Here is a 48,077-nt window from a genome sequence, read left to right as displayed (position 1 = left end):
TCTGTATCTGGTTTTGGATTTTCTGATCCATCTGTGATTCTCCAAAGCTGAGTACCCCAGAATGGGTTAGCCATGCCAATAAATAAACCATTATCAGTAGGAACAAATGCACGTCCACCATGGTTATACTTATCATTAAATCCATTACGAGTTAATGCATCAAAGTGAACACCATCAGATGAAACCAATACATCACATCCTGCTTCCTGTTTAGACACAATCTGACTGCATCCATAATAGTATACAAAGTTTTCTACTGTACTATTCAAGATAATATCATCAATCTGTTTTTCAAGTTCCGGATTAATTTCATGTAATAATGGTTTAACAAATTTCTTATAGTTTTCAATGAGTTCATCATATACTTCAACAATATCTTGATCTACTTCTCTTGATCTGTTGTCTCCTTCTACGATATCTTTCATATCTTCTAGCTGATCCATCATTTCATCTACTGATTCATCTTCAGATGCAACTGCAACTCCAGAAGGATCCTTCTTTAAGCTTTCAAGAAGGTCTTCTACATAATCCATCTTCTTCTTGAATTCTTCAGGTGTCATTTCTGAAAGACTACCATCAGTGAGCTGTGTAAATCCTTTAGCAAGTGTAGTGATATCAAATGTACCAATAACAAGTTTATTGTTGTATTCAGAGAATCTCCATAAGTACTGCGTAGAAGCAGCTCCAAATCCATCATCATTGATTAATTCAATGTTTCCATTTTTATCCATACGATTTAAGCAGGCTGGATTCTTTAAATCCTCATAAAGTAAGTGGAAGTCTGCTTTATTACCAATTTCAGCTAAGTCAAGCATTGGGTCGTTATACCCACCAATATAAAGATGATCCTTATATGTGTAAAGATTACCAGCACATGACTGTTTCTTACCTAGACCAAATTCATATTTAGCTCCTTTAGATGTATCACCAATGATTGGAGTCCATTTCCACGAACCATCCTTTTGTGGATCACCACGATAGACTGCAAAGCCCTGCTTATGAGTCACACCAGTTGTCGCATCTGTCTTACCTGTAACCATAGATACATAAAGGGAACCATTGAATTCCGCAAGATCCCATAATCCACCACCATTGATGCTATCACGAATCCAGCATGCTGGCAGATTATCAAATGTTTCCTGGTTCGCAATGACTTTCCAGCTATCTACATTTTCAGGATCATCTGTTTCAAGAAGACGTACACCTTCCATTCTTGGATTATCATCCTTATAACGTACATCCTTCTTTGCGATTGCTTTAATGGCATTCTGATAAGCTTGTGGAAGCTGTGAACCATTTTTAAACATATGATCAGGATCAGCGCCATCAGTCGCAAGAGAAACGAGTAGTTTACCATTCATCACTGTTAAACCACGAATACCATTTGAAAAAGCTGAGTTTTCTGCAGTCTTTTGCATAACAACCTTTGTTGCTTTAGTCTTAGGATCAATCTGTAATAGACGAGATGTAGGATAACCAGCACATGCAAAGTATAATTTACCTTTGTATTCTATAGCCATTCTATATCCGTTCCAGTTAACGAATGCTGAACTTTCTTTTTCAACATAAACTAATTCTGTTTCATAAGTATACAATAGACGATTAAAAAAAATTTATTCCTCCTTCCTTTATATACCATTTTCAAAATAATACTTTTTTAATTGCCTATTACTTTCTATAAATAACAGTAAACGATAGCGGTTACATTTTCAATCCTAATTACCCTACAGACTGTTCCATATTTAGGTATTTGTGACATGTAATAATTAAATGTGAGGTTGTTTTGTTGGAATAATACAAATATGTAAGTGTATACGCTTACATATAATGTTTACATAATACTGTATTTGTAATTATTTAACGATAGAACCACAAAAAATGACATGATTAACATGTCGTATTGGACTACTTTGTTATAGATCTTCCAATGATACAAAAAAAGTGACAGTGCAAGATACATTTTGTATTTCTTGCCTGCCACTTTTTTCTTGACTCCTACACTTTATCTTTAATTGTCTTCTCTACTTCAATAATACGTCTACCAATTCTCTTTGTTTCTAATTTTTTATAAGCTTCTAAACAAGGAATAAATTCCTTATTGCCTTCTTCCTCAATAATATCAAGTATACGTAAAATAACCTTTCTATTTACTTTGATTAGCTTATGAATGACACGCGGATTATTTTCTTTTACATCCAAGCAGAATTGTTGATATAATTCCTTAGCAAATGTTTCCTTCTCTATCTCCCATCCTTCATCAGAAAATACCAATAAGGGAAGACGGCCATCATATTTTATTCTAAGATAATCCTCATCAATCATCCAATCAATATAATGCATAATATCAGCTAATTTCATATCATGATAATAGCCATAAGCAGGACACTCATTTAGTTTAAGTTCTAGTACCTTCTTATCCTTAGAACCTTTTAATATCTTAGCAAGCATATTTCTTCCTGCTTTCATAATACACATATCAGCCGCTCTTAAGATCATCTTGATATCTTCTGGAGATAGTTCTTTTACATTACCTGTATCAAGAACAACAGGTATTCTATTAACTCTTCTACTCATTGGTTATTTCCTCGCTTTCATATATAAATTTTAATACCACTCTGTTTATCATTCAACATAAAAGCTCTGTAAAGAGAATTACGATACAATTATCATATGCTTTGCACAAAGTCCATTTATCATTACAGGGAGCAGAAGTTAATTGTCATTTTTGAGATAACCATTTTGTTTACATATCATTCTAAATTAATTGTAAATTTTAAGATTGTATTCTTATATCACATTGCCTATAATAAAGTAGAAAATAGGAGATATCAGTATGCCCACTTCAAGTATTACTCATAATTTTGTTATATCAAAGCCAGATAGTGTAAAGCGTTTTGTAGATGCAATTGATGAAGCCGAGCGTGACCGCACACCTAAACAGACACTTCCTGGACGTCAGTTAACAAACCCACAGGAAATTTTAGCTTTAATGGCTAAAATGAAGAAACAACATGACTGATAAATAATTAAAACTTCTAAAAAATAGGTATTTCACTATCTCTTAGAAGTTTTTCTCATAACCAAATTTAATTGTATGTCTTCTTCTAATCGTTTAAAAGTTTCTTCAACAGAAATAGAATCATTATTTTTAGCATAGTTTAAGTCAATATTCATTATCTGATCAAATTCTACTTTTTCTAATATATAAAGCCCCCTACATACATAGGAGGCTTCACTTTACTTTTTATTCATATAACAACCACAAGGCATATCTGCTACTTCACCAATAGAAGGGTCTAATGCATAGACTTCTTCTAGAGATACAATTCTTGCATCATCTGTCGTATGTTCTTTACCACATAAGAACTGCCACATACCATCCTCATCATGAGAGATATAAGTAATAGGTTCTTCTTTATTTAATACATGACTGCATACTATACATGCAGTACGAGGATCATCATTAAATGGGAACATATTATTTACTCAACAATAAGATATTTTCGATGTGAGGAGTATGTGGGAACATATCTACTGGTTGTACATCTATTGGCTTATAACCCTTCTCTACCAAGTAAGTTAAATCTCTTGCCTGAGTCGCTACATTACATGAAATATAGACAATACGTTCAGGAGAGAGTGTAGTCAATCTTTCTAGGAATTCAGTAGAACATCCTTTTCTAGGTGGATCCACCATAACACAATCCACCTTTTCATTTCTTTCTACAAATTCAGTCATGAAATGACCTGCATCATCGCATACAAATTCCGCATTTGTAATATGATTTCTTTCAGCATTCTCTTTTGCATCTACAATCGCCTGTGGAACAACTTCTACACCGTAGACTTTCTTAACATGTTTCGCAAGAGTCAAAGAAATAGTACCAATACCACAATATGCATCAATGACTACATCAGTTGGTTGAAATTTTGCATATTCAATGGCCTTAGAATAAAGTACTTCTACCTGTCTTGGATTAATCTGATAGAAAGACTTCATAGAAATCTTATAAGTATTTCCTAGAAGTGTATCTTCAATATACCCTTCTCCATATAGTACCTTTTCTTCTTCTCCTAGAATCACATTATCATGACGGGAATTAATATTTTGAATAATTGTACGTATTTCTGGATATTCATGAGTTAAAGTATCAATGATTTCATGAATATGTGGGATTTTCTTCTTATATGAGATAAATACAACCATGGCTTCATTCTTATGATAGCTTGTCTTAGTTAATACATGCTTGATATTGCCTGTTTTAGTGAGTTTATCATAAGGCTGAATATGATATTTTTCAAACAATTCTTTAATACGTTTAATGACCTTATTAGAGAATTCATTCTGAATAAGACAGTAATCGTTATTAATGATATCGTTTGTACGTGCTTTATAGAATCCAGAGACAATTTGTCCATCCTGCATTCCAAAAGGAACCTGTACCTTATTACGATAATGATAAGGGTCTTGATCCATTAAACAATCATTGACTCTCAAGTCCTGATGAGCAATCTTTAAGAATGTTTCTTTCACTCTATTAGTCTTAAAAGACTGTTGTTCTTGATCTGACATATGCATTAAGGAACAACCACCACATTGTTTAAAACATTCACATTTTGGCTCTATACGTTCAATAGAAGGAGTCTGTAGTTCTACTACTCTACCTACGCAATAACTCTTAAGCACCTTAATAATCTCTATTTTAGCTGTTTCATGAAGTAATAGATTCTTCACAAAAATAGTTGTATTATCATGCTTTACTACACCTAAACCATCATGTGTATAATCGATACATTCACCTATAAATTGATCTCTCTTATTCATATATAGCCTCCCCGTTAAAAAAAAGCGATTTAAAATCGCTTTTTGTTTATTGTTCTGTTGCTTTCGCTTTATTTGTTGTTTCTTGATCCTTTACAGATGCAAGAGTAAAGGCGATATCATCCTTACCTGCCTGTTTTGTACCATACATTGGGAAATCAGTATCGTTACCACCAGTTAAATAAAGGTTTACTTCATACTGTTTTACACCATTATGCTTATTAAGTAATTCTGTATAGTCAGATCCTTCATAAGCCGATTGACCACCTTTAGAATCAAGGATTTTTACAACATCTTTTGAAATTTGTTCAGCAGTTTTAACTGATGTACCATTAGTAAATTCAATATCCACCTTGAACTGCTTACATGCTGTTTCAATATTCATAGATGCAATAGAACTATGTTTAGATTTAGCTTCGTTGACTGTATCATCTAAGACACTCTTTTGAACTATTACAAGTCCTTCACAACGTTCACCATATATAGCTCCTTCATCCTTTAAAGCACTATATAAATAGATTCCAAGTGCAAGTACAAGTACTGCAACGATTCCAAGCACAATATATCTTGTTTTAATTTTCTTTTTTGACTTATTAGAAGGTTTTATACCCATTTCTTTAGGAGTTGGCTTCTTTTCAGCCTTCTTCTTAGGTGTCTGGATAACTACATCTTCTTCATCATCAAAATGAAATCTTTCTTTGGACACATTAATCACCTACTTTACCCTTCTATTTTACCAAAGATATAAAGTAAAGTATAGTTATTTAATTCTTTCTTTAAGAAGTTCAACAAGTAACTTGTTAACCATACCTGGGTTAGCCTGTCCTCTAGACTTCTTCATAACCTGTCCTACTAAGAATCCTACAGCACGATCTTTACCATTCGCATAGTCTTCAATAGACTGTGGGTTGGCATCTAATACTTCATTCGCCATAGTTTTTAAAGCGTTAGGGTCAGAAATCTGCTTCATACCCTTTTCTTCAATGATCTTTTCAGGATCTTTATTTTCTGTCATCATTGGTTCAAAGACCTTTTTAGCCTGTTTAGAAGAAATAGTACCATCTTCAATGAAATTGATTAATTTAGCTAAATATTCTGGATTTAATTCAATATCATCATAAGACTGGTTATTCTTATTTAAGAAAGCTAAAACATCACCTAATAACCAGTTAGAAGCATTCTTATAGTTCTTAGTATATTTGATTACTTCATTGAAGTAATCAGACATAGACTTAGTAGAAACTAGAATCTTCGCATCTACCTTAGGAATACCATACTCTTCTTCATAATGTTTTTCTCTTTCTCCAGCCATCATAGGTAATTCATCTTTGATTTGTTCTACCCATGCATGATCTAATCTAATAGGTAAGATATTTGGTTCAGTATAGTACTTATAGTCTACGGCATCCCCTTTAGAACGCATCACTGTAGTCACTTTTTCTACTTCATCATATCTTCTTGTTTCCTGAAGAACTTCTCCTCCAGATTCAATGACTTCCTGCTGACGTCCTGCTTCATAATCAATAGCTTTCTGAACGTTGCTGATAGAGTTTAAGTTCTTGATTTCTGTACGTGTACCAAATGCTTCCTGACCAAATGGACGGATAGATACGTTAACGTCACAACGCATAGAACCTTCTTCAAGCTTTGCATCAGATACTTCTGTATATAAGAATACCTGTCTTAACGCTTCAAGATAAGCACTTGCTTCTTTACCTGAACGGATACAAGGCTTAGTAACGATTTCAATTAGTGGGATACCAGCACGGTTGTAATCAATTAATGAATAATCAGTTAAATGAAGCTGTTTAGCTGTATCTTCTTCCATATGTAATCTTTCGATATCGATACGCTTTTCTTCTCCATCTACTTCAATCATTAAATAACCATTACGTCCGATAGGTCTTTTATCCTGAGTAATCTGGAAACCTTTTGGAAGGTCAGAATAATAGTAGTTCTTACGGTCAAAGCATAGTAATTCATCAATTTCCATATGTAATGCATGACATACACGAATCGCAAATTCTACACCTCTTTTATTTAAACATGGTAATGTACCTGTCATACCCATGTCTACTTCATTGATCATTGTATTTGGATCTTCACCAAATGTAACTGGTGAAGCAGAGAACATCTTTGAATTAGTCTTTAATTCGCAATGTACTTCTAGCCCGATGACTCTTTCGTAATCCATCTTTAGTCCTCCCTCTTATACTGGTTCTTGAATCCTAATGCTTCTTCTAATGCATAAGCGCAGTTCAAGACAGTCTGTTCTTCAAAAATACGTCCTGAAATATTGACAGCGACTGGCATATTATCTACAAATCCAGAAGGGATAGAGATTGATGGTGTACCTGCAAAGTTGGCAAGACATAACCAGTTTTCAAGAATAATATATTCATCACTTAAATAATCTTCAGCTGCTTCATCAATTAAAGGTGCAACACCTCCGCCATTAGGCGCAATGATGATATCATAGTTTTCATAGATCTTATTTAATTCATCTACTACAAGTCTTCTGACTCTCTGTGCTTTTCTGAACATCTTTTCCTGATTTTCAGTGGCAAGAGCTAAGTTACCAAGAATAAATCTTCTCTTAATATGATCACCAAAACCATCAGTACGAGAATTGATCATAACATCATCAGGTGTATCACCCTGCTGTCTATCACCATACTTAACACCATCTAAGCATGAATGGTTACTTGTTGCTTCTGAGTTGGCAATAATAGTATATGTAGGAAGTAATGTCTTCATGAGTTTCTTATCCATTTCAACATCTTCTACTGTTGCACCAAGAGACTTTAATGTTTCAACAACATTTTCAAAAGTTTTCTTTACTTCTTCATTTCTTACTTCATTAGATACAGTTGTTAATACACCAATCTTTAAGTTAGAAATATCAGTAGTTAAGTTATCTAAGTAATGTGGTACTTCTCTATTTGATGAAGTCATATCACGATTATCTCTACCAGCTAATGCTTCAGTGACAATCGCCATATCACGTACATTTCTAGTAAATGCTCCAACATGGTCTAAAGAAGATGCATAAGGAATAACACCATAACGAGAGATTCTACCCCAAGTTGGTTTAAAACCTACAATCCCACAAAAACCTGCTGGTTTTCTAATTGAGTCACCTGTATCACTACCAAGTGCAAATGGAATAAGACCACTTGCAACAAGTGCTGCAGATCCTCCTGATGAACCACCAGAAATACGTCTTGTATCCCAAGGGTTGTGTACTGGACCAGTTAAAGCTGATTTATTAGTACCACCCATAGCAAGTTCATCCATAGAAGCCTTACCTACTAAACCAACACCATGCTTATTTAACAAATCAACAACATGAGCATTAAATACTGGTACATAATCAGCTAGCATCTTACTAGATGCAGTTGTCTTAATACCCTTAGTGTTGTAGTTATCTTTTAAAACATATGGAATATGTGATAAAAGATCATCAGTCATAGGAGCTTCAATAGCCTTGTATGCTTCATCTTCAGTAATAGTTACAAAGGCATTCAGTCTTTCCTGCTGTTTCTTTGCTTCTTTAAATAATTCTTTATAATATTCTTTTACATCTAACTCTCCACTTTTGAAAAGTTCATGTAATTCTTCAATAGTATGTGTCACCATTATCCTACCACCTTTGGAACTCTGATCTGATTACGCTGTACAGTTTTGCAGTTCTTTAATGCATCTTCTGTACTGATTACATGATTAGGTTCGTCCTCTCTTAAGAATGTTGTTTCAACCACATAAGGGAATGCGAGAGGTTCTACACCTTCAGTATCAATTTCATCAAGTGCCTGTACATGGCTCATGAATACTTCATACTGTTCTCTTAATGCTGGCATTTCTTCGTCAGTGATGTTGAACATGGTTTTTCTTCCTAGTTTTTTCAACATTAAATCTGTATCGTCCATAATTGACCTCCTACTGTTCTAATATAGATGTCTTTGCATCTTCACCTTTTTGTTTAATAATCACAGCCATCAATTCATCCTGTGAATACACAAGAACCTTGATATTAAAGTCCTGTGTGAATTTACTATTAATGTTATCAGCAATCACTGAAGTCAGATATAGTAATTCTGTATATGTCTTGATATTCAAGTGTGCTGTGATTTTCATTGTCTGGATCGTATCATCGATATAGTTGGCCTGCCCAACTAAACCGGCAGCTTCGGTAGAAGCTTTCTTCAAGTTAGACTTGATAGTTGCAAATTCTGATGCAGTGGCTGGGTCTAACTTAGTTGCACGAGTACTTGTAAAGTATACATTTTCATGATTTACATTCTTTAAAGTACCGACACTGCCACCTTCACAGAAAGATTCATAAATATAATTACCATTTGTTTCAGATATTTCATTATTATTCGCACGATAAATACCAATCATAACTGGAACATCTGCAAGTTTTTTCTTCTTTGAACGGATATATTTGTATGCTTTCTTAACACACTGCTGGGCATAGCTTCTTAACTTTTCATCACTTAAAGTAATTGCAGGAGAAGAAAGCTTTCCATCAATCTGTTCCTTAGGATCAAGAATAATAGCAACACTTATACCTTTCAAGGCATAACTAGAACCACTCTTCTTATAATAATCCTGTTCAGTGATATTAGACACAAGTACAGGGCTTTGTAAGCCTTCATATGTCTTACCACTTTCTATCTGTAATGTATCAGGATATTTCTTATCTTCTTCTTTAGTTCCTGCAGCATCTCTTTTTAATAGATTATTGTAATCAGTTGGTGTTAATTGTAATCCTTCTGATAAATAATAATCATTTGTTGAGAAATGCTTTGTTGAAAGAATCTGCAATCCTGAACCAATAGTAACTAAATCCTTTGTATTACTGAAGTTTAAATAGAACTTCTCACTATTCTTAGAACGACCATTGTTGATCATGTTGTAGTAATTACCATCAAATGTCTTTGCAGATGATTCTTTTGTACTATTTGATGTTTTTACAGTTTTGCTGGAGCATCCTGTCGCAAGAACGAGCATGATACTAACAAGAGCTTTTAAAAATTTTTTCATAGTCCGCTAGCCTCCTTAAATGCTGATTCGTTCATGATTGAAATACCAAGATCAACTGCTTTTGTATATTTAGATCCTGGATTTTCCCCAACAATCACTAAATCTGTTTTCTTTGATACACTTCCTGTGACATTCGCACCCTGGCTTGTTAAATAGTCTTTAATCTGCTTTCTAGTCATAAGTGTAAGTGTCCCAGTAATTACGACTGTCTTATCTCTAAATGGATTACCACCTGTATCACGTACCTTTAAATAATCCATATTTAAACCTAATTCTTTCAAATGAGCAATCATTTCTAGATTACGTTCATTACGCTTAAATGCTGCAAGAGAAGACGCAATTGTATCCCCTACATCCTTGATGCTTGTTAATTGTACATAATTCGCATTAAGAAGTGCATCCATAGAACCAAAATGATATGCAAGTGTATCTGCCATCTTAGCTCCTATGCCCTTAATACCAAGCCCAAATAGGAGTTTTTCTAAAGAATTAGCTTTACTATTCTCGATTGCCTCTAGTAGCTTATCCATGGATTTCTTTCCAAAACCTTCAATATCCATGATTTCTTTTTCATGTATATCCACATGATATATATCTTCAATACATGTCACAAAGCCTAAGTTATAGAACTGTTCGATGATCTTATCACCGAGTCCATCAATATTCATTGCTTCACGGCTGGCAAAATGAATCAGCTTTTCAATCTTCTTTGAATCACATTCTTCATTCATACAATAATAAGCTGCTTCATTAGGTTTTCTTACAAGTGGTGAACCACATTTAGGACATACTGTAATCATCTTAAAAGGTATTTCATGACCTGTACGTCTTTCTTTAATAGAAGAAACAACTTCTGGAATAACATCCCCTGCTTTTCTTACAATAACATCATCACCAATACGAATATCCTTACGGATACAATTGTCTTCATTATGAAGTGTCGCACGCTGTACGAGTGAACCTGCCACACGTACTGGTTCTAGCACTGCATTAGGTGTAATTTGTCCTGTACGTCCAATTGTAAAAACAATATCTTTAAGTTTAGTAATAACCTCTTCTGCTGGGAACTTGTAGGCAATCGCCCATTTAGGTACTTTTGCTGTATAACCAAGTCTTCTTTGTGAATTAAGATCATTAACCTTAATAACAACACCATCAATATCATATGGAAGTGTTGGTCTGAGTTTTGCAACTTCTTCAATATAGTTCCATACTTCTTTAATGTTCTTGCATTTACGTGTATAAGGATTTGTCTTAAATCCAAGAGCCTTGATCTTTTCTAAGCATTCATAATGTGTTGTTGCATTAAGTTGTGATGCTTCTGGCACATGATACAAGAAGGCATCCAGTCCTCTTTTTGCCGCTATACGACTATCTAATTGTCTAATACTACCTGCTGCTGCATTACGACAATTCGCAAAGAGAGGAAGACCTGCTTCAGTACGCTCTTCATTTAATCTTTCTAATGCCTTTTTAGGCATGATGATTTCACCACGTACTTCTAGTGGTCCATTAAAATCAATATGTAAAGGGATAGAACGAATAGTCTTAACGTTATGGGTGATATCTTCACCAATCGTTCCATTTCCTCTTGTTGCACCATATTGTAATACACCATCCTGATATACAAGTGATACAGATAAACCATCAAGTTTCAGCTCACATATATATTCAGGATTAGGAATTACATCTGTAACTCGATCATTGAAGGTATAGACTTCATCTTCATTAAAGATATCTCCAAGAGACATCATCATACGCTGATGTGTTACCTTCTTGAAACCTTCTAAGACCTCTCCTCCTACTCTCTGGCTTGGAGAATCTGTTGTAATCCAAGCAGGATTGGCCTGTTCAATTCGGATGAGTTCTTCCATTAAACGGTCATATTCCTGGTCAGTGACAGTAGGAGTATCCTGTACATAATATTCATAGTTATATTTATTTAATAAGGCTTTTAATTCATTAAGTCTTTCAAATGACATCTTACTCATTCCTTTTCTTTTCGTATTATAACAAAATTCTCTTCATAATAAAACTTAAAAATCAGTTTGATAAGCGCTTTAAAGCATGATGATTTCCCATTAAGGTCTTGATTCCATGAGGAACTTCAAAGGCAACATCGACAAGTGGTCCATTGACTTTGACAACAACACCCTTACCAAATATATCATGGTTGACTAAATCTCCCACCTTCCAGTCACTTACACCATTATCTCCAATTAAATCTGTGTAAGATTCATGAACATAATTACGTGTCTTAAACTTTGAAGGTCTTCCGACATGTTCGACATGGTCACGACCTATTTCATCTACAAATCGAGATGTCACCTTAGGAGATTGGGACACAAAGCTAAAGCCTTGGCTATCAGTCAAATAAAGACGTTTTTTAGCACGTGTAAAGGCAACGTAGGCAAGTCTTCTTTCTTCCTCTAATCCCTCATCTCCTCCTTCACTCATTGTTCTTTCAGAAGGGAAAATGCCTTCAGAAAGACCTGATACAAAGACATAGTCAAACTCTAGTCCTTTAGCCATATGAATACTCATAAGTGAGACATAGTCACCTGTCTTTTCTTCATCCTGAGATGTATAGAGAGCAATATCCTGTAAATATGATTCAAAATCAGGTGTTTCTGGATGAGTATTGACATAAGTATCAATAGAATTCTTTAACTCCATTAAGTTTTCAATACGGTTATCTTCCTGCCCATCCTTCATCAGTTTCAAATAACCTGTATCCTTTAATAGATCTTCATAAATATCAGCTAAGCTCTTATCAGAAACTCTTGCTTTCTCAATCACTTCTACAAGTTCTTTGAGTCCTTTTTTAGCTTTACCACCTATACCTGTTTCATCTAAGAAGAAGCAGACTGCTTCATAATTAGAGATTCCATGTCTTGAGGCTGTAAGGGTGATCTTTTCTAAAGTCTTCGCACCAATTCCTCGAGATGGTGTATTGACGACTCTTTCAAATGATAAATCATCACCCATAACGACTAATCTAATATAACTTAAAGCATCTTTGACTTCTTTACGATTAAAGAATTTTAATCCACCAAAGATCTTATAAGGAATCTGTCTGCGAATCATTTCCTGTTCAATAGAACGAGATAAATAATTCGCACGATAGAGTACCGCAATATGGGATTCAGATACACCGGATTGTGTGATCTTCTGAATTGTATCACAGATATATTTTGATTCTGCATCTTCACTTACTGCTGCATAATGAATAACTTTATCTCCTTCTTCTAATTCAGAGAATAAGTCTTTTTCTAATCTGTTCTTGTTTTTCTTAATGAGATTATTAGAGATATCAAGGATTGTTTTAGTAGAACGATAATTCTGATCTAGTATAACAGTTTTAACGTTTTGATAGTCTTTATCAAAGTTCATGATATAGTTCACATCACTGCCTCTAAATGAATAGATTGTCTGGTCTGGGTCTCCTACAACACAGACAATAGAATCCTGGGCAAAGTAATGAATAAGGTTGTATTCAATAGAACCAACATCCTGGAATTCATCTACATGGACAAATTGATAACGTCTAGACCATCTTGATACAATATCAGGATTATCCTGGAAGATCTTTAATGTATTGATTAAAAGGTCATCAAAGTCCATCATATTATGATCTTCTTTATATTTTTCATACATGGCATAGATTTCTGCTTTATGTTTTTCTCCTGGCATATTACCAGCGAGCTGCAGGGCTTTAGCAGGAGAAACAAAGTTAACCTTATATGAAGAAATATAGTTGATCATAGATTTGATACTGATTGATTTCTGATCTATTTCTTTTTCTTTATATAACTTTTTAATGAGTGATTTCTGATCTTCTTCATCCATAATAATGAAGTTATGAGGATAGCCAATGGCAGTAGAGTGTTGTCTAAGTACTCTGACACATAAAGAGTGGATCGTACAGATTGTTGTACCTAAAGATGTACCTAGAATGTTTTCTACTCTTGTTTTCATTTCATTGGCTGCTTTATTAGTAAATGTGATAGCGAGAATGTTATGAGGATTGACTCCTACTTCTTCAATTAAATATGCTATACGATATGTGACAACACGTGTCTTACCTGAACCAGCACCCGCAATGATTCTTAGGTGTCCATCTAGATAAGTGGCTGCTTCTAATTGTTTAGGGTTTAATAATTGACTAAGTTCCATATTTGTAATCCTCCATTCGCATCCTCTAATATAACATAAAAAAGAGTGCTTAGCACTCTTTATTTATATTGATGGGATTTTCCGATAATATCAGTGATATTTTCAATACCCATTGCATCTAGTTCATCATTCATTTCCTGAATAATACGAGGACATGCATATGGATCTACTAAGTTAGCACAACCAACCTGTACAGCACTTGCACCTGCAATCATCATTTCTATTGCATCTTTACCAGTAGAAATACCACCCATACCAATAACTGGAATATTAACTGCCTGAGATACCTGATAAACCATTCTTAAAGCGACAGGGAAGATTGCTGGTCCTGAATAACCACCTGTCTTATTCGCAATAATAGGCTTACCTGAATGGATATCAAAACGCATACCAACAAGAGTATTGATCATTGAGATACCATCAGCACCCGCTTCTTCTACTGCTTTCGCAATTGCGACTATGTCAGTGACGTTTGGAGATAGTTTGACATATAATGGCTTATTGATCACTGCCTTAACTGAACGAGTGACTTCTGCAGCCATGGCAGGATCAGTACCTATTGCCATACCACCTGCATGAACATTAGGACAGCTGATATTAAGTTCTAATGCGCCAATACAGTCTTCTTTAGTTAGTTTTGCAGCAGTCTGTACATAATCATCTACACAGCTGCCACCAATATTCGCAATAGCTTTTCCTGAATAGACTTCTCTTAGTTTAACTAATTCAGTCTTGATGACTTCATCAACACCTGGGTTCTGTAAACCAATCGCATTAAGTAAACCAGAAGGTCCTTCCGCAATACGTGGAAGTGGGTTACCATAGCGTGGTTCAAGAGTTGTCCCCTTTAAGCTCATAGAGCCTAATACATTAATATCATAGAACTTAGTAAATTCATAACCAAATCCAAAAGTACCACTTGCTGGAATAACAGGATTCTTCATATCAAGTCCTGGTAGTTTTACATGTAAATTAGCCATTGATAATCACCTCGTCTGAAGAAAGAACTGGTCCTTCTACACAAATTCTCTTATATGGTTTAGTTTTTACTTTACATGAACATCCCATGCAGGCCCCAAAGCCGCATCCCATTCTTGCTTCAAAAGAAAGAGAACCATTGTCTGGGAAGTTCTTTACTAATGCATCCAACATTGGTTCTGGACCACATGCATAGTAATGATCAAAAGTTAAGTTATTTTCTTTAATGGCATCAATAACAGTACCCTTAGTACCATAAGAGCCATCCATTGTAGAAATATAAGTAGGACAAAGTTTCTTGAATTCTTCTTCATAGAACACATCATAAGAACCATTGAATCCAAGTACTGCAGTCACCTTTACACCTTTTTCAATAAGTCTTTTTGCTAGACCATACATAGGTGGTGTACCACTTCCCCCACCTACGACAATCACTTCATTATAATCAGTATCAATAAAACCATTACCTAAACCGATTAACACATCTAGCTTTTCACCTGGTTTCTTTTCTGAAAGAATCTTAGTTCCTTCACCTCTAATACGATAAATAAGCTTAATATGTGTATCATCATAATCTAAGATACTCATTGGTCTTCTTAAGTATGGCTGAAGTGAGTCGTTGATCTTAATATTGATGAACTGACCAGGTGCTGTAATAAAACGAGCCCCTTCTCCTTCAAGTTCCATTTCAAATAGACCAGGAATTAATTCTTTATTGTAGTTGATTGTAAGAAAATCCTGATAGTTCTTCATGTTATTCCTCCACTAATAATTGTCCATCGACAATATTCATAATTAATGCACCTTTTACTTTCCATCCTAAGAAAGGTGTATTGCATGCTTTAGACTTTAAGTCTTCTTCTTTGATTGTATATTCCTTATTCAAGTCAAATGCACATAGATCTGCCTTCATACCTTCTTCAATAGAAGCATCTAAATTTAATGTCTTAGCAGGTCCAGTAGTAAGACAATCAAGAACTGTCTCTAATTTAATTAATCCTTCTTCTACAATATATGTATAAATAAGTGGGAAAGCATGCTGTAAGCCAATGATTCCAAATGGTGCTTTATCAATTGGTTTACTCTTTTCATCTCTTGCATGAGGAGCATGGTCTGTCGCAATAACAGTAATGACTCCATCATTCACTGCCTTGATGATTGCATCACGGTCTTCTTTTGTACGAAGAGGTGGATTCATCTTATAGTTAGGATGACAATCCTGAATGTTATCTTCTGTCAAAATTAAATGATGAGGTGATGTTTCACCACTAACTCTTTCACCACGTGCACGACTTGCACCGAGTAAGGCCACTGTTTCTTTTGTAGAAATATGACAGATATGATATCTATTGTGAATTTCATCTACAAGATGTAAATCACGATCTACCTGTTTATATTCACTTGCACTATTGATACCAATTAAGCCATGTTCTTTCGCATAATGACCTTCATGAATACATCCACCATGTAATTCTGATTCGTCTTCACAATGAGCAACAATGATAGAATCAAGAGCTTTTGCACGGGTCATAGCTTCCTTCATCTTTTCATCCTTCTGGACACCTTTACCATCATCAGAGAAACCAAGCACAATAGGCTGTTTGATATTTTCTTCCATATCAACAACCTTCTGGCCTTTGAGTTCTTCTGTAATCGCACTATAGGTATATGTTTTTACCTGTGCATCCTTTTCACAACGTTTAGTGAAGTCTTCAATAGTTTCCTTGTCATCCATACAAGGTAATGTATTGGCCATTGCAACAATAGTACCATATCCACCATAAAGTGCAGATGCACTACCTGTAGAAATAGTTTCTTTATGTTCAAAGCCAGGTTCACGAAGATGTGTATGGATATCAATAAAGTTATGAGATAAAAGTGCTCCATGAAGATCAATGACTTGATCTGCTTCTTCATTACATGCACCAATCTTCTTGATGATGCCATCTTCAATCAATACATCTGTATCACTAAATGCTTGATGACGATACAAATGTGCATTCTTTAATAATAAACGCATAATCTACCCCCTGTATTTTTCTATTAGTTTTTCTTCAACACATGCCGGTACAAGTCCTTCTACACTATGTTTATGAGATACGATTTCTTTCACAAATGAAGAAGATACAAATGTATAAGCAAGACGTGTCATTAAAAAGACAGTTTCAATGCCGTCATCTAAATACTGGTTTGTAAAGCACATGAGAGACTCATAGTTATAGTCTTCTGTTGCACGTAAACCACGCACTAATACCTGTGCCCCTACTTCCCTTGCATACTCTACAGCAAGACTACTGCTTTCGTCAATGACAACATTAGGAAACTGCTTCGTTGCTTCTCTTAACATCTCCATACGTTCTTCTACAGTAAATAAGCATGTCTTATGTGGATTAATAAAAATAGTCACATAAAGTACATCATACATCTTAGATGCACGTTCAATAATATCAAGATGGCCATTGGTCACAGGATCAAATGTCCCTGTATATACTGCTTTTATCACATTGCAGCCTCCTCGTATTTCACAATCTGTAAACAAGTAATACCATAATTATTTTCTTTAATGAGTCTAAATGGTGCTTCATATTCAAGCTTCTCTTCAGTTAAGTCTTCTACCACAATAATACAGCCATCCATCAAATTTCCATTATCCTTTAATGTATGAATAATATCCATATTAACTTTCATACCATAAGGTGGATCTAATAATACAAGACTAAACTTGATTCCTTCTTCCTTAAAAGTACCTAAAGCTTTACGATAATCAGCCTTTATTACATGCGCATTTGTAATCTTTAAACTATTAATATTTTCTCTAATAACCTGAAATGCCTTATATTGTTTATCCACAGCATAAAGTTCATCCATTCCTCTACTTAATGCCTCTATACCTAGACCCCCACTACCTGCAAATAAATCAAGACAAATTCCTCCATCAAAATAAGGACCAATCATGTTATAAAGATTCTCTTTATTTTTATCTGTCGTAGGACGAGTTAATTTTGTAGGGACAGCCTTTAACTGTCTACTTTTATATTTACCTGCTATAACGCGCATAACTTCTCCCAATCCTTCCCTTTGCGAGTTCATCACTGATATCATCAAAGACAATATCTGTAATTTCATCTAACATCTTATTGAGTTCACTATAAGACTCTAAATAAGCATTCATCTCTGGCAAACGATATAGTTCTCTTCTTATATCTGTGATACGTTGTTGGATATGACTCGTATCACAATAGCTGCCAAAGCGTGCAAGATCTTCCTTTTCTTCCTTAAGTCTATTCATCTCATTCATCAAAGATTTAACATCTGGATGATCAAATACACTTAAAGAAGAGTGATAGTTTTTAAAACATTCTTCTTCTTTAATTGCATCAATAAGTTCTTTTATTGAGTCATAAATCATAATGATTTCTCAATTGCCTCCTGCTTCTTTTCACGATTATATTTCGCAATAATAGCCTGAGCTATACCAATTCCTATTAAAGCAACTAAGGTAGATGTACCACCTGCACTAATTAATAGGAGAGGCACACCAGTCATCGGAATAAGTCCTGATACACCACCAACATTAACCATTAAATGAACAAAGAAATAACTTGCAATTCCAATAAGTGTTAATTTTTCTCTTGAATCCTTAATCGCAAAAGCATATCTAAAGAGTCTATAAATAATAATAGAATAAGGAATAAAGAAGGCTGCAAAACCTACAAGCCCTAATTCTTCTACAATAATAGATGAAATAAAGTCACTCTGTGCTTCTGGGATATAACCAAATTTCATAATAGAGTTTCCAAACCCACGACCAATCAAGCCACCATTTGTATATCCTACAAAACCATTGATGATCTGATAGTTAGTACCATAGATATCTTTTAATGGATTCAGCCATGATGAAATACGTGCCATCTGATGACTCTTTAAGAAAAAATTATGAAACAGAATAAAGATAAGCACTAGAAACAATACTCCAACTAAGCCAATAATCTTAAAGGGACGATAGTATTGAGATGGTGTCGCAAAGAATAGGCATGTTGCCATAACGAATAATATCAAACCACTTCCCATATCCTTCTGTACCTTCCAACAGATTAAAAATGCGAAAATGACAAGAAAGGCTGGAAAGAACACACAGACAACTGCTTTACGCCAGATAAGTTTATTTCTTTTCTCTTTTGATAAGCGTGGAGAAATACGTATCTGATCTGGTAAGACGCCAAATATATAACTCAATAATATAATCAAAGTCAGTTTCATAAACTCTACAGGCTGAATAGTAAATGGTCCTATCTTGATCCAGGCATGAGAATTATTGATTGTCCACATTAAACAGGCAATCATCAAAATAATACAAATACCATAAGTGACAAGCATTAATGTTTCTGATATACGACGTGTTTTATAGGCACGCGCAAATAAGAACATAAAACCTAAGCCTACTATAACGAATAAACATTGTTTCAATAGGTTTTTAGTCGCAAAATTAGAGCCTTCACTTGCCGACATACCTACAGAAGCATCTCCAATCATCACAATCCCAAATAATGCGAGAAAAATCGTACAGGCATAGATTGTTTTATCTGTACCAGTACGTTTAAACATCATTTGTATCTTCTTGATGAAGTTCATAGTTTAACCCACTCTTCTTCCTGAGAACGTTTAAATACTTTATAAATAGAGTAGCCAGATGCTTCTTCAAAAGCTTTATCTAATTGTTTTTGTAATGCTTTTGAATCTGCAATAGACGTAAATGCACGGTAATGTTCCATGAATTCTTTAGAACTTATACCTTCTTCATAAGCCTGTTCTACTGCATTATATAACCCAACAACCTCGATAATTTCTTCTGTTGACCAATCTGGTTCTAATGGATAATCATACATGTTAAAATACCTCCTATGTTAAAAATATTATACATGAAATAGGCTTAAAAGAAAATAGGGTATACATAATTGGAAAAAGCGAAGGAGTCTGTTATAATGACACAGAGGTGAAACGAAGAATGTTAAGCATGAAAAATGTAATCGATGATAAAAATCCTTTAATTCGTGAGAAATCTAAAGAAGTATCTTTACCATTAAGTGATGAAGATCGTCATACTTTAATGGAAATGTATCAATATCTTGTAGATTCTCAGGATGAAGAAAAAGCTGAAAAGTATGATTTAAGACCAGGTGTAGGTATTGCGGCTATTCAGATTGGTATTCCAAAAAGAATGTGTGCAATTTATATTCCTTCTGTAGATGAAGAAGGTCATATTGTAAAGTGTGATCAGTGGGCACTTGTTAATCCACGTATTGTCGCAAATGCAGTGAAAGTGGCTTATTTAAAGAATGGTGAAGGATGTTTATCTGTTCCTGAAGATCAGCCAGGTATTGTACCTAGAAGTGCTAAAGTGACTGTTAAGGGATATGATGCCTTAACTGATCAAGAAGTGACTATTGTTGCAAGAGGCTTTACAGCTATCTGCTTACAGCATGAATTAGATCATTTTGAAGGTATTCTTTACTATGATCATTTTAATAAAGAAGATCCAAAAGCACCTATTCCAAATGCGATGGTGATTGAATAATACTCCTTCGGGAGTATTTTTTTATGCATTAAAAAAGACAGCTTCACGCTGTCAATAATAATTTCTACATATATTAATCATATCATCTACATAGATGACACCGCCATTGATCGCATTATCTGATAAATGGGCATGAAGTTCTATTGGAAGTTTACAGCAGTATTGTTCACGCATAAGCGGAAGATCCTGCTTCATACATAAATCAGACATATCATCTAATGCCTTTGATGAGAACATGAATGTAGAAAATAAAGCAATATTCTTTACATAGTGACGATCAAGCTGCATAATGAATTGTTCCACTTCCTTTGGTTTACCAAAGCATGGACAATCGAATCCTAATACAAGAAGATCAACATGGGCATGGAAATCAAAGTCCTGAAAGGAAATTGCCTGTGTTCTTGCAGTTTTTGCCATCTGTGATGCAAGAATATGTGCATATTTACTTGTATGACTGTAGACAATCGCAATATTCATAGACTCACCTCTTGTATAAAGTATATCAACGCTTTATGAACTATAGAAGAACTTCTGTCTTTTTCTTTTAGTAATATAAAGAATAATGTAAGCTGAAACAAATCCTCCAATCATACCACTTACATGACCGGATAATGATATTGTCGGAACAACAAAAGAAATAAATAACATCAATAAGACATTCATTCCTAAGTTTCTTGCAATATCGCGAAGTTGTGTAGGATAGAACAAATAAAGTGCACCGATAGCACCAATGATTCCAAAGATTACACCACTCACACCACCACTTACTGTATGGGCTCCAATGCCCAATAATAAATATGCAATATAAGGAAGACCAGTGGTAGAAAGCATGGATACAAGTATGACTATCAAATACTTTTTAGAACCCATCAAATATTCTACAAAACAACTGAGATTATACATAGAATAACAATTCACTACTATATGCATTAATCCAAAATGAATAAAGTTTGCAGTAATCAAACGATAATATTGATGAGTAACTTGAACATAGTATGGATTAAACCCTCCGCAAGCTAAGCCCTGCATCGCATTCATATCAATACTAAATAATAAGGTTGTTCCTATATAAGTAAGTATACATAATGCAAGTAGTGTATAAGTAACAGGATATTTTTTTATATTATTCATGTTTATCCTCTATGAATTCAAATATTGTCATTTGATCAATACTTGGATCATCTTTCTTAATAACTGTTTCATGATTATCTAATATTTCAGCTAAAGTAACTTCTGATTTTAAATCTTCATCAGTAAAATGGGCCTCTCCCATTTCAATAAGTCTAATATTACCACTATAATCCAATGTTTCATAAACAAGCTGTCTTGTCCAATGAGAATGGATATTCTGAATAGAAGTAAACCAGACAGGACCACTACCAATATGCGTACCTGTTACTATCTGGGCAAAGACCATACCACATATATAAAGATTCTTATCTAATGCATGAGTAACATCAAATAAAGCATATGGATCATTGGCAGTCATAATAACTAATTTATTCTGTTTAATATATTTAGAATACAGTCTAATCTTATCAAACATATGATCTGCGACAAATAATACCGCATTCCCGTTATTAGTCAGCTGTGTTCTTAGGGCAAGTTCTTCTACACCCTTAGAACCACCAACGACAACAATATAGCCTTCCTTTGAAATTTTTTTCATAATTTCTTTAGTGACATGACGCATTGTCTTGTTCATCATCTGTGGACCAGCAACTGATATATTAACACCATAACTTAAAGATAAATCACCTATATAGCTAATGACTAAAGGCATCTTAGTCCCTAATACTCTTAGACTTGCAGGATAATCTTCTTCATAGATAGTTGTGACACCAATATCCTGGTTTTCTAAATTCTGCAGTGCATAAAAAAGATCTGGTAAGAGCTTTTGTCTCTTTTCTATCTTATGAGCTGTAAATTCATCTAAACCTATGATCTGGGTTAATGTATCAATACTCATCCCTGTAATCATACTTGGTTCTTTATGGGCTGATTTTAATTTTTTCTCTATTTCCTGCCACTCCTGTGTACTTATAGGCTGCGTGGAACTTGGAATCAAATCACCACAGCATAATATTAAGGCAAGACTGTTTAATGTAAGTTGTAATTTCATATTCTTATATTCCTGCTTAAATGTCATTATATCATATAATTTTGACATAAAAAAGTGGCCGTTCATAAGAACGGCCTAGTGAAAGGATAAGTAGTTATTACAAAATACCCATTTTTTCTTTTACAGCAGCCTGAGCAGCAGCAAGTCTTGCGATTGGTACACGGTAAGGTGAGCAAGATACATAAGTTAATCCAATCTTATGGCAGAATTCTACTGTCTTTGGATCACCACCATGTTCACCACAGATACCAAGTCTGATATTAGGACGAGTTGATCTTCCCTTTTCAGATGCAATCTTCATTAATTCACCAACGCCTTCCTGGTCAACAGTAGCGAATGGATCATGTTCATAGATATTCTTAGAATAGTAATCGCCTAAGAACTTAGCAGCATCATCTCTTGAGAAACCGAATGTCATCTGAGTTAAGTCATTAGTACCAAATGAGAAGAATTCAGCTTCAGTTGCAATCTTATCAGCTGTGATTGCAGCTCTTGGAATTTCAATCATAGTACCAACTTCATATTTCATATCTAATCCGCTTTCAGCAATTAACTTATCAGCAGTCTTAACAACTACATTCTTAACATACTTTAATTCTTTAACATCACCAACTAATGGGATCATGATTTCTGGAGTGACTGGATGTCCTGTTTCCTTAGTTACGTTGATTGCAGCTTCGATGACAGCTCTTGTCTGCATTTCAGCAATTTCTGGATAAGTAACAGCAAGACGGCATCCTCTGTGACCCATCATTGGGTTGAATTCTTTTAATGATTCTACTCTTTCCTTTAATGCTTCGAAAGTCATACCTAAGCTTTCAGCTAATGGTTTGATTTCTTCATCAGTATGAGGTAAGAATTCATGTAGAGGTGGATCTAAGAAACGGATATTAACACTATATCCATCCATAGCTTTGAATAATTCTTCAAAGTCTCCTCTCTGGTATGGAAGAATCTTTTCTAATGCTTCCTTACGAGTTTCTACATCTTCTGCAGTGATCATTCTTCTGAAGTTGAAAATTCTTTCTTCTTCGAAGAACATATGTTCAGTACGGCATAATCCGATACCTTCAGCACCAAATGTAGCAGCCTGTTTAGCATCTCTTGGAGTATCCGCATTAGTTCTTACTAATAATTTTCTTTCTTTATCAGCCCAAGCCATGAATGTTTCAAAATCACCACTAATTGCAGCAGGAACAGTCTTGATCTTCTGAGCAAATACTTCACCAGTAGAACCATTTAATGATACATAATCACCTTCAGTTAATACTGTACCATCTGGTAATGTTAAAGTCTTCTTATCTTCAGAAACTCTTAATACTCCACAACCAGCAACACAGCAAGTACCCATACCACGAGCAACTACTGCAGCATGAGATGTCATACCACCACGTACAGTTAAGATACCTTTAGCTAAATTCATACCTTCGATATCTTCTGGAGAAGTTTCATTACGTACAAGGATCATATCCTGCACACCATTTGCATGTGCTTCCTGAACATCTTCAGCTGTGAAGTAGATATGTCCAGTAGCAGCACCTGGAGAAGCAGCTAAACCTGTAGCAACAGCCTTTGCAGCCTTGTAGTCTTCTTTATCGAAGTTTGGATGTAATAACTGGTCTAACTGTTTTGGTTCAACTTTTAATAATGCTTCTTGTTCATTAATCATGCCTTCATCAACCATGTCAACAGCAATCTTTAAAGCAGCCTGAGCTGTTCTCTTACCGTTACGAGTCTGTAACATGAATAATTTACCATCTTCAATTGTGAATTCCATATCCTGCATATCTTTATAATGGTCTTCAAGAATATGACAGATTTTCTGGAACTGTTCATAACATTCTGGCATAACTTCATTTAATGTAGCAATTGGCTGAGGTGTTCTGATACCAGCAACAACGTCTTCACCCTGAGCGTTCATTAAATATTCACCGAATAATTTATTTTCACCAGTTGCTGGGTTACGAGTGAAGGCAACACCAGTACCTGACTTATCACTTCTGTTACCATAAACCATCTGCTGAACGTTTACAGCTGTACCCCAAGAACCTGGGATATCATTTAAACGACGATAAGTGATGGCACGGTCATTATTCCAAGAACCAAATACTGCTTCAACTGCAGCTAATAACTGTTCAAGTGGTTCCTGAGGGAAATCAACACCTGCATGTGCTTTATAAGCTTCTTTATAAACTGCAACAACTTCTTTTAAGTCTTCGGCAGTAAGTTCAGTATCGAATTCAACACCTTTTTCTTCTTTAATTGCATCAAATTTATGTTCGAAGTCTGATTTAGGGAATCCTTTTACAACGTCAGCAAACATCTGGATGAAACGACGATATGAATCATATACGAAACGTTCATTTCCAGTTGTTGCAGCAAATTCCTTAGCTACTTCATCATTTAAACCTAAGTTTAATACTGTATCCATCATACCTGGCATAGAGATTCTTGCACCAGAACGTACAGATACTAATAATGGGTTCTTTGGATCACCTAAAGTTCTTCCAGTGATTTCTTCAAGCTTTTTAACGTGTTCAACGATCTGTCCTTTAATATCATCTGAGATCATTTTTCCGTCTTCATAATATTGTGTACAAGCTTCTGTAGTCACTGTAAATCCCTGAGGTACAGGTAAACCGATACCTGTCATTTCAGCAAGGTTAGCACCTTTACCACCAAGGAGATTACGCATATCCTTGTTACCTTCGCTAAATAAGTAAACATATTTTTTCATAACTACTAAATCCTCCTTATGTCTTTTCACTTATTTCATTATACACTTGTAAGGGCTTACTTGCAAACGCTTTCTTTTCTGTAATTGATTACACATTTAAAAAAAGCCCTATATAAGGGAATTATTATTGTTAAAAAAATAACAACATTTTTCTCCTATAGGGCTAAATGATGGATAATCGTAATTAATTGATCAGTTTGTAATGTTTGAAGCATGTCTGGATTTTTAATTATTGTTTCATAAAGAAGATGATGTTTTGTATCATAATCCTCTTTTGAAATAGTAATAACGACTCCTTCAAGCTGTTTCTTAGTGATATGAGTATCATAGATATAGGAATGCTTCACACCTAAAACATGGGATAAATGAGACATATATTGGTTAATATGAGTAGTTCCTAGATGAATCACTGTGTCACAATGCAAAGATAAATAGCGTGAAGCCATATCAGATACGATCAAAAGACCACCCTTTTTATTAAACTCATGCATGATGCGATACTGAGAAGCATGATTCATAAATTGATGAATCACAAAATTGACATTCAGTTTTTCAGCATAATAAAGAATATCTTCATAGCTTTCTACAAATATAACCTGTTTCTTTTCTGTATTGAAATATGGTTCTTTACATAAGAAATGTGTACATTCTACCTTAGAAGAATCAGCATGCAATGTAGTATGAATATTTTTCTTTAAGAAATCATGATGATGAAGTCCATAAAGAATACTTGAACAGTCTAAAGGAAGACGTTTCTTGATTTCCTTTATTTCTCTTATTTCTTCACTAGAAAAGCTATGAGAATCCTGATAAATGAGATATGAGACAAAGTTAGTATCTATCACCTGTCTTCTCATATATTCTAATAGTTTAGTAGGCGTAGTAAAGAGTATGTCAATACCCTTATAAATTGTCTGGCATTCTTCAAATGTATTGGTACCAGGATAAGATGTAATAAAACGATATTGTGTGTATTTATTATATTCTTTCATATCAAAAGAAGATGATAATAACTCTTCTTTATGCCCAAGCAAGATAATCTGTGTTTTCTCTTCATGAATCATAGATGCAAGTAAGGGTGGAATAATGGATAACAGACGATCTTTGGAAGAGTCAACATTTAAGATAAAAGATTGACTCTTTTCAATAAGTCTATACGATTTCTTCTGGATTATTCCAGGCGCAATCATTCCCATATCACCTAATGCATGAATAACCTCATCGGGCCATTTATATTTAATAAATTTCTTCATTATTTCGATAAGATATATTGTCTCACTTTAGAAATAAAATAGAGAGAACCTGTAATAAATACAACACCTTTATGACTATAAGCCTCATCTACTGCATGTTTCCAGTCTTCATCAATCTTCACTGGGAAGTCTTCTGCAAGAGCTTTGGCAGTTGCACGACGAGGATGATCAAACTGAGTAACAGTAATATCCTTTGATAAAGATAATAATGTTTCTAACATATGATGAGTATCCTTATCTCCTAGTGCGGAAAAGATGATTTTAATATCACTAAAATCACGGGCACTTTCAAAAAAGGCATCCATTCCTTCTCTATTATGTGCACCATCTAGGATAATTAAAGGATTTTGATGAATTGTTTCAAAACGTCCTTCCCATACTGCATCATGCATACCTTTTTCTAGATCTGCATCCTTAAATGGGAATTCTTTTCTAATATATTCTAATATATTAATCGCAAGTGCACTGTTAGTAACCTGATAATGTGCTGAAGTAGATAAAGATATATGATAACCATGATAATCATAAGAAATAGAAGCACCATAATAGACACGTTTAGGTTTTCTTATTTCTATAACATAAGAATGATGCTTATGAGCTTCTTCATAGAAGACTTCTAGACATTCCGGTCTTCTTTCAGCTGTCATATAAGGAATACCACGTTTAATGATTCCTGCTTTACTTCTTGCAATACTCGCATATGTATTTCCTAAGAAGTTTATATGATCTAAACCAATATTTGTATTGACTGTAAGTATTGGTGAAATGATATTAGTAGCATCTAGTGTCCCACCAAGCCCTACTTCAAATAAGGCAATATCTACACCCTGTTCAATAAAATACATGACTGCGATAAATACTTCTATTTCAAACTTAGAAAGCTCATAAGCCATCCAATCATCCATATAACGATTCGCATATCTTACAACAGTCGCTTCATCAATTGGTTCATCATTCACACGAATAATATCTAAACGATTTACTAAAGCAGGAGAAGTAAACGTACCTACCTTATAGCCTGCACATTTTAATACTTCTTTTGTATAGTTAGTTGTAGAACCCTTCCCGTTTGTACCACCAATATGAACACATGTTAATTTAGTTTGAGGATCATAGAAATCATACATAAAGTTCTTAAAGTTTGTGAGAGAATAAACTCGATCCTTTTGTGCTTCAATAAACGCTAAAACCTGATCATAATCAATAAAACGAGGTAGTACAGGAATTGTCTTCTTCAATAAATAACGACCATTAGATTCTACATCTACACTATAATCGTGCTGCTTAAAGAAAGATACATGTTCTTCATCTGTATAAGCAGTTAGTTCTTTTGTAACAAATCTTTCAGCAAGTTCAAGTAGTTCTTCTTGTACAAGAGTATCCTGATAATCTTCTGATACATAAACAAAAGATATATTAGAAAGATCTAAGAGTTCTAGTATGCCTACAATCACTTCTCCACTGTAGGCTAAAAAGATCATCTTGCAGGGATCTTTTAAAGTTCTTGATGTTTCATAATAATCTTTCGCAAGAAACTGGACAATTGCGTCTATATCTTCTTTTGTTGCAATCTTATATTCAAAATTTTCATTCATTTATATCACCTGTTGATATCTTAAAGTAAAAAGGATGGTTTGACCATCCTTTTTTTCTCAATTATTAGATTTTCTCAAAACGATCAACGTCAACTACAAATACTGTTGCCCCACCAACAAGTACATCTACCATGATTGGTGTAAAGAATTCACCCATTTCAGTAGGTGGTACTGTAGGTTCCTTTTCTACACGTTTCTTTGCATTGGCTTTAATGATTTCAATAGCGCTATCTACCTTATCATCATTTGTTCCTATAAAGAATGTTGTATTACCTTTCTTTAAGAAACCTCCTGAAGTAGCAAGCTTTGTAACAAAGAATCCACCTTCAGTTAAAGCGCTCTGGACAGTTGAACTGTCATCATTATTCACAATCGCAATTATCAGTTTCATACTATTGACCTCCTAATACGAATTAGTTTGTACATATATTCTAGCATATTCAAAGACAAAAATACACACATATTATATAATGGCTCATGGTGATTTATATGAGTATACAAGAAAAGTTAATAAAGTGGTATGAAGTCAATAAACGTGATCTTCCTTTTAGAGATATTAAAGACCCTTATAAAATCTGGGTAAGTGAAATTATGCTGCAACAGACGACTGTCACTGCAGTGATTCCCTATTATAAACGTTTTATTGAAAGATTTCCGGATATAGAAACACTTGCGAATGCAAAAATAGAAGAAGTCTATAAGTATTGGGAAGGGTTAGGGTATTATCGTCGTGCTTTGCATCTTCATAAGAGTGCTAATTTAATGAAAGATACATTCCCTAAGGAGTATAAAGACATTCTCGCGCTTATTGGTGTAGGCCCCTATACTGCAAGTGCTATTATGAGTTTTGCGTATCATAAGCCTTATATTGCGGTAGATGGGAATGCCTTAAGAGTATTGAGTAGATTATATGCGATAGAAGAGAATATTGCGTCAAATAAGACTGTAAAGACAATTACAGATATAGGTAATCAGCTAGTTATTGGTTATGATTCAGCAAAGATCAATCAAGGGATTATGGATTTTGCGAATGCGGTATGTTTACCTGTTCACCCTCATTGTAATGAATGTCCACTCAAAAAGGAATGCATTGCTTATTTGACAAATAAGCAGGACGTACTACCTATTAATATAAAAAAAGTAAATAAAAAAAGTTTATCTTATATTACAGGTATTGTAGTATATGATGATGATGAAGTGATGCTTATTAAAAATAAAAATGGACTGCTAGAAAATATGTATTTACTTCCTCAATATGAAGTAGAGAGTCCTTATTCCTTTATAGAAACGTTTAAAGAAGACTATGGGATCAACTTAGAGGTATTATCGCATTTAAAGGATTTTAAGCATGTATTTACTCATCGTACATGGTATATGCATGTATATGTATTTAAAGCTGATATTCGTTCTATTGACTTCTATACAAAAAATAAGCAGGAGGAATTAACTATTCCTACTGCTCATAAAAAGATATTGAAATATTATGAAGGCTGATTAGAAATAATCAGTCTTATTTGTTCATGTCATATTTTTCAATGATTCTAGCAACAACTGGATGACGTACTACATCAAGTGCTGTTAAGTAAACAAAGGAAATACCTTTGACACCATCTAAGATCTTCATAGCATGTTTGAGACCATTTGTTGTTTGTTTAGGTAAGTCAATCTGAGTAATATCCCCTGTAATACACATCTTAGAGTTAAAACCTAAACGTGTAAGGAACATCTTCATCTGATTGTCTGTTGTATTTTGTGCTTCATCTAAAATAACATAAGCATCTTCTAGTGTACGCCCACGCATATAAGCAAGTGGCGCTATTTCAATAATACCCTTTTCAATTAATTTCTCTGTATTTTCTGCACCTAACATATCATAAAGTGCATCATAAAGAGGTCTTAAGTAAGGGTCAATCTTTTCTTTAAGGTCTCCAGGAAGAAACCCTAGGTTTTCTCCTGCTTCTACAGCTGGTCTAGTGAGAATGATTTTTTGTACTTCATGATTCTTTAATGCCTGTACAGCAAACACTACAGATAAGTATGTTTTACCTGTACCCGCTGGACCAATCGCAAATACCACATCATGATCTTTTAAAGAATGATAGTATTCTAACTGTCCCATTGTCTTAGGATATATGATCTTGCCATGACTTGTACGGGCAATATGAATATCAAATAGAGAATCCATTTTATCAAGCTTACCATTACGTCCTAACTTGATTGCATACACCACATCTCTTTTAGAAATACGTACATCCTTTTTAGTAAGTTTAGCAAGTACCTGAATCACCTTTTCTAATACAGGATCACTATGATCTAAATAAATATCTGTACCACGGACATTGATTGCATTCTCAAATTCATCTTCCAATAAAGCGATATTTTCATCACTTGGGCCACACAACAATTGAATGGCATCTAAGCTATAATCACTTAACTGAATCACTTTTTCCATAAAATCATCCTTTCATTGAAAAAAAGAAGAGTCAGATGACTCTTCTAAAAATAAATCTTATCTACGACGTTTCTTCTGGTTCTTTCTAGCTGCTTCTGATTTCATTTTTCTCTTTAAACCAGGTTTAACATAGAATTCTCTTTTACGAGCTTCAGCAAGGGTTCCTGTTCTAGAAACTTGTCTCTTAAAACGACGTAAAGCATCATCTAAAGATTCATTTTCTCTTACTACTGTCTTTGCCATTGAACTTTCCCCCCTTTACCGCTAAATTCGAATATGATTATACACAATGATTTTTAATAATGCAAGACTTTTTTAACTTTTATTTTTAAGTTTTACATATCATCTTCTAATTGTTCATTATAGAGTTTTTTCGCATATTCCTGAGCGATGAATTTATCTCCAGGATAAGGTGTATTACCCACTAGTGATGTCATGAACTGTTCATGACCTTTTCCTAAAATCAAAATAACATCACCTGGACAAGCTGCATCTATTGCCTGCTGGATAGCATAACGACGATCAGTAATAATCACTGAAATAGGATCAACAATCTGTTCTTGAATCTGTGAACAGATGCCTTCGATATCATCATCTCTTTCATCCTGTTCTGTCAATATGACATAATCACAGTATTTGTTAGCTAAAGCACCGATCTTACTTCTTTTATGGATATCTTTACGTCCTGGTGCACCAAATACTGCAATTAAATGACCATTCCCTTTAACACTATGGACAAACTTGAATACTTCTTCAAAATTATGTGCATGCTGACAATAGTCAACAATAATATGGAACGGCTGTTTAACAGGGACTACTTCCATTCTACCTTCTACTGGCTGAATATATTTAATCGCATTCACAATTTCATCCGGTGTCATTTCTAAGGCATAAAGGGTTGTCAATATTGCAAGAGTGTTAGATATATTAAACGGTGCAATAATAGGAACTTCTACATGATAGTAATGATTTTTAATATAGATATTAAATGCTGAATGATCTATATAATATTCAATCTCACGGGCCATAATATCTGCTTTATGATGAATACCATAGGTTAATATTTTAGCATGATTCGCCATATCCTTATAGTTAGTCGTTAGATAATGATTAAAACGTACTTCATCTGCATTAAGAATGGCATAACCACCTTCTTTAAGCAATCTAAAGAGTTTAACATATGATGTCATCAGGTTATCTACAGTTCCATGGAAGTCCATATGTTCTTCATAAGCATTTGTAAATACCGCAATACTGAAATTAACTGAATCAACACGCTTTAAAGCTAAGCCATGAGAAGAGACTTCTAGAGTAAAGCCCTTCACATTCTCTTTGACCATGTTATAGAAGTTACGATGTAAACAGATAGGATCTGGTGTCGTACCAGTCATCTGCATCATTGTAGGTCCATATTCTATTCCGTTGTTACCTACATAGCCCATCTTTAAATAACGTCCTAGTAATCTTGCGACGACACGGGCTACGACTGTTTTACCACTTGTTCCTGTAACACCTATTCCTGTCATCTTATAGGAAGGATGATCATAGAAGAGATCTGCCACACGATTAAGTTCATCTAAGACATCTGATACCTGAATATAAACAATGCCCTGATAATAACGACGTAACGGCTTAGAATGAACAATACATTTAGCACCTTGGAAGATAGCATCATCGACATATTTATGTCCATCTGTCACAAGACCTTCAATACAGAAGAAGATAGAATCCTTTCTTACATAACGGGAATCGCTATGAATAGATTCAATCTTTATATCACTTTCAACTTTAAAAAGCTCATTAAGCTTCTTCACTAGAAACCACCCCGATTAAATCATAACCTCGATGATCTGTTACCTTTACTTTATAAATATGTCCTTCTTTTAAAGAATGATCTGCAACAAAAACCTTTAAGTAATTAGAGGCATGTCCTACCATGTAGCCATCCTTTTCTTCTTCAATAAGCACTTCTAGTTCCTTATTCATTTCAGATAATGCGAATTCAGTTTTTAATTCATCAGAAAGCTGCAATAGTCTTCTCACACGGTCTTTCTTGACATCTCCTGGTATCTGATTTGGCATTCTATCTGCTGGTGTTCCCTTTCTTCTTGAATAAGGGAAAACATGCAATTGATTGAAATGAAGTTTTTTAATCCAGTTATATGTATCAACGAAGTCTTCTTCTGTTTCTCCAGGGAATCCTACAATGACATCTGTAGTAATAGAGATACCTGGTAACGCTTCTTTAAGTTCAAAATATTTCTTTTCAAATTCAGCTGTATTATAATGTCTTGCCATTCTTCTTAGAATAGAATCTGTACCAGACTGAATAGGAATATGTAAATGATCTACGATAATAGGACTTCTTCCAATAAGTTCAATAATTTCATCACTCACCTGACTCATTTCAATAGAAGAAATACGTAATCTCTTTAATCCCTTGATTTTAGTTGTTAAGTCTACTAATAGATCATAGAAAGAATAATTGTCTAAATCCACACCATAACCTGCTGTATGAATACCAGTTAAGACGATTTCTACAAATCCTCTATCTACAAGTTCCTGAGCCTGTCTTAAAACATCTTCTTTAGGACGAGAACGAACGCCACCACGTGCATAAGGGATAATACAATATGTACAGAAGTTATTACATCCATCCTGAATTTTTAGGAAGGCTCTTGTTTTATTTTCAAATGCATGAATACTTAAGTCTTCAAAACGAGAGACCTTCATAACATTTTCTATTTTCACAATCTGTTTATGTGTCATCTTATATTCTTCTACAAAGTCTACAATAGAAGCACGATGTTGTGTTCCAAGTACTATAGAAACACCTTCTATTTCAGTGATTTCTTCACTTGCCACCTGTGAATAGCATCCCACTACACAGATGACTGCATCAGGATTAGTACGATGTGCCTTACGGATCATCTGTCTTGATTTAGAGTCCCCTGTATTTGTGACAGTACATGTATTAATAACATATACATCTGCAGGAGATTCAAAGTCGATATTGTCATACCCTCTTTTCTTGAATATTTCTAACATCGCTTCTGATTCGTAGCTGTTTACTTTACAGCCTAATGTATGAAAAGCAACTGTTGCCATTGTCTCACTTCACTTTCTTTATTAATTTCTTGTATGTACGATCACTAATTAATTGATGATCATACATGTATTGTATGAACTGTGTATATTCACCATGTTCATAATAAACCACTAATTCTTTTGCATCTTCAATAGATGCCCTGTTAGAATGACGATTATCATCACCAATCACAATACGACAAATCAGTGAATAGTCTTCTTTCACAAATAGATAGATAGCGCCTAATTCTTCATAATAATAGGCAATATGGGATTCGTTTTCATATACTTTTTCTAAGCTGGAAAAAGGTGTATCAAATACAACTGGTCCATAATATCTAAAAGCAGTATCTAGTGTAATTGGCTGATTCTTCACATATTCTGCATGCTGCTTTAATAAGAGAATCTGATAATCATTGATATACCAATTATTGATATCAGGAGAATAGATAGGAATATAAATATCTCGTGAACTTTCTTCATCATAAAAATGAGGGAGTGTTTCTAATACATTCTTTAAATCATTATTAAACATTTTTCTTTTTTCTTCATAGGTAATATATTCAAACATATCATAATGACCTGACGCAAAAAGATTATAGGAACCTTCAATTGCATCTTTTACATCTAGTGCATGCAAAAGGATTTCCATATTGAATAATTCAATTTCTGATTTAACCTTAAAACGAATATTCAAGTCTTCTAATTCTTTTTTATGTTCTTCACAATAATGATATAAGTTTGTTTTATTGTATTTTATATCCCTGCTGTATTTATTAATGACTGCAATAAAGTTCATATTAATCCCCCAATTCTCTTCTATACCCTATAACACTAAGCATATATAAAGGTGCTGTCTCACTTCTTAAAATACGATTACCAATAGAGCATGGCACAACACCCATTGACTGCATCTTTTCTACTTCCTGATGATCAAAACCACCCTCTGGTCCTACTATAATAGTAATAGATGTATGAAGATCATTGAGTGCTTTTGTGAAAGCATGATGTTCCCCATTCTTACTTTCTTCCTCATATGCCACAACATTCACTTCAGATAAATAATCCTTTAATTGTGATAATTGAATAGGAGGTGTAATCTCAGGAACAATCTGTCTATGACATTGTTCACTTGCTTCCTGGGCGATGCGAACAAAACGTTCCTTCTTCTTGTTAAAACGTCCTTCATCCATTTTCACTATACTTCTAGAAGCACGCAAAGGAACTATACGTGTAACACCTAGTTCTGTTGCTTTTTGAATCACAAATTCAAACTTATCACTCTTTGGTAAACCATAAACAAGTGTTACTTCAACATCTAATTCATTATCTTCCTGAAGTTCTTCTTTAATTTGTAGTAAACCCTGCTTTGTATCGATGATTTCACATAAGTAAACATGTTTGTCTTCATCAATACAAATGACATGTTCACCCTTTTCCATACGCATTACTTTAGTAATATGCTTATACATAGAATCATCAGTGATAATGATGTCATTTTGTCTATAATTATTTTTAATAAAATATCTCTGCATAATCATCTCTCTCCTCTAGCATTCTACCATTTTTATGAAACAATGAAAAGAAAAAGAAGATAGAGGGGGTTCTATCTTCTTTCAAACAACTTATGCTTCTCTAGCTATAAATCCATTATCATAGTCAATGACTACATGACTGTTAGCATGGATTGTACCTTTGATTATTTCTCTTGCAAGCATTGTTTCAATATGTGACTGAATATAACGCTTGATTGGACGTGCACCAAATGTGGCATCAAATGCATCTTGTGCAATTCTGTTTTCAGCTGCATCAGTGACTTCTAGAGTAATCTTCTTTTCTTCGAGACGACCTTCAAGTTCATGAATAAACTTATCAATAATCTTATAAACAACACTTGAGTCAAGTGAGTTGAACATAACGATTTCATCAATACGGTTTAAGAATTCAGGTTTGAAGTGCATCTTTAATTCATTATCTACTTCTTTACGTGTTTCTTCATTGTTACCCTGTAACAAGTACTGAGAACCAATATTAGAAGTCATAATGATAATTGTATTCTTGAAGCTGACTACATTACCCTTAGAATCTGTTAAACGACCATCATCTAGAATCTGTAATAAGATATTGAAGACATCTGGATGGGCTTTTTCAATTTCATCTAATAAGACAATACTATATGGAGCACGTCTGACAGCTTCAGTTAACTGTCCACCTTCTTCATAACCTACATATCCTGGAGGAGCACCTAATAAACGAGAGACACTATATTTCTCCATATATTCACTCATATCAATACGTACGATATTCTTTTCACTATCAAAAAGCTGTTCAGCAAGTGTCTTAGCCACTTCTGTCTTACCTACACCAGTAGGACCTAGGAACAAGAATGAACCAATAGGTCTATTCTCATCATTGATACCAGCACGACTTCTAAGTATTGCATCAGTGACTTTAGTAATAGCTTCATCCTGGCCAATAACTCTTTTCTTCATAATATCTTCAAGATGTAATAATTTTTCTTTTTCTGATTCCATTAGCTTAGAAACTGGAATATTAGTCCATCTAGAGATGACTTCAGAAATAGTATCTACAGTGACCTTTTCCTGTAATAAAGCATCATCATTTTCTTTAGCCTGATATTCTTCTATCTCTTTATTAATAGCTGGAATAGTCTGGTATTTAATTTTAGAGGCTTCTTCTAGGTTACCCTGAGATTCAAACTGTGCCATCTGTGTTTCTAAACGCACTTTTTGGTTCTTTAAATCCTTGATATGATCCACCTGAGACTTTTCTGATTTCCATTGTTCAGTTAATCCAGCAATCTTTTCATTTAAAGAAGCAATTTTTTCTTTGATTTCTTCTAGTCTCTTTTCGTTATCTTCAGTTGAATCTTCTTTTTCAATAGAGATTCTTTCCATTTCTAGACGATTCTTATCACGAGTAATTGTATCTAGTTCTTCAGGCATAGAGTCAATTTCCATACGTACTGAAGCACATGCTTCATCAATAAGGTCAATGGCCTTATCCGGTAAGAAACGATCTGTAATATAACGATCACTCATATGAGCTGCTGCGATAATTGCACTATCTTGGATCTGAACACCATGATGAGATTCAAATGGTTCCTTTAAACCTCTTAGAATTGCAATTGTATCATCAATATCAGGTTCTTGTACCAATACCTTCTGGAAACGTCTTTCTAAGGCTGCATCCTTTTCAATATACTGACGATATTCATCCAATGTTGTTGCACCAATACAATGTAATTCACCACGTGCTAACATTGGTTTTAATAAGTTAGCGGCATCCATAGCACCATCTGTCTTACCTGCACCTACTAACTGATGGATTTCATCAATAAACATAATGATTTGTCCTTCAGACTTCTTAATTTCATTTAAGACAGCTTTTAATCTTTCTTCAAATTCACCACGATATTTAGCACCTGCCACAAGTGAACCTAAATCAAGTTCAAATAAAGTTTTATCTTTTAATGTTTCAGGTACATCGTTCTTAACTATACGCCAAGCAAGTCCTTCTACAATCGCAGTTTTACCTACACCTGGTTCACCAATCAAAATTGGGTTATTCTTTGTTTTACGTGATAAAATCTGAATAACACGTCTAATTTCTTCATCACGACCAATAACTGGATCAATCTTGCCATCTTTTACATCTTTAACAAGATCACGTCCATATTTTTCTAGTACTTCATAATTATTTTCTGGGTTTGGAGTATCCACTTTATGTCCTCCTCTCATTTCCTTAATTACTTTTTCAACTTCTTTTTTATTTAAATTATAACGAGATACAAAGTTTTTAATAAAAGTGCTTTGCGTATTAAATAATGCAAGAATAAGATGTTCTACACTCATATAGTCATCTTTATATTCTGTCTTAATTCTTTCAGCATTCGCAATCCAGCTATTGAGATCATAGCTTAAACGAAGCTGATCCTGTGTCACCTGCCCAACGCTAGGCTTCTTATTGATCTCCGCATTTAATAGATCCTGTACTTCTGGGATAGAGATATTAAGTTTTGTCAGTACTCTATAGAAAATACCAGAACTATCTTCTAATAATGCATACATGAGATGTTCAACATCAACAATCTGTTGATTAAGAGCTAACGCATTCTGAGCTGCACGTCCAAATGCTTCCTGCATTGCTTCTGTCCATTTTTCACCATTCATCGCAATCACTCCTTTAGCACTCTTCTTCCTCTTGTGCTAATGCTAGTATATCACTTTTTTTAGCACTGTCAATAGGTGTGTGCTAATTATTTTGTTTTCTTGATTTGATCACATTTTTTACGATAGCGACCTATGTTTTATACTGCAGCAGGCACGGTTTCTTGCAAGTTCATTTTAGACATTTCATTCTCCACATGAGACTTTTCTGCAATATGATTGTAGACAATCATTGTGATCTGAGCATCTGAATGACACATGACATGCTGTATAACTTCGGGATTCACTGTTTTTTTCCTCTTTCGCAAAAGAAAAAGTTTTTGGATTGTAATCCCAAAACTTTTGATTATTTAGCATTTATGGGAATAAAAATTAACTTGCTAGCTGTTCCTGCGTAAATCAACATATTTTTACTTTATTATTCTCCTCAAAATGGACAAGATATTGTTTTATTTACTACTAAAAGACACATAATTAATCAAAAGAAAAAGGCATTACAGGCAAAATATGATCTGTTTCTATTCATATTATTTGTAACGCCTTTTTGTATTATTATGTGTAAAAAAGAAAAGGGAAGGAAACATCCAACACCACTCTTCAAACATTTCTGTTTCTAACAATGAGACTTATGATAATTTATTTTTCAATATCTTCCATAGAAATCAGTTCCTGTGATACACCTACCTGAGAAAAGCGAAGACCATGGTCCTCGTACTCAAATTCTCCTCTCTGATTATCAATCGGATCAATGCGAAGCCATTTTTTCTCCGGCATGAATTCTTTTTGAATTTCAGAGTTAGCTGGCATACGGAAAATGTCGAGATTACCAAAGTAATAGTTCCAACGCTCTTTGTCTCCTTCACGCCATGCACTTCCACCAAAGGAAGGGTCTGCAAATACCCATCCATACGGTGCTATATAGAATTGTGCCCAATCATGGCATCCTGTATAATACTTCGTCACATATAGACCTGACTGCCAGCGTGCTGGAATTCCAGACATGCGGCAAAGTGTGATAAATAGCAGTGCTTGTACACCACAATCACCTTTCAGATTAATTGCACAGTATTCTGGAATACACTCAATTGTAAAATATTCTCTCATGAAAGAATACATCACTTTTGTTGTCACAAAATCATAGAATCGACGCGCCAAAATAATTGGATTTGTCTCATCTCCTGCAAGTTCATCTCTTAGCTCTTTTAAGTAAGGAGTGAATAAGATATGTGGTGCCTGCTCTTCCAGACAGAAATCTGGCTGTTCTTCAGATACCTTGGCAGGATCTAACTCTACATAATTTACATGATAATCAAATGAATAATCTACCATAAACTCCTGATTCTCTTTCAGTTCAGTTTCAAAATATACTGTTCTCTGTGGTGCATCAGCAGGTGCTATGTATGTGATTTCTGGATTAGATGCATGAATCTCTACATTAGAAACCTGCTCATATACCTTAGGAATTGGAAGATGTACGCGAACCTTGCGTCCTACCTCTTCGAATTCTTTCTTAGCTTTTATTGTTGAACGTATACGAGTGTGTACAGTTCTTCCTCCATGTTCTTTCATGTAATGTATATTGTCATTAAGTAGATTCTGATTTAGATTATTTTGCTTTTCATCCTCTGGATTTTCTGCAATGACACGCTTTGCGTAATCTGGACGAGTCTTAATGAGATTTTCATAGAATCGACGCTGAAAATGTACCTCGCCATCAATATAAATCCAATCTGCTGCACTGATTTCTTTTATATGATCTAACTCTTCTTTTTTGAAATCACGTAGATGAATCATCATAATCTCCAATGCTTCATCATAAGTAAAAGGATACTCATTACCACCCATAACGCCAATGACTTCCTGTTCGATTTCTAGACGTTTTCTAAGAGCCTGTGGAATATCCTTCTCTTCTAGAAAATAACGAATCATTTTCTGGGCTCCAGCATAATCACCATAAATTTTTAATTTCAAAACGTCCTCTGGAAGCGGAACATTCATAAAAGATAAATCCTGATACATGAGTTATACCTCCAATTTATATTACCGTTCGTTTTCAAAACCAATGAACTAAGCTGACTTGAATAGCATATCTGTCAATGTAAAGACTGCCATTTACATGAGTGATGTTATTAGCTGCTACAGTAAGGCTGGCTGTTAAGTAATCCCCAGATCACTTTCAATCCATAATTTATTCCTGAAGTCACTAAAATCAATATCATGCACAAAGCAGAATAATCCTATTCCTCACCTACCGACAATTGAGTATGATACACATAATGCTTTCGCAAATTCCGTCTGACTCATAAGCTTTGTTTTCGAACTTCTTTTATATATTTCAAAAAACTCATCTGCAATCTTTTTTCAAAATATAGTAAAATTATAGCATGTATGCAAATAACTTGCTGTATTTTATAATACATTTTCTCGTTCTCCAATGATATCCTGTAGAAACATCATCTATCGCCTTGTTACGATGTTGAGTGCACATGATGGGCTGATAATTCAACAAGACCACTGAATGATTATTATCATATAATTGCGTAGTATCTATTACCTTATTTTTAATTATATATAATACTGTTTGACAATAAAGGCAAAATAAAATGCCGTGTTTACCACATATTAAAGTTTCATTTCCTTCAACAAAAAAAAGAATCTATTTAGATTCTCCTTTATTCATCATTGAACGTATCTTCTGCATACGTTCATCTAATTTAGCACTTTCTACTGAACAGTCATAAAGTTCCTGAGCAATAAGCTTTGCTTCGTCTTCAGGAATATTCTTCTTATAGCGTAATTTATGTTCCAAACTTGCCCAGAAATCCATCGCAATAGTACGAAGCTGTACTTCTACATAAACATACTTCTTTGTCTTCTGCAAGAAGATTGGTACCTGCACAATTAAGTGTAAACTACGATAACCACTAGGTTTAGGATTTTTAATATAATCCTTCATCTCAATCAAAGTAATATCATCCTGTCTTAAGAAGCTATCTGCAAGTTCATAAATATCTTCAGGAAATGAACAAACAACTCTGACTCCTGCAATATCTCTTATATTTTCTTCTAATGATTCCATAGTCATTGGAATATTCTTGCGTCTTACTTTTCTCGCAATACTATCATATGATTTAATACGTGACTTAATGCTTTCAATAGGATTACCATCATATTCTAAAGAATATTCCTGATCTAATACTCTGAATTTTGTTTCTATCTCCATTACCGCGCAGCGATAATAGGACATTAAAAGATCAAATGGCTTCTTATTCTTATCTAATAAATCTAAGAACTCATCAGAAAGAATACTCTGTTTCATAAATTCTTCTCTTTTTTGTTCAATGATTTTAAATCCACTTCTTTTTATATCTTCTAGATTTCTCATATATTCATCCTTCTTTCAATCTATTTCATTATAATCTATTTCTATGAAAAAAAGAACTGAGAAACCTCAGTTCATTTGTTCAAGTGCTTTATTAAATTGTTTTCTAAACAATAATACTGTAAATGTGATTGCAAGAATATCTGCTACCGGTTCAGCCAAATAAACAGCTGTTGTCTTATCTACAAGTAATGCTGGCATAATATAAATAAGTGGGATTAAAAGAATGAATTTTCTAGTAACTGCCACAATAACTGATGCTTTCGCATTACCTAAAGCCACAAATGTCATCTGACAGGCAATCTGTATTCCAAAGAGTCCAACGACTGCCATATAGATTCTAAGTGCTTTAGTGGTAAAGAGTGAGAGTTCTTGTGCATTTGTAAAGAGACCTACAAACATCTGCGGGAAGATCTGAATCAAAAGCCAGATACATATTGAGAATACTAGACTGACTTTTAGTAATAATTTAAATGTCTTTCGAACACGTTCTTTATTCTTAGCCCCATAGTTGTAGCTGATAATAGGCTGTGCCCCCTGTCCTAATCCCTGTAAAGGAAGCATCGCAAACTGCATAACACTAGTCAATATAGTCATTGCCCCTACTGCTATATCTCCCCCATATTTTAATAAAGAAGAATTGAAGCAGACCTGGATGACACTCTCACTTGATTGCATCACAAAAGTAGAAAGACCTAAAGCGAGACAAGGTAAGATGACTGAGTGATTTAAAGATAAGTTTTTCTTTTTTATTTTAAGTTTTGTCTTTTTGCCAAATAAGAAGCGAAGAACATAGAGACATGAGCATCCTTGAGAAATAATCGTCGCAAAGGCTGCTCCCTTAACACCTAAGTGAAATCCAAAAATAAGAATAGGATCTAGGATGACATTGCATAATGCGCCAATGACAACTGAAATCATTCCGTTTTTCGCAAATCCCTGGGCTGTAATAAACATATTCATTCCCAATGTTAATTGTACAAATAGTGTTCCCATTGCATAGATATTCATATAGTCTATGGCATAGGTAATTGTATTACTGCTTGCACCAAAAGCAAGTAGGAAGGTACGATTTCCAAAAAATAGAATAAGTGTAAGTACGATAGAAACGATAATCTGCGTAATAAAACAATTACCTAATATCTTTTCAGCATAATCATTATTACCCTGACCCATATAAATAGACGCACGTGGTGCACCACCATTACCAACCAATGAGGCAAAGGCTGTCACAATCATAATTAACGGCATACAGACACCAACACCTGTTAAGGCAAGAGCACCTGTTTGAGGAATATGACCTATAAACATACGGTCTACAATGTTGTAAAGCATGTTGATTAATTGCGCAATGACTGTTGGTAAGGCAAGTTGTCTGAGTAATTTACCTACTGGTTCAGTCGCAAGAAAATCCTTATTCTCCATATGTACCTCCTATTCTTTGTGATTCAATGAATATTAAATCTTCACTATTTTCAATTGTTAGAATACCATGACATTGATTAGAAATACATAGTGGATCATGAGGTTCTAATATATAACCATCAAGGGGATAATCACAATTCTTTAATGTAAGAGTACAAGTCTTTTCAGTAAAGCATGAGAAGTACTTATAATCAGTACAGTCTATTTGATGCTTACCTTTAGGCAAGAGGTATATTCTGTTTATATCATCATATAAAGTGATTTTAATATCAGGATGCTGTCTAAGATAGATAAGTACACCTAAAAAATGATCAATACGACCACCAATAACACCATAAAGATCTATTTCATCATAACCTCTATTGAGTGCTTCACTAATAGCAAGTTCTGTATCTGTTTCATCCTTATGAGTAGGAAAAGTAAGTACTTCTAATCCTTCTAAGTATTCTTTATGTTCTAGAGAATCAAAGTCTCCAATAGCACATAATGGTTTAATTGATTGACGGTGTAGATGTTCTAAACCACCATCAACTGCAATATAAGGGATGTCTTTATTAAAGACATCCCCATTATTCATGCTTGCATATAAGCCTATTTTCATTTGAGTGAGTCAATAGCTTCCTGTCTGTTTTCTGCTTTGAAGACATAGCTTCCAGCCACTAGAACATCTACCCCTGCCCCACGGCATAGGTTGGCTGTATTCGCATTGATACCACCATCTACTTCAATGAGATAACGTCTGCCATTTCTGATTTCTTTGAGTTCAGTGATCTTATCTAAGGCTGCAGGATTGAATGACTGGCCACCAAATCCTGGTTCAACACTCATGACAAGAACCATATCTAAATCATCTAAGAATGGTTTGATTGCTTCCACATCAGTACCTGGTTTAATAGAGATTGATGCAAGACATCCTGCATCATGAATACGTTGAATAAGTACACGTGCTTCCTGCATGCTTGATACAGCTTCAATATGGAATGTAATGAGGTCTGCACCTGCATTGATGAATTCATCTAAGTACTGACCTGGATCAGTGATCATTAAATGTACATCAATAAATAAATCAGTCACAGCACGTAAATTACTAAGAATGCTGTAACCAAATGAAATATTAGGGACAAAGTGTCCATCCATAACATCATAATGAATCCATGATTTTCCTCCATCATAGATTGTATCAATATCTTCTTTAAGATGCGCAAAATCTGCGGATAATACTGAAGGTGCAATTTTAACCATATCGTTTATCTTTCCTTTCTTTAACCTGCTTTAATAACTGCAGGTAATCAACATATCTTGTTTCATCAATTTCTCCTGCTTCTACTGCTTCTTTAACAGCACAATGTGGTTCACTATCATGAAGACATCCTCTAAATTTACAATGATGTGACAGTTCTCTAAAATCATGATAAGTGACTGCAAGTTCTACAGGATCCATTTTAAGTTCTAATGATGAAAAACCTGGAGTATCTGCAATATAGCCACCATACATAGGAATAAGTTCAACATGCCTTGTAGTATGTTTCCCTCTTCCTAATGCTTGAGAAATTTCATTTGTTTCAATATTAAGTTCAATGTTTAAGGCATTGAGAAGACTTGATTTACCTACCCCACTCTGCCCTGTAACGACTGTTACACGGTTTTTAAGGATTGGTTTAATCTCTTCGATGCCTTCATTTTCTTTACTTGATACAAAGTAAAGATCATAGGCATTGTACTTCTTTTGTATTACAGGAATAAGTTCTCTATTAAGATCTATCTTTGTGATAATGATGATTGGTTTGATCTTCTCATATTCAACCATTGCGAGAAATTGATCTAGAAGCATCTGATCAAAATCTGGCTGGGCAATAGAGAATACAAGAAGTGCCTGATCTACATTACAGATAGGAGGTCTTTCCAATTGGTTATGTCTTTTTTCTAGTGTAAGAATATAACCAGAACCATCTTTTTCTTCCTGGAAGCTACAGAAGTCTCCTACGAGAGGCTTCTGACCTCTGTTTCTAAATTTACCACGTGCCCTGCAGCTAACAACCTTCTTACCTGTATCGACATAGTAGAATCCTGCAAGGACTTTTATAATCTGACCTTTAGGCATATAATCTCCTATTCTTATTCAGTTGTAGTTGTATCGTCATCATCATTTTCTGGTAAGTCAGGTTGTGTTGGTGTTGTAGGGGTTGTAGGGGTTGCAGGGGTTGGTTTCTTATCATAATAATATAAGATGATCTCAGTCCCTTTACTATTTACCTGAGTATATGGTGCAACTGACTGTTTTACAACTGTATTAATAGACATTGAGTTAATTGTTGCAGTATCAGTAGGTGATGGTAATACAGATAGTTTCACATTAGTAAAGCCCTGACTTTCTAATGTAGATTTCGCCGCATTGATATTCTGACCATATAATGATGGTACAGTAATGCTGACACCTTTAGATACTGTCAAAGTAATGATTTTGCCTTTTTCATTAGGATCCTGTTTTTCACCTTCAGAAATAGACTGTCCAATAACGACACCTTCTTTATAATCATCATCAGACTTTTCATACTTTCTAACCTTATAGCCAAGCTTTGTTAATTCATTATAAGCTGAATTGTAAGAGATACCTGTATAGTCCTTCATGACAATATATTTACCCTTAGAGATAGTAAATGTTACTGTATCACCTTCATTGATAGTATGTCCTGCTTCAGGATCTGTCGCAATAACAAGTCCTTTTTCATACTTATCACTGAGTTCATAATCAACATCATCAGATACCTTATAGCCTTTATCAATTAATAAAGCTTTAGCTTCTTTTTCAGTCTTACCAACTAGATCCATCATTGTACCATCTTGGTTACCACCAAATAAGAAGAATCCTGCTACAATCGCAAGACATACAATAACTGCCCCAATGGCCACACCTATCGCAATTCTTTTTTTCTTATCCATTGGTTCTTTTATCTTTTCTTCTTCTGGTTCAATTTCTTCTATTTCTGTTTTTGTTTCTTCAGGATCTAAAGATGCTGTTTTAGTAAAGAACTGAGAATCAGTCGCAATGATTGTTGGATCATTATTCACTTGATCAAAACTTAATTTAGGTTCATCTAAACGTTCTAAGCAAGTTTCTAAATCATCTAACATATCATCAGCACACTGATAACGATTGTTTGTATTTTTTGCAGTTGCTTTAATAATAATATTTTCTACTGACTGAGGAATCGCTGGATTATATTCACGTACTGATGGTATTTCATCACGCATATGTTTCAAAGCGATATTCACTGGAGATTCTCCATTAAAAGGAACATCCCCTCTTAATAATTCATAAAATACAACACCTAAAGCATAAATATCACTTTGTGGTGTCGCCTTTTCACCTCTTGCGATTTCTGGTGCAAGATAGTGAAGTGAACCCATGATTGTATCTGTCTGAGTCACCTGTGATAAAGACTGAATAGAGGCAATCCCAAAATCCGCAATTTTCACAATTCCAGAATCAGTGACAAGAATATTCTGAGGCTTTAAGTCACGATGAACAATACCCATAGAATGGGCCAGTGCAGTGGCTGATACAACCTGCTTCATAATGTCTACTGCTTCTACATAATGAAGTGCACCACGCTTATTAATTAATTCTTTTAAAGTCTGACCACGTACATATTCCATGACAATATAGTAAAGATCATCTTCTTCACCTACATCATAGATTTCTACAATATTACGATGACATAATGCAGCTGCTGCACGTGCTTCACGATGGAAACGCGTAATATAAATAGGATCTCCTGTCAAAGAAGAACGTAGTATTTTTACAGCCACTTCTCTTTTTAATATATCATCATATGCAAGATAGACATCTGCCATACCGCCTTGGCCAATTAATTCTTTTAATTCATAACGGTCAGCAAGAATACGTCCTTTTTCACTCATCTTATGATTCTCCCTTCTCAATTAATAAAACACCAATATTATCTAATCCACCAAATTCATTGGCTGATTGAATGAGTCTTTCCGTTTTATGATTGACTGATTCATCTTCTTTTAAGATATCTTCAATCTGTTGAGATGAGAGTGAATTATATAATCCATCTGAACAGAGCAATATTGCACGATAATCTTCTTCAATCTTATAAAAAGAAATACGTAAAGCTTCTTTAATACCAATCGCCTGCACTAATACATTTCTTTTAGGATGATGAGAAGCTTCTTCTTGATTAATTATACCTCTTTTAAGTAATTCATTCACAAAAGTATCATCTGTCGTGATTTGTTTTAAAGTATCACTATATAAATAAGCTCTACTATCTCCTACATGAGAAATATAGGTATTCTTTCCATCCATATAACAGATGACAATTGTCGTACCCATACCTGCATATTCTCTATGCATATCACTTTCTTTATTTAGTAAATCATTTGCGGTTAATAATAAAGAAGAGATCCAGGCATGAATAGATTCATCATCTATAAAAGGTGAATGATCAAAGAAATGATCAATAATATAATTACTTACAAGAGTACTTGCAACATCACCTGCAAGATGACCACCCATTCCATCACATAATACACCAACGATTTCATGGTCTTTGATTTTATAAACTGCTCTATCTTGATTGACTGATCTTTTTATTCCAATATCAGTCATCGCGGAGATAACCATATTATGCCCCTTTCTCTCTTTTTGCACGTAACTGTCCACATGCACCATCAATATCACGGCCATGTTCTTTTCTTAATGTACAATTAATATGTAAACGAATAAGTTCATCCTTAAATGCAGTAATTGTATGACCTAAAGACTGCTTATAGCCATGTTCATCTACAGGATTATAAGGAATCAAGTTCACATAAACATTTAATCCACGAAGATAATGGGCTAACTGACGCGCATATTTGATATCATCATTGACATCCTTCAATAAAATATATTCAAGAGTAACACGGCGGTTTGTACGTTCAATATAAGTCTTGATGGCATCTCTTAAGTCATCCATATTGTAACGTTTGTTGATTGGCATGAGTTCACTACGAATTTCATCATTAGGTGCATGTAAGCTAATAGCTAAGTTCACCTGGATTGGTTCATGAGAGAAACGTTCAATTCCAGGAATTAAACCACATGTAGAAATAGTAAGGTGTCTTGCACCAATCGCTAGACCATGAGGTTCATTCACTGTATAGATAAAGTTCATTACTTCATCATAGTTATCAAATGGTTCACCTGTACCCATCACAACTACATG

The 48,077-nt window shown here is 34.4% G+C and carries 46 protein-coding genes; 3 read left to right on the top strand and 43 right to left on the bottom strand.

What is annotated here, in order from left to right; genetic code table 11:
- A partial coding sequence (locus QVO42_RS03110) for a hypothetical protein (protein ID WP_288163693.1) occupies window positions 1-1,520 on the bottom strand: 1,520 nt, incomplete at its 3' end.
- 475 nt (window positions 1,521-1,995) lie between these two features.
- Window positions 1,996-2,574, bottom strand: coding sequence for an RQC-minor-1 family DNA-binding protein (locus tag QVO42_RS03105; protein ID WP_022424723.1), 579 nt, complete (start codon window positions 2,572-2,574; stop codon window positions 1,996-1,998).
- Window positions 2,575-2,833: 259 nt separating this feature from the next.
- Here QVO42_RS03105 and QVO42_RS03100 point away from each other — a divergent pair, with 259 nt between their 5' ends.
- Window positions 2,834-3,019 carry a cupredoxin domain-containing protein gene (locus QVO42_RS03100; protein ID WP_022424722.1) on the top strand — a complete coding sequence of 62 codons (186 nt, stop codon included), beginning with the start codon at window positions 2,834-2,836 and terminating at the stop codon, window positions 3,017-3,019.
- 218 nt (window positions 3,020-3,237) lie between these two features.
- Here the strand turns inward: QVO42_RS03100 and QVO42_RS03095 are convergent, their stop codons facing one another.
- From QVO42_RS03095 to QVO42_RS03015, 17 genes are all read right to left on the bottom strand, one after another.
- A complete protein-coding gene (locus tag QVO42_RS03095; RefSeq protein WP_022424721.1) occupies window positions 3,238-3,477 on the bottom strand; it encodes a hypothetical protein in 240 nt (79 codons plus the stop codon).
- A gap of 1 nt (window position 3,478) precedes the next feature.
- A complete protein-coding gene (gene rlmD / locus QVO42_RS03090) occupies window positions 3,479-4,825 on the bottom strand; it encodes a 23S rRNA (uracil(1939)-C(5))-methyltransferase RlmD (RefSeq protein ID WP_022424720.1) in 1,347 nt (448 codons plus the stop codon).
- Window positions 4,826-4,871: 46 nt separating this feature from the next.
- Window positions 4,872-5,528, bottom strand: coding sequence for a hypothetical protein (locus QVO42_RS03085; protein WP_288163689.1), 657 nt, complete (start codon window positions 5,526-5,528; stop codon window positions 4,872-4,874).
- A gap of 54 nt (window positions 5,529-5,582) precedes the next feature.
- The gene (gene gatB / locus QVO42_RS03080) at window positions 5,583-7,016 is read right to left on the bottom strand and encodes an Asp-tRNA(Asn)/Glu-tRNA(Gln) amidotransferase subunit GatB (protein WP_022424718.1); all 1,434 of its coding nucleotides are present in this window, start codon (window positions 7,014-7,016) and stop codon (window positions 5,583-5,585) included.
- 2 nt (window positions 7,017-7,018) lie between these two features.
- Window positions 7,019-8,461, bottom strand: coding sequence for an Asp-tRNA(Asn)/Glu-tRNA(Gln) amidotransferase subunit GatA (gatA, locus tag QVO42_RS03075; RefSeq protein WP_022424717.1), 1,443 nt, complete (start codon window positions 8,459-8,461; stop codon window positions 7,019-7,021).
- On the bottom strand, window positions 8,461-8,751 hold the full coding sequence (gene gatC, locus QVO42_RS03070) for an Asp-tRNA(Asn)/Glu-tRNA(Gln) amidotransferase subunit GatC (RefSeq protein WP_006506605.1): 291 nt from the start codon (window positions 8,749-8,751) through the stop codon (window positions 8,461-8,463). The genes gatA and gatC overlap by 1 nt, the downstream gene beginning before the upstream one ends.
- Before the next feature lie 10 nt (window positions 8,752-8,761).
- Window positions 8,762-9,871 (bottom strand): CamS family sex pheromone protein, encoded by a 1,110-nt coding sequence (locus QVO42_RS03065; RefSeq protein ID WP_022424716.1) that lies wholly within the window; start codon window positions 9,869-9,871, stop codon window positions 8,762-8,764.
- A complete protein-coding gene (gene ligA, locus QVO42_RS03060; RefSeq protein ID WP_022424715.1) occupies window positions 9,868-11,853 on the bottom strand; it encodes an NAD-dependent DNA ligase LigA in 1,986 nt (661 codons plus the stop codon). The genes QVO42_RS03065 and ligA overlap by 4 nt, the downstream gene beginning before the upstream one ends.
- Before the next feature lie 61 nt (window positions 11,854-11,914).
- Window positions 11,915-14,047 (bottom strand): ATP-dependent helicase, encoded by a 2,133-nt coding sequence (locus QVO42_RS03055; RefSeq protein WP_022424714.1) that lies wholly within the window; start codon window positions 14,045-14,047, stop codon window positions 11,915-11,917.
- Between the two features lie 59 nt (window positions 14,048-14,106).
- Window positions 14,107-15,027 (bottom strand): dihydroorotate dehydrogenase, encoded by a 921-nt coding sequence (locus QVO42_RS03050; protein ID WP_022424713.1) that lies wholly within the window; start codon window positions 15,025-15,027, stop codon window positions 14,107-14,109.
- On the bottom strand, window positions 15,020-15,778 hold the full coding sequence (locus QVO42_RS03045; protein WP_022424712.1) for a dihydroorotate dehydrogenase electron transfer subunit: 759 nt from the start codon (window positions 15,776-15,778) through the stop codon (window positions 15,020-15,022). The genes QVO42_RS03050 and QVO42_RS03045 overlap by 8 nt, the downstream gene beginning before the upstream one ends.
- A gap of 1 nt (window position 15,779) precedes the next feature.
- Window positions 15,780-17,045, bottom strand: coding sequence for a dihydroorotase (locus QVO42_RS03040; protein WP_022424711.1), 1,266 nt, complete (start codon window positions 17,043-17,045; stop codon window positions 15,780-15,782).
- A 3-nt stretch (window positions 17,046-17,048) separates the two neighbouring features.
- Window positions 17,049-17,528: a pantetheine-phosphate adenylyltransferase gene (gene coaD, locus QVO42_RS03035; protein ID WP_022424710.1), complete on the bottom strand. Its 480-nt coding sequence runs from the start codon at window positions 17,526-17,528 to the stop codon at window positions 17,049-17,051.
- Window positions 17,525-18,082, bottom strand: a complete 558-nt coding sequence (gene rsmD / locus QVO42_RS03030) for a 16S rRNA (guanine(966)-N(2))-methyltransferase RsmD (protein ID WP_022424709.1) — start codon at window positions 18,080-18,082, stop codon at window positions 17,525-17,527. Before rsmD ends, coaD begins: the two co-directional genes overlap by 4 nt.
- A complete protein-coding gene (locus QVO42_RS03025; RefSeq protein ID WP_022424708.1) occupies window positions 18,063-18,434 on the bottom strand; it encodes a YlbF/YmcA family competence regulator in 372 nt (123 codons plus the stop codon). The genes rsmD and QVO42_RS03025 overlap by 20 nt, the downstream gene beginning before the upstream one ends.
- Window positions 18,431-19,657, bottom strand: coding sequence for an FtsW/RodA/SpoVE family cell cycle protein (locus QVO42_RS03020; RefSeq protein WP_022424707.1), 1,227 nt, complete (start codon window positions 19,655-19,657; stop codon window positions 18,431-18,433). Before QVO42_RS03020 ends, QVO42_RS03025 begins: the two co-directional genes overlap by 4 nt.
- A complete protein-coding gene (locus tag QVO42_RS03015; protein ID WP_022424706.1) occupies window positions 19,654-19,911 on the bottom strand; it encodes a UPF0223 family protein in 258 nt (85 codons plus the stop codon). The genes QVO42_RS03020 and QVO42_RS03015 overlap by 4 nt, the downstream gene beginning before the upstream one ends.
- 119 nt (window positions 19,912-20,030) lie before the next feature.
- On the opposite strand from QVO42_RS03015, the gene def reads away from it, so the two are divergent.
- On the top strand, window positions 20,031-20,600 hold the full coding sequence (def, locus tag QVO42_RS03010) for a peptide deformylase (RefSeq protein WP_022424705.1): 570 nt from the start codon (window positions 20,031-20,033) through the stop codon (window positions 20,598-20,600).
- Between the two features lie 51 nt (window positions 20,601-20,651).
- On the opposite strand, the gene QVO42_RS03005 is transcribed toward def, so the two are convergent.
- From QVO42_RS03005 to QVO42_RS02975, 7 genes are all read right to left on the bottom strand, one after another.
- Entirely contained in the window at window positions 20,652-21,077 is a 426-nt protein-coding gene (locus QVO42_RS03005) for a hypothetical protein (RefSeq protein ID WP_022424704.1), read from the bottom strand.
- A 33-nt stretch (window positions 21,078-21,110) separates the two neighbouring features.
- Window positions 21,111-21,731, bottom strand: coding sequence for a rhomboid family intramembrane serine protease (locus QVO42_RS03000; protein ID WP_022424703.1), 621 nt, complete (start codon window positions 21,729-21,731; stop codon window positions 21,111-21,113).
- Window positions 21,724-22,722, bottom strand: coding sequence for a DNA-processing protein DprA (locus QVO42_RS02995; protein WP_288163680.1), 999 nt, complete (start codon window positions 22,720-22,722; stop codon window positions 21,724-21,726). The genes QVO42_RS03000 and QVO42_RS02995 overlap by 8 nt, the downstream gene beginning before the upstream one ends.
- A 97-nt stretch (window positions 22,723-22,819) precedes the next feature.
- The gene (gene ppdK / locus QVO42_RS02990) at window positions 22,820-25,459 is read right to left on the bottom strand and encodes a pyruvate, phosphate dikinase (RefSeq protein ID WP_022424701.1); all 2,640 of its coding nucleotides are present in this window, start codon (window positions 25,457-25,459) and stop codon (window positions 22,820-22,822) included.
- Window positions 25,460-25,614: 155 nt separating this feature from the next.
- Window positions 25,615-26,712, bottom strand: coding sequence for a DEAD/DEAH box helicase (locus QVO42_RS02985; RefSeq protein WP_022424700.1), 1,098 nt, complete (start codon window positions 26,710-26,712; stop codon window positions 25,615-25,617).
- Window positions 26,712-28,307, bottom strand: a complete 1,596-nt coding sequence (locus tag QVO42_RS02980; RefSeq protein WP_022424699.1) for a glutamate ligase domain-containing protein — start codon at window positions 28,305-28,307, stop codon at window positions 26,712-26,714. The genes QVO42_RS02985 and QVO42_RS02980 overlap by 1 nt, the downstream gene beginning before the upstream one ends.
- A 64-nt stretch (window positions 28,308-28,371) precedes the next feature.
- A complete protein-coding gene (locus QVO42_RS02975; protein WP_022424698.1) occupies window positions 28,372-28,698 on the bottom strand; it encodes a cyclic-di-AMP receptor in 327 nt (108 codons plus the stop codon).
- Window positions 28,699-28,796: 98 nt separating this feature from the next.
- On the opposite strand from QVO42_RS02975, the gene QVO42_RS02970 reads away from it, so the two are divergent.
- Window positions 28,797-29,801 carry an A/G-specific adenine glycosylase gene (locus QVO42_RS02970; protein WP_288163677.1) on the top strand — a complete coding sequence of 335 codons (1,005 nt, stop codon included), beginning with the start codon at window positions 28,797-28,799 and terminating at the stop codon, window positions 29,799-29,801.
- 16 nt (window positions 29,802-29,817) lie between these two features.
- Here QVO42_RS02970 and QVO42_RS02965 read toward each other — a convergent pair whose 3' ends face one another.
- The 17 genes from QVO42_RS02965 to rlmN all read right to left on the bottom strand — a co-directional run.
- A complete protein-coding gene (locus QVO42_RS02965; protein WP_022424696.1) occupies window positions 29,818-30,759 on the bottom strand; it encodes a PhoH family protein in 942 nt (313 codons plus the stop codon).
- A gap of 57 nt (window positions 30,760-30,816) precedes the next feature.
- A complete protein-coding gene (gene rpsU / locus QVO42_RS02960) occupies window positions 30,817-31,002 on the bottom strand; it encodes a 30S ribosomal protein S21 (RefSeq protein ID WP_006505139.1) in 186 nt (61 codons plus the stop codon).
- A 92-nt stretch (window positions 31,003-31,094) separates the two neighbouring features.
- Window positions 31,095-32,573 carry a UDP-N-acetylmuramoyl-L-alanyl-D-glutamate--2,6-diaminopimelate ligase gene (locus QVO42_RS02955; RefSeq protein ID WP_022424695.1) on the bottom strand — a complete coding sequence of 493 codons (1,479 nt, stop codon included), beginning with the start codon at window positions 32,571-32,573 and terminating at the stop codon, window positions 31,095-31,097.
- Window positions 32,560-33,867 carry a tRNA (N(6)-L-threonylcarbamoyladenosine(37)-C(2))-methylthiotransferase MtaB gene (gene mtaB, locus QVO42_RS02950; protein WP_022424694.1) on the bottom strand — a complete coding sequence of 436 codons (1,308 nt, stop codon included), beginning with the start codon at window positions 33,865-33,867 and terminating at the stop codon, window positions 32,560-32,562. The genes QVO42_RS02955 and mtaB overlap by 14 nt, the downstream gene beginning before the upstream one ends.
- Before the next feature lie 4 nt (window positions 33,868-33,871).
- Complete coding sequence (locus QVO42_RS02945; RefSeq protein WP_022424693.1) at window positions 33,872-34,645, bottom strand: hypothetical protein; 774 nt, start codon at window positions 34,643-34,645, stop codon at window positions 33,872-33,874.
- A gap of 1 nt (window position 34,646) precedes the next feature.
- Entirely contained in the window at window positions 34,647-35,381 is a 735-nt protein-coding gene (locus QVO42_RS02940) for an RsmE family RNA methyltransferase (protein WP_022424692.1), read from the bottom strand.
- A 90-nt stretch (window positions 35,382-35,471) separates the two neighbouring features.
- Complete coding sequence (gene clpB, locus QVO42_RS02935; protein ID WP_022424691.1) at window positions 35,472-38,039, bottom strand: ATP-dependent chaperone ClpB; 2,568 nt, start codon at window positions 38,037-38,039, stop codon at window positions 35,472-35,474.
- A 137-nt stretch (window positions 38,040-38,176) separates the two neighbouring features.
- On the bottom strand, window positions 38,177-38,323 hold the full coding sequence (locus QVO42_RS02930; protein WP_288163673.1) for a hypothetical protein: 147 nt from the start codon (window positions 38,321-38,323) through the stop codon (window positions 38,177-38,179).
- Between the two features lie 349 nt (window positions 38,324-38,672).
- Window positions 38,673-40,055, bottom strand: coding sequence for a transglutaminase-like domain-containing protein (locus QVO42_RS02925; RefSeq protein ID WP_022424690.1), 1,383 nt, complete (start codon window positions 40,053-40,055; stop codon window positions 38,673-38,675).
- 637 nt (window positions 40,056-40,692) lie between these two features.
- Window positions 40,693-41,421 carry a GTP pyrophosphokinase gene (locus tag QVO42_RS02920; protein ID WP_022424689.1) on the bottom strand — a complete coding sequence of 243 codons (729 nt, stop codon included), beginning with the start codon at window positions 41,419-41,421 and terminating at the stop codon, window positions 40,693-40,695.
- Window positions 41,422-41,487: 66 nt separating this feature from the next.
- A complete protein-coding gene (locus tag QVO42_RS02915) occupies window positions 41,488-42,843 on the bottom strand; it encodes an MATE family efflux transporter (RefSeq protein ID WP_022424688.1) in 1,356 nt (451 codons plus the stop codon).
- Complete coding sequence (locus QVO42_RS02910; protein ID WP_022424687.1) at window positions 42,833-43,444, bottom strand: thiamine diphosphokinase; 612 nt, start codon at window positions 43,442-43,444, stop codon at window positions 42,833-42,835. The genes QVO42_RS02915 and QVO42_RS02910 overlap by 11 nt, the downstream gene beginning before the upstream one ends.
- A complete protein-coding gene (gene rpe / locus QVO42_RS02905; RefSeq protein WP_022424686.1) occupies window positions 43,441-44,085 on the bottom strand; it encodes a ribulose-phosphate 3-epimerase in 645 nt (214 codons plus the stop codon). The genes QVO42_RS02910 and rpe overlap by 4 nt, the downstream gene beginning before the upstream one ends.
- Window positions 44,078-44,944: a ribosome small subunit-dependent GTPase A gene (rsgA, locus tag QVO42_RS02900; RefSeq protein ID WP_022424685.1), complete on the bottom strand. Its 867-nt coding sequence runs from the start codon at window positions 44,942-44,944 to the stop codon at window positions 44,078-44,080. The genes rpe and rsgA overlap by 8 nt, the downstream gene beginning before the upstream one ends.
- Before the next feature lie 14 nt (window positions 44,945-44,958).
- The gene (pknB, locus tag QVO42_RS02895) at window positions 44,959-46,764 is read right to left on the bottom strand and encodes a Stk1 family PASTA domain-containing Ser/Thr kinase (protein ID WP_022424684.1); all 1,806 of its coding nucleotides are present in this window, start codon (window positions 46,762-46,764) and stop codon (window positions 44,959-44,961) included.
- 1 nt (window position 46,765) lies between these two features.
- Entirely contained in the window at window positions 46,766-47,494 is a 729-nt protein-coding gene (locus QVO42_RS02890) for a Stp1/IreP family PP2C-type Ser/Thr phosphatase (RefSeq protein WP_022424683.1), read from the bottom strand.
- 1 nt (window position 47,495) lies between these two features.
- Window positions 47,496-48,077 (bottom strand): 23S rRNA (adenine(2503)-C(2))-methyltransferase RlmN (rlmN, locus tag QVO42_RS02885; RefSeq protein ID WP_288163671.1); only part of this gene is annotated, 582 nt, incomplete at its 5' end.

It is taken from the genome of Catenibacterium sp. CAG:290 (genome assembly GCF_000437715.1).
Lineage (GTDB): Bacteria > Bacillota_I > Bacilli_A > Erysipelotrichales > Coprobacillaceae > Catenibacterium > Catenibacterium mitsuoka_A.
This window is presented reverse-complemented; position numbering and strand designations above follow the sequence as displayed.

Coding starts and splice junctions, on each gene's coding strand:
- QVO42_RS02915 (WP_022424688.1), bottom strand. CDS start 42,843: ATGGAGAATAAGGATTTTCTTGCGACTGAACCAGTAGGTAAATTACTC.
- rsgA (WP_022424685.1), bottom strand. CDS start 44,944: ATGCCTAAAGGTCAGATTATAAAAGTCCTTGCAGGATTCTACTATGTC.
- pknB (WP_022424684.1), bottom strand. CDS start 46,764: ATGAGTGAAAAAGGACGTATTCTTGCTGACCGTTATGAATTAAAAGAA.
- QVO42_RS03050 (WP_022424713.1), bottom strand. CDS start 15,027: ATGGCTAATTTACATGTAAAACTACCAGGACTTGATATGAAGAATCCT.
- QVO42_RS03055 (WP_022424714.1), bottom strand. CDS start 14,047: ATGGAACTTAGTCAATTATTAAACCCTAAACAATTAGAAGCAGCCACT.
- rlmD (WP_022424720.1), bottom strand. CDS start 4,825: ATGAATAAGAGAGATCAATTTATAGGTGAATGTATCGATTATACACAT.
- QVO42_RS02970 (WP_288163677.1), top strand. CDS start 28,797: ATGAGTATACAAGAAAAGTTAATAAAGTGGTATGAAGTCAATAAACGT.
- QVO42_RS03065 (WP_022424716.1), bottom strand. CDS start 9,871: ATGAAAAAATTTTTAAAAGCTCTTGTTAGTATCATGCTCGTTCTTGCG.
- QVO42_RS03100 (WP_022424722.1), top strand. CDS start 2,834: ATGCCCACTTCAAGTATTACTCATAATTTTGTTATATCAAAGCCAGAT.
- QVO42_RS03020 (WP_022424707.1), bottom strand. CDS start 19,657: ATGAACTTCATCAAGAAGATACAAATGATGTTTAAACGTACTGGTACA.
- gatC (WP_006506605.1), bottom strand. CDS start 8,751: ATGGACGATACAGATTTAATGTTGAAAAAACTAGGAAGAAAAACCATG.
- QVO42_RS02940 (WP_022424692.1), bottom strand. CDS start 35,381: ATGCAGAGATATTTTATTAAAAATAATTATAGACAAAATGACATCATT.
- QVO42_RS03095 (WP_022424721.1), bottom strand. CDS start 3,477: ATGTTCCCATTTAATGATGATCCTCGTACTGCATGTATAGTATGCAGT.
- rpsU (WP_006505139.1), bottom strand. CDS start 31,002: ATGGCAAAGACAGTAGTAAGAGAAAATGAATCTTTAGATGATGCTTTA.
- def (WP_022424705.1), top strand. CDS start 20,031: ATGTTAAGCATGAAAAATGTAATCGATGATAAAAATCCTTTAATTCGT.
- QVO42_RS02925 (WP_022424690.1), bottom strand. CDS start 40,055: ATGTATCAGGATTTATCTTTTATGAATGTTCCGCTTCCAGAGGACGTT.
- QVO42_RS02945 (WP_022424693.1), bottom strand. CDS start 34,645: ATGAACTTTATTGCAGTCATTAATAAATACAGCAGGGATATAAAATAC.
- QVO42_RS02985 (WP_022424700.1), bottom strand. CDS start 26,712: ATGAAGAAATTTATTAAATATAAATGGCCCGATGAGGTTATTCATGCA.
- QVO42_RS02910 (WP_022424687.1), bottom strand. CDS start 43,444: ATGAAAATAGGCTTATATGCAAGCATGAATAATGGGGATGTCTTTAAT.
- QVO42_RS02965 (WP_022424696.1), bottom strand. CDS start 30,759: ATGGAAAAAGTGATTCAGTTAAGTGATTATAGCTTAGATGCCATTCAA.
- QVO42_RS02975 (WP_022424698.1), bottom strand. CDS start 28,698: ATGAAACTGATAATTGCGATTGTGAATAATGATGACAGTTCAACTGTC.
- QVO42_RS02890 (WP_022424683.1), bottom strand. CDS start 47,494: ATGGTTATCTCCGCGATGACTGATATTGGAATAAAAAGATCAGTCAAT.
- QVO42_RS03105 (WP_022424723.1), bottom strand. CDS start 2,574: ATGAGTAGAAGAGTTAATAGAATACCTGTTGTTCTTGATACAGGTAAT.
- gatA (WP_022424717.1), bottom strand. CDS start 8,461: ATGGTGACACATACTATTGAAGAATTACATGAACTTTTCAAAAGTGGA.
- QVO42_RS02995 (WP_288163680.1), bottom strand. CDS start 22,722: ATGAAATTACAACTTACATTAAACAGTCTTGCCTTAATATTATGCTGT.
- QVO42_RS03005 (WP_022424704.1), bottom strand. CDS start 21,077: ATGAATATTGCGATTGTCTACAGTCATACAAGTAAATATGCACATATT.
- QVO42_RS03045 (WP_022424712.1), bottom strand. CDS start 15,778: ATGAAGAACTATCAGGATTTTCTTACAATCAACTACAATAAAGAATTA.
- ppdK (WP_022424701.1), bottom strand. CDS start 25,459: ATGAAAAAATATGTTTACTTATTTAGCGAAGGTAACAAGGATATGCGT.
- QVO42_RS03025 (WP_022424708.1), bottom strand. CDS start 18,434: ATGATTTATGACTCAATAAAAGAACTTATTGATGCAATTAAAGAAGAA.
- QVO42_RS03040 (WP_022424711.1), bottom strand. CDS start 17,045: ATGCGTTTATTATTAAAGAATGCACATTTGTATCGTCATCAAGCATTT.
- mtaB (WP_022424694.1), bottom strand. CDS start 33,867: ATGGCAACAGTTGCTTTTCATACATTAGGCTGTAAAGTAAACAGCTAC.
- rpe (WP_022424686.1), bottom strand. CDS start 44,085: ATGGTTAAAATTGCACCTTCAGTATTATCCGCAGATTTTGCGCATCTT.
- ligA (WP_022424715.1), bottom strand. CDS start 11,853: ATGTCATTTGAAAGACTTAATGAATTAAAAGCCTTATTAAATAAATAT.
- QVO42_RS03000 (WP_022424703.1), bottom strand. CDS start 21,731: ATGAATAATATAAAAAAATATCCTGTTACTTATACACTACTTGCATTA.
- QVO42_RS03015 (WP_022424706.1), bottom strand. CDS start 19,911: ATGTATGATTATCCATTAGAACCAGATTGGTCAACAGAAGAAATTATC.
- QVO42_RS02980 (WP_022424699.1), bottom strand. CDS start 28,307: ATGAATGAAAATTTTGAATATAAGATTGCAACAAAAGAAGATATAGAC.
- clpB (WP_022424691.1), bottom strand. CDS start 38,039: ATGAATGGTGAAAAATGGACAGAAGCAATGCAGGAAGCATTTGGACGT.
- rsmD (WP_022424709.1), bottom strand. CDS start 18,082: ATGCGCGTTATAGCAGGTAAATATAAAAGTAGACAGTTAAAGGCTGTC.
- QVO42_RS02920 (WP_022424689.1), bottom strand. CDS start 41,421: ATGAGAAATCTAGAAGATATAAAAAGAAGTGGATTTAAAATCATTGAA.
- gatB (WP_022424718.1), bottom strand. CDS start 7,016: ATGGATTACGAAAGAGTCATCGGGCTAGAAGTACATTGCGAATTAAAG.